This is a genomic window from Rhodanobacter sp. FW106-PBR-R2A-1-15 (assembly GCF_058789735.1).
On sequence record NZ_JBYTEM010000039.1, the window covers coordinates 1 to 41,777 of the forward strand.

At 67.0% G+C, this 41,777-nt stretch carries 34 protein-coding genes, 1 tRNA gene and 2 pseudogenes; 10 read left to right on the plus strand and 27 right to left on the minus strand.

The genetic code is table 11. From position 1 onward, the window contains the following. The first annotated feature begins 117 nt into the window (after positions 1–117). The gene (locus AC3WTD_RS16550; RefSeq protein WP_159082179.1) at positions 118–336 is read left to right on the plus strand and encodes a hypothetical protein; all 219 of its coding nucleotides are present in this window, start codon (positions 118–120) and stop codon (positions 334–336) included. 46 nt (positions 337–382) lie between these two features. Here the strand turns inward: AC3WTD_RS16550 and AC3WTD_RS16555 are convergent, their stop codons facing one another. The 4 genes from AC3WTD_RS16555 to AC3WTD_RS16570 form a co-directional block, all read right to left on the minus strand. After that, the gene (locus AC3WTD_RS16555; protein ID WP_185754647.1) at positions 383–757 is read right to left on the minus strand and encodes a hypothetical protein; all 375 of its coding nucleotides are present in this window, start codon (positions 755–757) and stop codon (positions 383–385) included. A 133-nt stretch (positions 758–890) separates the two neighbouring features. Next, positions 891–1,184 (minus strand): helix-turn-helix domain-containing protein, encoded by a 294-nt coding sequence (locus AC3WTD_RS16560; RefSeq protein WP_027492980.1) that lies wholly within the window; start codon positions 1,182–1,184, stop codon positions 891–893. After that, positions 1,177–1,533, minus strand: a complete 357-nt coding sequence (locus AC3WTD_RS16565) for a type II toxin-antitoxin system RelE/ParE family toxin (protein ID WP_492614444.1) — start codon at positions 1,531–1,533, stop codon at positions 1,177–1,179. The genes AC3WTD_RS16560 and AC3WTD_RS16565 overlap by 8 nt, the downstream gene beginning before the upstream one ends. Before the next feature lie 228 nt (positions 1,534–1,761). Further along, positions 1,762–2,160 carry a hypothetical protein gene (locus AC3WTD_RS16570; protein ID WP_492614445.1) on the minus strand — a complete coding sequence of 133 codons (399 nt, stop codon included), beginning with the start codon at positions 2,158–2,160 and terminating at the stop codon, positions 1,762–1,764. Between the two features lie 53 nt (positions 2,161–2,213). Between AC3WTD_RS16570 and AC3WTD_RS16575 the strand changes: the two genes are divergently transcribed. Continuing rightward, the gene (locus AC3WTD_RS16575) at positions 2,214–2,594 is read left to right on the plus strand and encodes a hypothetical protein (RefSeq protein WP_492614446.1); all 381 of its coding nucleotides are present in this window, start codon (positions 2,214–2,216) and stop codon (positions 2,592–2,594) included. Between the two features lie 249 nt (positions 2,595–2,843). On the opposite strand, the gene AC3WTD_RS16580 is transcribed toward AC3WTD_RS16575, so the two are convergent. The 3 genes from AC3WTD_RS16580 to AC3WTD_RS16590 all read right to left on the minus strand — a co-directional run bounded on the left by AC3WTD_RS16580 (position 2,844) and on the right by AC3WTD_RS16590 (position 8,476). Beyond that, positions 2,844–6,617 (minus strand): EAL domain-containing protein, encoded by a 3,774-nt coding sequence (locus AC3WTD_RS16580; protein ID WP_492614447.1) that lies wholly within the window; start codon positions 6,615–6,617, stop codon positions 2,844–2,846. Between the two features lie 73 nt (positions 6,618–6,690). Continuing rightward, entirely contained in the window at positions 6,691–7,968 is a 1,278-nt protein-coding gene (locus AC3WTD_RS16585; protein WP_492614448.1) for an RNA polymerase sigma factor, read from the minus strand. Positions 7,969–8,056: 88 nt separating this feature from the next. Further along, a complete protein-coding gene (locus tag AC3WTD_RS16590) occupies positions 8,057–8,476 on the minus strand; it encodes a YciI family protein (protein WP_027492984.1) in 420 nt (139 codons plus the stop codon). Positions 8,477–8,637: 161 nt separating this feature from the next. On the opposite strand from AC3WTD_RS16590, the gene recC reads away from it, so the two are divergent. From recC to AC3WTD_RS16615, 5 genes are all read left to right on the plus strand, one after another. After that, positions 8,638–12,090, plus strand: a complete 3,453-nt coding sequence (gene recC / locus AC3WTD_RS16595) for an exodeoxyribonuclease V subunit gamma (RefSeq protein ID WP_235642606.1) — start codon at positions 8,638–8,640, stop codon at positions 12,088–12,090. 96 nt (positions 12,091–12,186) lie between these two features. Next, a complete protein-coding gene (locus AC3WTD_RS16600) occupies positions 12,187–15,774 on the plus strand; it encodes a UvrD-helicase domain-containing protein (RefSeq protein WP_492614449.1) in 3,588 nt (1,195 codons plus the stop codon). Further along, positions 15,771–17,759: an exodeoxyribonuclease V subunit alpha gene (gene recD / locus AC3WTD_RS16605; RefSeq protein WP_492614450.1), complete on the plus strand. Its 1,989-nt coding sequence runs from the start codon at positions 15,771–15,773 to the stop codon at positions 17,757–17,759. The genes AC3WTD_RS16600 and recD overlap by 4 nt, the downstream gene beginning before the upstream one ends. Before the next feature lie 88 nt (positions 17,760–17,847). Then, the gene (locus AC3WTD_RS16610; protein WP_492614451.1) at positions 17,848–18,042 is read left to right on the plus strand and encodes a type II toxin-antitoxin system HicA family toxin; all 195 of its coding nucleotides are present in this window, start codon (positions 17,848–17,850) and stop codon (positions 18,040–18,042) included. Further along, positions 18,039–18,443, plus strand: coding sequence for a type II toxin-antitoxin system HicB family antitoxin (locus tag AC3WTD_RS16615; protein ID WP_492614452.1), 405 nt, complete (start codon positions 18,039–18,041; stop codon positions 18,441–18,443). Before AC3WTD_RS16610 ends, AC3WTD_RS16615 begins: the two co-directional genes overlap by 4 nt. A gap of 144 nt (positions 18,444–18,587) precedes the next feature. Here AC3WTD_RS16615 and AC3WTD_RS16620 read toward each other — a convergent pair whose 3' ends face one another. The 7 genes from AC3WTD_RS16620 to AC3WTD_RS16650 form a co-directional block, all read right to left on the minus strand. Beyond that, positions 18,588–19,022, minus strand: coding sequence for a type IV pilin protein (locus AC3WTD_RS16620; protein ID WP_492614453.1), 435 nt, complete (start codon positions 19,020–19,022; stop codon positions 18,588–18,590). Positions 19,023–19,088: 66 nt separating this feature from the next. After that, positions 19,089–22,880 carry a pilus assembly protein gene (locus tag AC3WTD_RS16625; protein ID WP_492614454.1) on the minus strand — a complete coding sequence of 1,264 codons (3,792 nt, stop codon included), beginning with the start codon at positions 22,878–22,880 and terminating at the stop codon, positions 19,089–19,091. 76 nt (positions 22,881–22,956) lie between these two features. Beyond that, the gene (locus AC3WTD_RS16630; RefSeq protein WP_235642604.1) at positions 22,957–23,559 is read right to left on the minus strand and encodes a pilus assembly PilX family protein; all 603 of its coding nucleotides are present in this window, start codon (positions 23,557–23,559) and stop codon (positions 22,957–22,959) included. Between the two features lies 1 nt (position 23,560). Next, complete coding sequence (locus AC3WTD_RS16635; protein ID WP_235642603.1) at positions 23,561–24,613, minus strand: prepilin-type N-terminal cleavage/methylation domain-containing protein; 1,053 nt, start codon at positions 24,611–24,613, stop codon at positions 23,561–23,563. Next, entirely contained in the window at positions 24,610–25,092 is a 483-nt protein-coding gene (gene pilV, locus AC3WTD_RS16640; protein ID WP_492614455.1) for a type IV pilus modification protein PilV, read from the minus strand. Before pilV ends, AC3WTD_RS16635 begins: the two co-directional genes overlap by 4 nt. Further along, positions 25,089–25,712, minus strand: coding sequence for a GspH/FimT family pseudopilin (locus AC3WTD_RS16645; protein ID WP_492614456.1), 624 nt, complete (start codon positions 25,710–25,712; stop codon positions 25,089–25,091). The genes pilV and AC3WTD_RS16645 overlap by 4 nt, the downstream gene beginning before the upstream one ends. Before the next feature lie 179 nt (positions 25,713–25,891). Beyond that, positions 25,892–27,772, minus strand: a complete 1,881-nt coding sequence (locus AC3WTD_RS16650; RefSeq protein ID WP_492614457.1) for a tetratricopeptide repeat-containing diguanylate cyclase — start codon at positions 27,770–27,772, stop codon at positions 25,892–25,894. A 249-nt stretch (positions 27,773–28,021) separates the two neighbouring features. Here AC3WTD_RS16650 and AC3WTD_RS16655 point away from each other — a divergent pair. Then, positions 28,022–28,097 (plus strand) — tRNA-Thr (locus AC3WTD_RS16655). A gap of 20 nt (positions 28,098–28,117) precedes the next feature. Here the strand turns inward: AC3WTD_RS16655 and AC3WTD_RS16660 are convergent. From AC3WTD_RS16660 to fdxA, 8 genes and pseudogenes are all read right to left on the minus strand, one after another. Then, positions 28,118–28,297: pseudogene (locus AC3WTD_RS16660) on the minus strand (hypothetical protein); the annotation flags it as partial. A 500-nt stretch (positions 28,298–28,797) separates the two neighbouring features. Beyond that, positions 28,798–28,968, minus strand: a pseudogene (locus tag AC3WTD_RS16665) (helix-turn-helix domain-containing protein); the annotation flags it as partial. Positions 28,969–29,145: 177 nt separating this feature from the next. Then, entirely contained in the window at positions 29,146–30,732 is a 1,587-nt protein-coding gene (locus AC3WTD_RS16670) for a hypothetical protein (RefSeq protein WP_492614458.1), read from the minus strand. Beyond that, a complete protein-coding gene (locus AC3WTD_RS16675; protein ID WP_492614459.1) occupies positions 30,732–31,499 on the minus strand; it encodes a hypothetical protein in 768 nt (255 codons plus the stop codon). Before AC3WTD_RS16675 ends, AC3WTD_RS16670 begins: the two co-directional genes overlap by 1 nt. 129 nt (positions 31,500–31,628) lie before the next feature. After that, entirely contained in the window at positions 31,629–32,903 is a 1,275-nt protein-coding gene (locus tag AC3WTD_RS16680) for a lipase family protein (protein WP_185754651.1), read from the minus strand. Between the two features lie 65 nt (positions 32,904–32,968). Beyond that, positions 32,969–35,419, minus strand: coding sequence for a hypothetical protein (locus tag AC3WTD_RS16685; protein ID WP_492614460.1), 2,451 nt, complete (start codon positions 35,417–35,419; stop codon positions 32,969–32,971). 781 nt (positions 35,420–36,200) lie between these two features. After that, complete coding sequence (gene ispH, locus AC3WTD_RS16690) at positions 36,201–37,163, minus strand: 4-hydroxy-3-methylbut-2-enyl diphosphate reductase (RefSeq protein ID WP_492614461.1); 963 nt, start codon at positions 37,161–37,163, stop codon at positions 36,201–36,203. A 98-nt stretch (positions 37,164–37,261) separates the two neighbouring features. Beyond that, on the minus strand, positions 37,262–37,588 hold the full coding sequence (gene fdxA, locus AC3WTD_RS16695) for a ferredoxin FdxA (protein ID WP_027492297.1): 327 nt from the start codon (positions 37,586–37,588) through the stop codon (positions 37,262–37,264). A 143-nt stretch (positions 37,589–37,731) separates the two neighbouring features. Here fdxA and azu point away from each other — a divergent pair, with 143 nt between their 5' ends. Both azu and AC3WTD_RS16705 read left to right on the plus strand, forming a co-directional pair. Next, entirely contained in the window at positions 37,732–38,178 is a 447-nt protein-coding gene (azu, locus tag AC3WTD_RS16700; RefSeq protein WP_027492298.1) for an azurin, read from the plus strand. Between the two features lie 101 nt (positions 38,179–38,279). Then, positions 38,280–38,690, plus strand: coding sequence for a group III truncated hemoglobin (locus AC3WTD_RS16705; protein ID WP_027492299.1), 411 nt, complete (start codon positions 38,280–38,282; stop codon positions 38,688–38,690). Between the two features lie 8 nt (positions 38,691–38,698). Here the strand turns inward: AC3WTD_RS16705 and tpx are convergent, their stop codons facing one another. From tpx to AC3WTD_RS16730, 5 genes are all read right to left on the minus strand, one after another. Further along, the gene (gene tpx, locus AC3WTD_RS16710) at positions 38,699–39,199 is read right to left on the minus strand and encodes a thiol peroxidase (protein WP_027492300.1); all 501 of its coding nucleotides are present in this window, start codon (positions 39,197–39,199) and stop codon (positions 38,699–38,701) included. Between the two features lie 26 nt (positions 39,200–39,225). After that, complete coding sequence (locus AC3WTD_RS16715; RefSeq protein WP_027492301.1) at positions 39,226–39,663, minus strand: CopD family copper resistance protein; 438 nt, start codon at positions 39,661–39,663, stop codon at positions 39,226–39,228. Positions 39,664–39,750: 87 nt separating this feature from the next. After that, positions 39,751–40,323, minus strand: a complete 573-nt coding sequence (locus AC3WTD_RS16720) for an SCO family protein (protein WP_027492302.1) — start codon at positions 40,321–40,323, stop codon at positions 39,751–39,753. 10 nt (positions 40,324–40,333) lie between these two features. Continuing rightward, entirely contained in the window at positions 40,334–41,098 is a 765-nt protein-coding gene (locus tag AC3WTD_RS16725) for a formylglycine-generating enzyme family protein (protein ID WP_027492303.1), read from the minus strand. 1 nt (position 41,099) lies between these two features. Continuing rightward, positions 41,100–41,777, minus strand: a 678-nt coding sequence (locus AC3WTD_RS16730; RefSeq protein ID WP_492614462.1) for a c-type cytochrome, incomplete at its 5' end; no start/stop codon positions are given.

A 41,777-nucleotide genomic window follows, 5' to 3' on the forward strand; every position in this document is an offset into this window, starting at 1 on the left:
CCCCGATGGACTCCTGTAAACGTCAAACTTCTACTGCCTCCCCGGCAGAGCCGGGGGGACTCCCTCGTTGGTCTAGGCATAGACCTTCCCGAAATGCTACCGGGGACGCGTGCAAACATGACCGGACCTGTATCCGCAGCGCTCACCTACGGGGAATGGATCGCTGCGCAAGCGGACGAGATTCAACGCAAAGCGTTGGGCGACGAGCGCGCGACGTTGATGCGTGTTGGCGGCCTTGCCTTCTACCAGCTCTACGACGCGAGCGGTACATACCTGTCGATTGATCGGCTGCGCACTCTGTTTCCCGTGGCCTTCGCAATCTGCGGCATGCGCTAAGCTCGCCTGCTTGATCGTATCGACTTGCACCAGGCAAGGGATGCCATCAGAGACCAGTCACATCCACGACGAATCCCGTCGCTGCAGTCGAATACGGCGGCGGGCTCGTCACACCATAGTGGACCGCGGCAAATTCGCCGGCCACTGCCGAGATGACATTGCTGGCTACCTTGAAGCATCCCCGCATTGAATACAGAAACCAGTCCTGCTCTGCCGGCACTGGTGATTGATTCACTATCTTGGCGTAGGCCATCGGGTCGTTTTGCATGACCGCATAGGTTTTTCCTGCTGCCAGCGTTATCGAATTCGACGGCAAGCTGGGGCCGGCGCTGGCAGTGAGGGAACCGACGATTCGCACATATCGATGCGACGATGAAAACACCATGTCCCCGGCAGCGTTGAAAAACTTGTAATCCGGCATTATCGCCAGCTATCGGTTGCGGGAGATCGAATATGTAGTAATCAACCGGGCATAGCATCGTCCACCAACGCCGCCCACGAAAAAGCCCGCACAGGGCGGGCTTGATCGGGACATGAGTGGCGTGCTGGTTAACTCACTCTGCGACCAGCTCCACCTTCACACGATAGCCGAGCGCCTGCGCGCCACGGCTCAGAGTCTCCAGAGTAAGGCCGGTATCGTTCTCATCCAGCAACCGGCCAAGTGATGCGCGACTGGTATTCATGCGCTCTGCCATGGCGGTCTTGGTGATCCCAGAGGCTTTCATAGCCTGCTCGAACTGCCAAGTGATGACACGCTTGATGGCGATAGCGGTCGCCTCCTCCAGCCGGCCATCTTCCGCCAGGAAGTCGTCGAAGCTGCTACCGATGTGAACATTCTTCTTAGCCATGGCGGCGTACCTCTTTCATGCGTTTGCGGGCAAGCTCAAGGTCTTGCTTGGATGTCTTCTGCGTTTTCTTGATGAAGCCATGTAACAGAATCATGGCCGGACCTTCTGTCATGAACAGTACGCGGGCAATGCCATCAGGCAGGTTGATGCGTACTTCCCACAATCCCGGCTCCAGGTTACGTACCAGCGGCATCCCTAGCGGCCAACCCATCTGCACCGTCTTGATGTCTTCGCCGATGGCCTTGCGGGACTCGGCTGGAAGAGAGCGCGGCCAATCTCGTACCGGCTCAGTCCCGGCCTCGGTGGCGTAGAAAAGAACGCTTAGAACCCAGGCTGGGAGGAGAACCATGGCGCCATGGTGTACCTATTTTGATACAATGTCAACTCTTGAAAGTCTTTCAATGTTCATCGTGAGCGGTCTGTAACAGATTGTTACAGCGCCAGCCCCGCCATCGCCTTAGCCGCGTGGTCGTGTAGCAGGTGGCCGTAGTGCTTTTCGATCATCGCCAGGGACGTGCCCGCTATCCTCGCCACGGTCAGCGAGTCCATGCCGCCGACCAGCACGTCGGTAATGACGCTATAACGCAGCGTGTAGGCACAGACGCCTAACGGAAGCTTCGCGGCGGCGGCGGCTTTCTTGATCGGCTGCTTCCACCGCTCCTTGTGCCAGTGCGAGCCGTCCGCTTAGGCGTCTAGGTCGCCCACGGTCGCCCACGGTCGCCGATGCCAGCGCATCAGGGCGCAGCGGTAGCAGACACAGGCCACGGACGAAGGGGCGGGCATGCTCCGGCAGTTTCTCGACCAGGGCATGGCGCTGCTTGCGGTTCAAGTACAGGTCTCGCCGCGTGGTGACCTCGTGCGGCTTGACGCCCGTCCACTCGATAGCCAGTCCCGCCTCGACGTACCGCGATGACACGGCATAGTTCAGCGCGGCCTTGAGCGCGGACAGCGTGCGGTTCTTGCTGGCATCGCTCATGTCCAGGCCGGCGCGCCAGTCCTTGACCTGCTGCGCTTGCCGATGGAATGGCCGTGAACGGTGCGCTCGAATCGGCCATCTGCATCGTCGGCGTTCGCGTCACCCACTTCCTGCCGGCGATCCTTCACGTATGCCCTGCATGCGTCCGCTACGGTCTCGACCTCGGACGTATCCACGCCAGCATCCACAGCCTTGGCCCAAGCCCGCGCAGCCTTCACCGCGTCATCATGCGCGATGCTGGCGGCATGCCCGATGGACTGATAACGCTGCCTGCCATCCTCGTCACGCTGGCGCGCGATCCACGTCCCGCCATCCTCCAGCTTGCGGAAGCCCAGGAACAGGCCGCGCGCAATCGGAGCGCCCCAGTACGGTTCACGCCGGACGGCCAAACGGTTGCGAACGCGAACCTTGTCGATCTCGAAAACGGGCCATGATTCTTTGCCGTACGGACATAGTACGGAAAAATTATCACGCATCACGGCGGACGAAGTACGTGTTTACTGCTATTTCAATGACTTATATCGTCCGCACCAGTCCGCAAAAGTCCGTTTTCTTGCCTTCACACGGCAGGTGTCGCAAGTTCGATCCTTGCATCGCCCACCATCCGATCCGGAAACCGGCCCCTTGCGGCCGGTTTCGTCGTTTCAGCACCACCAAAGCGCAGCGTGCGTGCACGCAACGGCTCACTGCTGAAAATTGTCCAGCACGTGCCCGACCAGCAGCGCGAGGAAGGCTTCGCGCTCGCGGCGGTAGACCGGGTCGGCCGGGCCGGCCAGGGCGGCCCGGTGCATGGCCTGGTGACTGGCATCCAGCACATCGCCGGGTTCCGGCCGTTGCAGATACTCGCCGGGGTCGCAGCTGATCTGCGCAAGCCGGGCCCAGCACGCGGGATCCGGCGGCAAGGCGACGAACTGCTCCTCCCAGCGCAGCTCGCCGGCAAGTGCGCCCAGCCCGGTTTGCGGCCGCATGGAGCCCGGTACCGGCCGGTAGCCCGCCAGCCAGGTGGACAACGCGCCGGCGGGCATCGGTCGCGCCAGTGCGTAGCCCTGGCCGAAATCCGCGCCGAGGATCGTCGCCGCCTCGATCAGCTCGGGCGATTCCAGCCCTTCGACCACCACCTCGAGCCGCAGGTCGTGTCCGATGCGGATCAGCTGCCGGATGAAGCGCAAGGTGCCCAGCGGATCCTGCCTTACCTGGCCGACGATGGCCTGATCGATCTTGATCCGGTCGAACGGCCACTGGCGCAGGCGGATCAGCGAGCTGTAGCCCGCGCCGAGATCGTCCTCGACCAGACGCACCCCCAGCGCCTTCAGCGACTGCATGCCCGAGCCATGCGGCATGGCGGCATGCTCGGTGCCGATCGGCGATTCGAGTATCTCGAACAGCAGCGCCTGCGCCACGCAGCCGCTGCGCGCGATGACCGCCGCCGCCACCTCCGCATAGCGTGGGTCCTGCAGTGAGGCCGCCGGCGCGTTTACCGAGACGTCCAGCGCATGGCCCGCGCGCAACAGCGCCTCGCGGCAGGCGACGGCCTGGCCCAACCCCTGGCGAAACAGCGCCAGCAGCTCGTCCGCGCCCAGCGCGGGAAGGAAGCGCGCCGGCGCCAGCAGCTCGCCATCCTCGTCGCGCAGCCTGGCCAGCGCCTCGATCTCGGCGACCCGGCCGTCGGCCAGCCTGACCAGCGGCTGGTAGTGCATCTGCAGCGCGTCGGTGGCGACCATCGCGCGCCAGCGTTCGCGCACGAAGAACGGCAGCAGCTCGGTGCCCTGGCGCGGCGGCGCCAGCCGCGCCAGGGCAAGGTCCAACACGGTCTTGATCTGTTCGAGGAAGGCGCGTTGGTCCTCGCTGTGGAAACCGCCCGCGTAGGGGCTGTAGACGGTCAGCACCACTGCCGGCTGCAGCGGCGACGCGCACAGCGGAATGGCCACGCTGGATACCACCCCGAGGCTCAGCGCGATGTCGCGCCACGACGCCATCGCCGGATCGCTGCCGTAGTGGGCGCAGCGCTGGATCCGCGCCGTGCGCCAGGCGCGCCCGCTGGGTCCCTGCCCCGTCGGCTGGTCGGCGTCGACCCGGATCGGCACCGCCTTGCCGCTGACCAGCGCGTGCAGGTACTCGGCAAAGGCCACCCCCGCCACCGCCTCGTAGGTCAGCTGGCCCATCGCATCCGGGCGCCCGGCCGAACAGGCGACGATCTCCTTGTGCGACACCAGGATGTCGGCCACGCCCTGGATCAGTTCCAGGTAGCCCTCGACCGACCACGCCAGCGCATTGACCCTGGCCAGCAAGGCCACCCGGCGGCGCTGCAGTTCACGCATGCTTTCCAGTTGCCACTGCCGTTCCATGCCCAGCCGCTGCAGCAGGATCGCCAGCGCGCGGCGGTCGTTCTGGCCGGTGCCGGCCAGCACCGCGGCCAGGATGTCGCGCAGCTGCTCGATCGCCTCCAGCAGCCAGACTTCCTCCAGCCCGCAGGCCGCATGGAACAGGCCGGTGCGGGTCGCCCGGGCGCGATGGCCGGCCAGGTCGAGATCGCCCTGCAGCAGGGCGCGCAGATGCTGCATCTGGTGCTGTTCGAACGCTTTCAGGTCCTCGGCCGGAAGCACGTCCAGCAGCCTGGCGACACCGTCATGCGCGCGCAGCGCGGCATGAAAGCTTTCCACGATGCCGGGCAGCCGCGGCTCCCACGCCTTACTGCAGCCGTCCAGCAATACGGCGGCATGTTCGCCATAGGGCGTCGCCGCATCGGGTTCGTCGGTCTCGTCCACCACGCCCTCGGGCGAAACCAGCGACCACCAGCGCGAGCGATGCCGCTTGCGTGATTTCACCAGGTACATCGCCTGATCGGCGCGGCGCAGCAGCTGTTCGCCGGTGCTGCGCAGCTCGCTGGAGTACAGCGCAATGCCCAGGCTGGCGCCCACCGACATGACGGCGCCGTCGATGTTCATCGGAAAGCGCAGAACCTCGCCGATGCGCTCCAGCAAGCCGTCGATGTCCTGCGCCGCATCGAGATCCTCGAACACCAGCACGAACTCGTCGCCGCCGAGCCGGGCCACGTAGTCGCCGGGGCGAAGCATCAGGCGGAATCGTTCCGCCATCTCGGCCAGCAGGCGGTCGCCCACGGCATGGCCGTGACGGTCGTTGATCGGCTTCAGGTCGTCCAGGTCCAGCAGCCCCACCGCGACCATGCGGCGGCGACGCCTGGCGCGCTCCAGCATGATCTCCAGATGCCGGTCCAGCGCGCGGCGATTGGGCAGGCCGGTAAGGTCGTCGTGCAGGGCGAGGTAGGTCTGCCGCTCCTGCTCCCGCAGCAGGGCGTGCCGCTGCGCGTGCTGGCGCAGCGCCAGCCCGGTGGCATCGGCGATCTCGTCCAGCAGGCGGCACATCTCGTCGTCGAAGGCATCCGGCTCGACGGTGATCACCACGAACACGCCGGTCGGCGCCTGCGTCGCCCCGATCGCGTCGGTCGACGCGAACAACGGCCAGCAGCCCACCGTGGCGGCGTGTTCGAGCAACTCATGGCGGAACGCGGTGTTGCCCTGGCATGGCCCGGCCGAGCGGCGCCGGACGACCGGTACGCCCTGCATGAAGGCCTGCGTCGGCGCCAGCACCACCGCCCCGTCGTCGTGCCGCGGCGGCAGCGGCAGGCTGCGCACGACATCCGCGAGCGGCCCGACCAGCGCCATCCGCCGCAGCATCGGCTCATCGTCCTCGGCGGCGAATACGTCGACCGCGGCGGCACCGGCGATGTCGGCCAGCGCCTCGGCCAGCGTGCGATAGACCGCCGCCGGGTCGGGCTGCTCCAGCAAGGCGCGCTGGATCGCGCGCTGAGCATCGCGATAACGGCTCATCCGCGCGCTGCGTTCCAGCAAGCCGTGGTGGTCCCAGTACCGGCTCAGCTCGTCGACCAGCCGCTGCGCCCAGTCGAGCAGTCCGTCGCTCAGGCTGGGACCGTCGTCGCGGGAGTAGGCGGCCAGTACCAGTTGGCCGTCGTCGCGCGTCCTCGATGCGGCCGCGATGCAGGAGCCGAATCCGTGCCGGCGCGCGGCCTCGCGCCACGGCCCGAACTCCGGCGCGCCGACCGGGGTCGCCCGGGCCCGTTCATCGCGCAACACCCTGCCCACCGGCCCGCGCCCGCCAGGCACGGATTCGTCCGCGCTCAGCTTCAGCGCAGACGCGTAGGCCGCGGCAGTTCCGGCCGCCGCCACGACCTCGACGTCATGGCAAGCCGATTCACGCCGCCCGATCCATACCAGCGGAAGATCCATGGTCGACGCGAGGATGCCCGCGATCGTGGCCAGGGTGCGGCGGCGGTCGGGGTCCGGCGGGGCGTGCAACAGCGCAAGGGTTTCCGCCACGCTCCGGTAGAAGCGTTCGCGAAGCTCGCCATCTGCCTGCTGTTGGCTGTCCATCCGCTGGCCGGCTTCCCCCGAACGAAACGGCACACCGATAGTCGGCATACTTCATCACGGGACTACGCATTAATCCACTGCGCCGTGGCGGCAGCAGCGGACAGGCCCGGGGCGAGCCCGTTCAGCCGGGCGGTGCGCGGCCGACGCAGGCCCGGGCGCGGCGACGCATCAGCTCGCGCTCGCGCCGGTTCATCGCCAGGGTGGCGGCCCGCTCGAACTCCCGCTGCGCTTCCTCGATGCGGCCCAGCCGGACCAGCAAATCGCCGCGCACCGCCGGCAACAGGTGGTAGCGCTGCAGGCTCGGTTCGCCGACCAGGCCATCGACCAGGGCAAGGCCCGCCGCGGCGCCGTCCGCCATGCCCACGGCCACCGCGCGGTTGAGCTCGACCACCGGCGACGGCGCCACCCCGACCAGCGTGGCGTACAGCGCCGCGATGCCCGACCAGTCGGTTTCCCCGCCGCTCAGCGCGCGCGCATGGCAGGCCGCGATCGCCGCCTGCAACGCATACGGGCCCAGCGCGCCGCCGAGCTTTCCGGCCCGCTCCAGCGCGGCCAGGCCGCGGCGGATCAGCAGCCGATCCCACAACGCCCGATCCTGCTCCAGCAGCAGGATCGGCTCGCCGTGCGCGTCCACCCGCGCGCGCGAGCGCGAGGCCTGCAGCTCCATCAGCGCCACCAGGCCGTGCACCTCCGGCTCGCACGGCATCAGCCCGGCCAACACGCGCCCCAGCCGCAAGGCGTCCCCGCATAGCCCCGGGCGCATCCAGTCGTCGCCGGCAGTAGCCGAATAGCCCTCGTTGAAGATCAGGTAGATCACCCCGAGCACCGAGGAAAGGCGCGCGGCGATCTCCTCGCCACGCGGCGCCTCGTAGGCCACCGCGGCCTTGGCCAGGCTGCGCTTGGCGCGCACGATGCGCTGCGCGATGGTCGGCTCGGGCAGCAGGAAGGCGCGCGCGATTTCCTCCGTGGTCAGGCCGCCGAGCAGGCGCAGGGTCAACGCCACGCGCGCCTCCATCGACAGCACCGGATGGCAGGCGGTGAAGATCAGCCGCAGCAGGTCGTCGCCGAACGGATCGTCCAGCGCCGCCTCGTTCGCCGACCTCGCCGATTCCTGCTCGTGTTCCAGCTCGTGCATCAATTGCTCGTGCTTGCGTTCGAGCAGCTTGCTGCGGCGCAGCCGGTCGATCGCGCGATGCTTTGCGGTGGTCATCAGCCAGGCGCCGGGGTTGTCCGGCACGCCGCTCTGCGGCCACTGCTCCAGCGCCACCACCAGCGCATCCTGCGCCAGCTCCTCGGCCAGGCCGACGTCGCGCAGCATGCGCGTCAGGCCGGCGATCAACCGGGCCGACTCGATCCGCCAGACGGCGTCGATGGTGCGATGGGTCTCGGTCACGCTCATGACGAGCGATCACAGCATCCCCATGGCACCGGCGCAAGGCCGGAAGTCACGGCCTGCCAGCGTCACGCAAACCGGCCCGCTGCGCGGCTCACGATTTCGCCGCGAGCTGCGCGCGCAGCCGTTCCTCCTGCTCGCGCAGTTGGGGAGTGAACTCAGCGCCGAAATCGTCGGCCTCGAACACCTGGCGAATCTCCAGCTCGGCATCGTCGTCGAACGGCGCGCGCTTGAGCCACTCGACCGCTTCCTCCATCGACTTCACCTGCCACAGCCAGAAGCCGGCAATCAGCTCCTTGGTCTCCGCGAACGGTCCGTCGGTCACCGTGCGCGCGCGGCCCGAGAACTTCACCCGCACACCCTTCGAGCTGGGATGCAGGCCCTCGCCTTCCAGCATGATGCCGGCCTTCACCAGTTCCTCGTTGTAGCGGCCCATCGCGGTCAGCAACTGCTCACTGGGCATCACGCCGGCCTCCGAATCGGGAGTCGCCTTCACCATCACCATGCATCGCATCGTCGTGTCTCCTTCGGTTCGTGCTGCAAACCAGGTTCTCGCCCGGATGACGAACGGTGGGTCGGCAAATCGACACATGGCCTCGCCTTCCTGCCGCCATCGCAAACGATGTGTCGCGGCTCGGTATGCTGTGCGCATTGCATCACCCAGGGCAGGAACGGATGAGGGACAACCCAGGCGGGCTGATCGTCCACCGCGGCAGCCGCACCGAGCGGCTGGCCGACGCGCTGGCGCTGCAGCTCGAAGCGCAGCGGCCGGCCAACCCGCTGGCGGCGCAGACCGTGGTGGTGGCACACCCGGGGTTGCAGCGCTGGCTGCTCGGCCACCTGGCGCAACGCAACGGGCCGCACGGCGGCCATGGCATCGCTGCCAACATCGAGATGATCCTGCCGTGGCAGTGGTTCGAACGCGCGGCCCGCCGCGTGCTGGGCGACGAGGCGCTGATCGGCGGCGCGTACCGGCACGAGCTGCTGCGCTGGCGCCTGCTGGCGGCCCTGCCCGCGCTGCAGGCGCCGGAAGTGGCGAGCTACCTGGCCGGCGACGGCGCCGCGCGGCGCAGCTTCCAGCTGGCCGAACACCTGGCCGGCCTGTACACCCAGTACCTGATCTACCGGCCGGACTGGATCCTCGACTGGGAACGGCACCCCGCGCGGTACGCCGGTGACTGGCAGGCGGCGCTGTGGCAGCGGCTGCGGGCCGCCACCCCGCGGCCGCATCGCGCGCAGCGCAGCGCGGCGCTGCTGGAGGCGCTGCGTACCGGCAACGCGCTGGCCGGCGACCCGCCGCTGCACGTGTTCGGCGTCAGCCACCTGCCGCCCGACGTGCTGGCGGCGCTGCAGGCCACCGCGCTGCACACGCCGGTGCATCTGTACTTCCCCGATCCCTGTCGCGAGCACTGGGTCTATCTGCGCCGGCAGCGCTTCCTGCTCGCCCACGCGGACGACCCACAAGCTCTGTACTACGAGGTCGGCCATCCGCTGCTGGTGGCGCTCGGCCGCATCGCGCAGGATTTCTGCCTGACCCTGGACAAATGCGATGCGACCGAAGAGCGCGACCCGCTCGACGAGGCCGAACCGCTCGACGACGCCACCTCGCTGCTCGCCCGGCTGCAGTCGAGCATCCGCTGCCTGCAGCCGGAGCTGGTCGGCGCACCGATCCGCGCACAACAAGCGGACGGGGCCGCGCTGGACGACATCCTGCCCGCGCTGCGCCACGACGCCAGCCTGCGCGTGCATGCCTGCCACACCCGCCTGCGCGAGCTGGAAGTGCTGAAGAACGCCCTGCTGCGTTGCCTGGCCGACGACTCCACCCTGCAGCATCGCGACATCGTGGTGATGGCGCCGGACATCGGGGCCTATGCACCGTACCTGGCGGCGGTGTTCGGCGAGCCGGCGCAGTACCGTCGCGACCCGCTGCACATTCCCTGGCATCTGGCCGACGTCGGGCTGGCGCACGCGCACCCGCTGATGCACGCGTTCTCGCAATGGCTGGACCTGGCCGAGAGCCGCTTCACGGTAAGCGAGGTGCTGGATTTCCTCGACGTGCCGGCGGTGGCGCGGCGCTTCGCGATCGACGCCGGCAGCCGCGACGCGCTGGAACGCTGGCTGCGCCGGGCGCGCGTGGCCTGGGGGCTGGACGCGGCGATGAAGGCCGAGGCCGGCGCGGCGGCGGTCGACGCGAACTCGTGGCAATTCGGCCTCGACCGCATGTACGCCGGGCTGATTGCCGGCCAGGACGCCGGCGGCGGCCTGCTCGACGGCATCCTGCCGCTGCGAGGCGTCGCTGGTGGCGCGGTGGAAGCCCTGGGCCAGCTCGACCGCCTGCTCGGCGAGCTGCGCCAGGCACGCCACGCCTTCGCCGGTGCGCGTCCGCTGGCCGCGTGGAGCACATGGCTGCTGGAACGGCTCGACGCGCTGTTCCTCGCCGACCCGCGCGACGCCGCCGAACAGCATGCGCTGGACGCCCTGCGCCGGCTGGCCGCCGGTCTCGCCAGCCAGGCCAGCGAAGCCGGCCTCGACGCACCGCTGCCATGGAGCGTGGTGCGCGAGGCGCTGCGTGGCGCGCTCGACGCGGTGCCGGAGCGCCAGGGCTTTCTGCTCGGCGGGGTGACCTTCTGCGGGCTGGTGCCGCAGCGCTCGATCCCGTTCCGCGTGGTCTGCCTGCTCGGCATGAACGAGGGCGAGTTCCCGCGCCCCGGCCACGACGCCGGCCTCAACCGGATCCTCGCCCAGCCACGCCGCGGCGACCGCGACACCCGCAACGAGGACCGCTACCTGTTCCTCGAGGCACTGATGTCGGCGCGCGACGCGCTGCACGTGAGCTACGTCGGCGAGGGCGTGCGCGACGGCAAGCCGCGCAACCCGGCCGCGCCACTGGCCGAGCTGCTGCAGTTTCTCGACGAGCAGCACGGCCTCGCCGCCGACGCCCAGGCCGAACGGCCGTGGCGCGTGCGCCACCCGCTGCAGCCGTTCGACGCGCGCTACTACGAACGCGACGCGCAGGGCCGGCCCCGCCACGATCCGCGGCTGTTCTCGTATGAACCAGCATTTCTCGCTGCCGCATCGTCCGGCGCCGACGCCCGGCCCTTCCTCGACTCGCCGACGGCCACGCCGCAAACCGTGACCGGCGAGCTTGCCCTGGGCGCGCTGCAGCGTTTCTGGCGCGACCCCGCGCGTGACGCCCTGCTGCGCAGCCAGGGCATCAGCCTGCAGGCGCTGGCCGACAACGGCTGGCCGGATCGCGAACCGCTGGAGACGCCGCTGGAAAAAATCGAGCGGGTCGATCACCGCCTGCTGTTCGAGTCGCTCGCCGCCGGCCACGCCGAGCTGCCCAGCGAACCGCCAGCATGGCTCGCCCGCTCCGGCATGCTGGCCGGCGGCGCGATCGGCGAGCGCAGCTGGACCCGGCTGCGCGACTCGCTGCGCCCGCTGCTCGCGCAGGCACGGCCGCTGTTCGCCGGTGGCGGCGTGCAGACGCTGGCCCAGGCCATTGACCTCGACCTCGGCGACGGCCTGCGCCTGACCGGCACGGTCGATCGCGTATTCCGCGGCGCCGATGGCGGACTGCTGTGGTTCGACGCCCGCCCGGGGCGCGCCGCCAACCTGAGGGACCTGCTGGGCTTCTACCTCGACTGGGCCTGCCTGCAACTCGCCCGTGCCGGCGACGACACGCCCCTGCAGGCCACGTTACTGGAGCAGGTCCGCCGCACGCAGGGCGGCGCCAGCGTGCTGGTCGCCCAGGCGGCGGGCATGCTCGACACCATCCGTGCGCAGGAGGGTAAGCAACTGCGCCATGGCCTGCGCCGCCTGATCGAGGCGTATCAAGCCGCCGGACGGCAGCCGCTGCTGTTCTTCCCACGCACCGCACAAGCCTGGGCCGCCAGCGAACCGTCGGAGCGCCTCGTCAGGGCAGCCGCGGTGTGGCAGGGCGATGGGCACCACCCCGGCGAGCGCGACTACGCGCCCGGCTATGCGGCCCTGCTCAGCCGCGGGCTGGAACTGTTCGACGTGGAGAGCCCGGCCCATCGCGCCTTCGTCGCCGCCACCGAACTGGTCTGTGGCGTGCTCGATCCGAACCATGCAAGCCTGTTGAAGAGCCCCGCCGATGATCACTGAAACACGTGAAGCCGGCAGGCAGTGCCCGCCCTACCTCGGTCGCTTCGTAGGGCGGGCACTGCCCGCCGGCCCTTCGATCCGCCATGTGGAAACGCTGTGACCGCCACCGATGCCACCGCCCTGCCACCGCTCGACTGGCGCGCCATGCCGCTGCACGGGCGCGTGCTGATCGAGGCCAGCGCCGGCACCGGCAAGACCTGGAACATCGGCGTGCTCTACCTGCGCCTGCTACTCGAACGCGGGCTGCGGGTGGAGCAGATCCTGGTGACCACCTTCACCGACGCCGCCGCGCAGGAACTGCGCGAGCGCCTGCGCCGCCGCCTGGTCGAGGCCGAACGCCTGCTCGAAGCCGCGGCGCGCGACGTGACCAGCGCCGATCCGCTGGAAAGCTGGCTGGCCGCGCTGTGCCCCGACGCGGACAGCGTCCGCCTCGCGCTGCGCCGGATCCAGCTCGCCCGCAGCGACCTCGACCGCGCGCCGGTCTCCACCATCCACGCGCTGTGCCAGCGCATCCAGCGCGACTACCCGCTGGAAAGCGGCGCCGCCTTCGCCGACGACCAGCTGTTCGACGAGCAGCAGCTGATGCGCGAATGCGTGGAGGATTTCTGGCGCCGCCGCTACCTCGCCGGCGCGGTCGACCCGCGCGAAGCCGAGCTGCTACTGAAGGACGGTCCGGAAGGCCTGCTGCGCGATCTCGGTGGGCTGGCCAACAGCGTCGACGCGCGGATCGAGGCCGGCGGCCTGACCGAACTCGATCATGCACTCGCCACGCTACGCGGCGACGACAGCATCGCCGAGCTGCAGCGGCTGGCGGGCGACGCCACGCTGTACAAGCGAGCCAACGCGGCACTACGCAGTCGACTGGGCGAGATCACTCAGGCGCTGCGCAACGGCGACGAGGCGCAACTGGCCAAGTCGATCAGCGACGTGTTCGAGCCGGATAAGCTGCTGGCCCAGGCCGCTGCCGGCCGAGCCGGCGAGCTCGCTGCGCATCCACTGATCCATGCGTTGCAGACGCTGCGCCCGCTGCTCGGGATATGCGACATCCTCGTGCGCGGCGAAGTGCTGGCCGCGGCCGCGCAAACCTGCCGCGATGAGATGCCGCGCCGCGCACGCCAGCGCCAGGTGCTGACCTTCTCCATGCTGATCGACGCGGTGTACCAGCGGCTGTGCGGCGACGCGTCCGACGACCTGCTAGCCGACCGCCTGTTCGAAGCCTTCCCGGTCGCCCTGATCGACGAGTTCCAGGACACCGACCAGCGCCAGTTCGCGATCTTCGAGCGGATCTACCGCGAGCGCGGCACGCTGGTGATGATCGGCGACCCCAAGCAGGCCATCTACAGTTTCCGCGGCGGCGACATTGCCGCCTACCTGCGCGCCGGCGAGCAGGCCGGCCAGCGCTTCTCGCTGGGCACCAACCATCGTTCCAGCCGTGCCCTGGTGGAGGCATTGAACGCCTGGTACGGCCACACCGAAGGCGGCTTCGGCCAGCCGCAGATCCGCTACCAGCCGGTGGAAGCGGCCGGCAAGGCGGACGAGCAGCCGTACACCGTCGACGGCCAGCCGGTGGCGCTGCCGCTGCTGATCCATCCGTTCCGCGGCGATGCATGCGACAAGCACGGCAACCCGCTGATGGCGCTCGGCGAACTCGAAGCGCTGGCGCTGGACGACTGCGCCAACCGCATCGCCGAACTGCTCAACGACCCACGGCAGGCGATCGGCGGCCGCCGGCTGACGCCCGGCGACGTCGCCGTGCTGCTGTCCACCAACAAGCAGATCGTGGCGCTGCGCCAGCGGCTGGTTGCCCGCGGCGTGCCCTGTGTGGGCAGTGGCCGCGGCAACATCTTCGCCGGCGAGGTGGCGCGCGAGCTGGAGCTGGTGCTGTACGCCGTGCTGCACGCCGACGACGACCAGGCCGTGCGCGGCGCGCTGGCCACCACCTTGCTCGGCGCCACGCTGGAGCAGTTCCACGCGTGGCAGACGCAGCCCGCCGCGTTCGAGCGTGAGCTGGAACGCTTCGAGGCGTGGCGCGCGCTGGTGCGCAGTCGCGGCGTGCTGGCGTTGGTCGGCGAACTGCTGGCCGCGCGCGCCACCGCCCTGCTGACGCTGCCGGAAGGCGAGCGCGTGCTCACCGACCTGCGCCACCTGGGCGAACTGCTCGCTGCGGAGGAAGGCGCACGGCAGGGGCTGGACGGCCTGTACGCATGGCTGCAGGAGATGCGCCGGGAAGGCGGCGACGGCGACGCCGAGGCGGCTGACGAACGCCAGCTGCGCATCGAGAGCGACGCCCGCCGCGTGCAGCTGCTGACCATCCACGCCAGCAAGGGGCTGGAGTTCCCCATCGTGTTCCTGCCGCTGGTATGGCGCATCGGCGACCGCAACGGCCCGCGCGCGCCGAAGCTGCTGCGCTACCACGATGCGGACGGCCAGCGCTGTGTGGACCTGGGCTCGGCGCATTTCGCCGGGCACCGCGTGCGCCACTTCCGCGAGGAACTGGAGGAACGCTTGCGCCTGCTCTACGTGGCGCTGACCCGCGCCGTGCACGCCGTGCACGTGTACTGGGCAGACCGCGGCCTGCGGCCCGGCGACGACGCGCAGGCGTGGGCATGGGCGGCGATCGACCTGCTGCTCGGGCAGGCCCAGCGGAAGCTGGAGCTGCCCGAGGGCGAAGCCTCGCTCGCCGCGATGGCCACAGCACTCGGCGGCATGCAGTTGGCCGCGCCGTTCGCCGACATCTACACCCGCTACCGGCCGCCAGTCGAAGCCCCGGCGCCGCGCGCCACCCAGGCGCCGCTGCCGCAGTTGCGGCCGTTCCAGTGGTTGCACAGCTTCAGCGGGCTGACTCGCCATGCCGCCACCCTGATCGAGGACAGCGGCAGCGCCGACGAAACCGGCGCGGAAGAACCGGCTATCGAAGCGGGCGACGACACCGAAGACGGCCGCCTGCTCGCGCTGTACCCGCTGCGCGGCCCGCGCTTCGGCGACGCCGTGCACCAGGTGTTCGAGCTGGCGCAGCCCGGCCCGCTGTGGCCGGACCAGCGCCAGCTGCTGCACCGCCAGCTCGGCGCGCAGGCCGTCGCCGCGCCGCACCTCGCCCACGAGGAAGCGCTCGAGCGCGTGGGCCGGATGATCGACCGCGCGCGCCAGGCCGACCTGGGCGACGGCCTGCACCTGCTCGACCTCGCCCCCGACCAGCGCATCGCCGAGTTCGAGTTCCAGTTCCCGGTGTGGCAGGTGCCGCTGGCGCCGTTGCGCCGGCTGTGCGCGGCCCACGGTCACGCCGAGGCGATTCCGGCCAGCCTCGACGCCTCCACGCTGAACGGCATGCTGACCGGCTTCGTCGACCTGATCTTCGCCCGCGACGACCGCTTCCACGTGCTCGACTACAAGACCAACTGGCTCGGCGCGCGGCTGCGCGACTACCAGGGCGATTCGCTCGCGGCCGCCATGACCGTGCACCACTACCCGCTGCAGGCGCTGCTCTACACCGTGGCGCTGCACCGCTACCTGCGCCAGCGGATGGACGGCTATACGGCCGAACGCCATCTCGGCGAAAGCTGGTACCTGTTCGTGCGCGCGCTGGGGCTGGCGCCCGGGCTCGGTGTGTGGCGGCGGCGCTGGCCGCCGGCGCTGGTCGAGGCGCTCGACGATGCGTTCGCCGGCGCACAGGAGGCCGCGGCATGAACCACCCGCTGCTGCATGCTGCCGACGCCGACGAGCGCACGATCGACCAGACCCTGGCGCAATGGGTGCTCGGGCGCACCGGCTCCGCCCTGCTCGCCGCCGCCGCACGCGCGGCCAGCCGCGCCGAGGGCCGCGGCCATTCCTGCGCGGTGCTGGCCGACCCGGACGTCGGCCTCGACGCCGACGCACTGGATGCGCTGTGCCGGCACGACTGGGTCGGCGACGGCAGTTCGTTCACGCCGTTCGTGCTCGACGCGCAAGGGCGCTTCTACCTGTGGCGCAACTGGCAGCACGAGGCGAAGCTCGCCGAGGCGATCCTGCAGCGCTGCGCGCAACGCACGCTGCCGCTCGCCGCCGATACCCTCGCCAACGACCTGGATGCGCTGTTCGCCGGCATGCCGCGCGGCGCCACCGATGGTCAGCGTGCCGCCGTGGCCGCGGTGCCCGGCGCGCATTTCTTCGTGCTCACCGGCGGCCCCGGCACTGGCAAGACCACCACCGTGGTGCGCATGCTGCTGATGCTGCTGCGCCATGCGCAGGCCTGCGGGTTACCGGCGCAGCCGTCGATCGCGCTCGCCGCGCCCACCGGCAAGGCCGCCCAGCGGCTGGCGCAGGCCATCGCCAGGGGCAAGGCCGAGCTGCAAGCTGCCCTGCCCCCCGTAGGGCGGGCACCGCCCGCCGGCTCCGGCTTTTCGGCATCACGGGGAGCAGCGGCGGGCAGTGCCCGCCCTACGGAGCTGCAGGCAACATGGGACCCGGTAGGAGCGCAGCCTGTGCGCGATGGCTCTTCGTCCCGATCCACATCAGGCCATCGCGCACAGGCTGCGCTCCTACAGCAGATTCCGCATGCCGATGCGCGCACGCTGCACCGCCTGCTCGGCTACCGGCCGATGGACGACAGCTTCGAGCGCGGCCCGCACAACCCGCTGGCCGAGGACATCGTGGTGGTGGACGAGGCGTCGATGGTGGACCTGGCGATGATGCGCCAGCTGCTGCAGGCGCTGCGGCCCGCGGCGGTGCTGATCCTGCTTGGCGACCCGGGCCAGCTCGCCTCGGTCGATGCCGGCTCGGTGCTGGCCGACATCGTCGCCGCCGCCCCGCACCAGCGGCTGCCGCCGCCGCTGGCCGGCCTGCTCGCGCCACTGCTGCAACATCCGCTCGGCGTCGCCGCCGACGATGCCCCGCTCGCCGGCCAGGTACTCACGCTGACCCACAGCTGGCGCGCCGGCAGCGGCCTGCAGCGCGGCGTCGAGGCGCTGCGCGACGCCCCCGACCCGACATGGCTGGACGCACTGCTGGGCGAACGCCGCGATGGCGACCTGCACCTGCGCCACTGCCCCAACATGCATGCCCTGCGTGCCTGCGTGGATGGCTGGATCGAGCGCCACGCCGGGCTGCTGCAGTCGCTGCTGACGCCGGCCGTCGACGCTGCCGAAGCGTTGCAGCGGCTGCGCCAGCTGCAGATCCTGTGCGCGCTGCGCGACGGCCCGTTCGGCGCGCAGGGTATCAACGAGCTGATGCTGCGCCGGCTCGCCGTCCGTTTCGGCATCGACGCCGACCGCACCTGGTATCACGGTCGCCCCGTCATCATCACCCGCAACGATTACGCCCGCGGCCTGTTCAACGGCGACGTCGGCATCGCACAGGAAGGTGCCGAAGGGTTGCGTGTGTGGTTCGAGCTAAGCGACCGCGACGGCAACGCCGGCCTGCGCAGCTACTCGCCACGCGCGCTGCCCGCGCACGACAGCGCCTGGGCGATCACCATCCACCGCAGCCAGGGCTCGGAGTACCGCGACGTGGCCGTGCTGCTGCCGCCGGACGCCGACAACCGTATCCTCACCCGCGAACTGGTCTACACCGCCATCTCGCGCGCGAAGGAGCATGCCGAGATCTGGAGCACCGACGATGCGCTGCGCGCCGCGCTGGCGCGGCCGATCCGGCGGCTGGGCGGCCTGCGCGAGCGGTTGCTGCCCGCATCGGCATGATGGCGAATGATGCCGGACTGCTCACCCCCACACCGCCAGCAAGTCGTCGAGCTTGCCCGCCCCTAACTCAATGTGTATGATACACACTATGAACAGCAAGGATCTGATCAGAGAACTGCTCAAGGACGGCTGGATACTCGACCGGATCAACGGTTCCCACCACATCTACAAGCACCCGCACAAAGCTGGCCATCTCAGCATCGCTCACCCAAAGAAGGAGCTTGGTACCGGACTGATCCGCCAGATCCGCAAGGCCGCAGGCCTGTTGAAGGAGACGCCATGAAATATCCCATCGCCATCGAAACCGGCAGCGAGACGACCGCCTGGGGTGTTGCCGTGCCGGATCTTCCGGGGTGCTTCTCTGCCGGCGATTCTCCGGACGAGGCATACACCAAGGCCAGAGAAGCCATTGAGCTATGGCTCAATGCCGCCCTCGATGCCGGTCAGCCGATTCCCAAGGCAAAAACCTTGGAGGAACACATGGCAGATCCCGAATACAAGGGTTGGGCCTGGGGCGTGATTGAAATCGATCTCGCCGATTTCGACGACACCGTGGAGCGCATCAACATCACCGTTCCCAAGCGTGTCCTGAGGCAAATCGACAAGTACGTCGCCGTGCGCCACGAAAACCGCTCGGGCTTTCTCGCCAGGGCTGCCCTGGAAGCCATCTACGAAAACGCGTGACGCTGGCGGTCGCCATGCCGACGCCTCTTGTGCCATTACCCGTCGCTCTGCCTGCCCAAGGGGATTTTCCTCTCTCGCAATGGAGCGTCGAAGGTGGAAACAGCTTCGGGTCCTCCGCCAATTCCGCACGGAAGACCCATGGCATCACCAGCAACCGGCTGTGCTGGGCCCGCGTGTCCCGGTCTGGTCGATCGACAACGTGCCGCACGTGGTGTCGCGGGTGAGCTGGGCGCCCGTCGGCGTGGCCGTGATCTTGTAAGTCGATACGCTCAGCGAAGAGGACGGCAGATCGTAGCTGTAGTCGGCACCGGTACGCTGCGGGGTGGCGCAATCCAGCCCCGGCAACGCCGCGCCCTTGTAGCTGAGGTTGGTGGTGTAGTAGCGCTCCATGTAGTTGGCATGCTCCGACAGGCAGCCTTCCGCCGCTGTCCGCTTGGTCTTGGTGATGTAGCTGGTGTACGCGGGCAAGGCGATCGCCGCCAGGATCGCGATGATCGCCACCACGATCATCAGCTCGATCAAGGTGAAGCCGACGCTGCGTTGGCCGCGCACTGCGCGAGCACCGCGGGCGGGCGGCATCAGGCACCCATCCACGGATGCCGGCTTGCCTTCATTGGACGGAAGCGATGTCATCATTCATTCCTTTTACTGGGCGATCAGTTCGCGCCAGGAAACGCGTTGCAGGGTGCCGGAGGTGCCGGAGGTCTTGATGCTGGTGGCGCTGCCGTTGTCGAAACTCACCAGCATGCTGCCGCCCATGAAGATCGGATTGTTGGGCAGCGAACTGAAACCCATGCCGCCGGCCGCCACTGGCTTTCCGCCTACCATGATCCAGTCCGCCGGCTGGTTGATCTGGCCGTCGCCGTTGAGGTCGAAGAAGCTCGACTTCGGATTGGTGCCGGTGAACGGGTCGACCGCCATGATCCAGCCGCGACCGGACGGGTTGCAGAGGTCGGCGGCCTGCGGAATGCGCGTGGTCGCCAGCAGTTGGTTGCCCTGGAACTGGTTCGGGGTGACGATCCGCTCCCCTTGCTGTGTCTGGTTGGGGGTATAGGTCACCGTGCCGTCGGGCGCGGTGGTGCTGGTCGGCGACAGCAGGTCGATGTACCAGCCCGACTTGCCGGCCATGTCGGGCGAGCTTGGCGTGGCCGTGACCGCCCGCGCCGGTGCGATCGCCGCGGTAGCCACCGTGCCATCGGCGTTCAGCACCTCCGGTGTCCCGGGCGTCTCCGCAATGATGGAACGCTGCACGAGGCTGCTGCGGGTCTTGGTGCCATCGACCGCCAGCCCGCTGGTGGCGGAACTGACGATCAAGCCGTACCAGCTCTGTGTTTTGGTCGAGGCAAGGTCACCGCTGGCCAGGTATTGCCCAGTGCCGAAAAACACCCACAGGTCCTGGGTGAGCGGATTCTTGCCGATCAGCATGCCGCCGGTGATCGGCTGCACGTTGCCGCTGCTGGCTGCATCCATGGCGGTGTACAGCTTGGTGCCGGTAATGGTGGGCGTGGCGGCATAGGTGGTGACGCCCCCCCTCGTGGTGGCCTTGTTGAGGTCGAACGACCACACCCGCCCCTGCGCATCGCCGGCATAGGCCACCGTGCTGATGCCCACGGAGAGATCGCCCATCCACACCGCCGGCGCCGCCAGGCCGTTCGCGGTCGTGGCATCGGTGGCATGCACACTGAGGGTACCGTCCTTGACGGCGAACTGCAGCAGGGCTGCCGTGCCGTTCTTGCTGTTGTAGCCGTTGCCGATCAGTACCGACCAGTTGGCGTCGCCGGTCGTATTGCTGGCGACAGCGTCGGTCTGCGCGATCACCGGCTTGCCGGTCATCTGGCCGATGGAATCGGCATTGGCCTTGCCGTCACCGGCGGAGCGCTCCCACAGCAGCGTGATGTTGGTGGGGTCGGTCACGTCCAGCGCGTAGATCGCCTTGGCTGCACCACGACCGGTCGTGCCCACCGCCACGGTGTGCCAGGCCGAGCCGAAATACACGTCCGCTATTGTCAACTCGCCATCGTTGAAGAATTGATGCGGCACCGATGTCGAACCGTAGTCGGGCTTGGACAGGTTGGACAAGCCGCTGGTGATGACGGCGGCCGGCAGGTAGGCAAAGACCTCGGCTCCGGTATCGGCATTGAATGCGTGCAGCATGCCGTCATTGGCCGCCACGAAAATCAGCCCCTGGCGGGTGGTGGCGGAGTACGACCCGAAGGTGTCGCTGCCGGTGAACACCTGGCCGACGAACCGGTTCGCCTCGGGCTGCCCCGCGTAGACCGGCTGCGAGTTGACGATGTCGCCCAGCGGCGTTTCGCGCGTACGGTAGATGCCGTTCTTCGCGCTCAGCTCCTTCGAGCTGTCGCCGCGCAGGTAGTTGATCATGCTCTGCTGTGCGGTCGCGTCGACGCCCAGCGCCGTCTGCTCATCACTGGACAGGGTCGCCGGATCAGAGAACGCCACGACCGCCACCGGGGTCGCTGCCGGGTTGTAGGTATAGATCTTCCGTTTGCTGGGGTCGGCGGCGGACAATTGGCTGGCCGCCGTCCAGGTCGGCGTCAGCGCGAGCATGCCGTTGTTCGGGTCCACCGCGATGGCCTTGAGATCGCCCTTCCAGTTGCCGGTGTAGTAATTGGCCTGGTAGGCGAACGCGCCGGTCTTCAGCTGGGTGGAGTTGGCGGCGAGGCTGGCGCCGGTGCCCACGCGATCGGACGCGCGCCGCAGCGCCTTCTTCAGCGCCGCGCTGAACTCGTCCGGCGTCTTCGCCGAGGCGAAGCCGCCGTGGCCGTTGACGGCCGCATGGGCCAGGTCGGCGATATTCTCGATCTTGTCCGCCCCCGGCACCGGCCAACTGAACCCGCTGATCGCCTGGCTGCTGTCGCCATTGGCCCAGGCAAAGATCTGATCGACCGGAACCGTCACCCCACCGTTCGCATAGACCGGATCGAAACCCAGGCCCAGCGTGAACGTGACCATGTGCTGCCAGAACGCCGGGTCTTCCTTGCTGGTGGGTACCTCGTTGATCGACTTGGGGCGCAAGTCGTTGACCCAGTACTTCATGGCCACGTCGGCCAGCGTGTCGCTCTGATCGTCCGAATAAGGCAACGCCGGGTTATAGGTGAAAGGCTGGTTGTTGGGTCCGTTAATCGGACCTGCCTTGATGTTGTCCACGTTGCCGACGCTGGATGGCGGAGCGTCGTTCCAGAAGCCGTCCGTGGTCAGGATGGTGTACGACTGGCGACAGGCAAGCTCGGTCGTGTCAACTGCCGAGGTCTGCCAGGGTTGAGCCGTCTTGTAGTACTTGCCTACAGCGTCCAGTGCCTGACGAAGCGGGGTGCCTCCACTTGCCTGGGCAGCGCCGATCCAGCTCCACAGGGCATTCTTCTGGTCGCCCGACACCGCCCCGTCGCCGAACGGCACGACGTTCGCGATATAGTTGGTGCCCGAGTTGTATGCATCGGTGTAACTGTAGCGGGACGCTGGCAGGTTTTTGTAGTTGTTGTTTCCGCCACCGCCGCCATCAATCGAGCCGAAACCGATCCGATAGGTGGCGTCCACCGAAGAAAACGCATCCATCACGCCACTCTTGGCCATCAGGATGCGCGTGTGGTAGTAGGCGAACCAGTTGGCGATGTTCTGCCCCGCGGTCAGCGCCGTGCCATTTTGTGCCTTGAGCGTGTTGCCGGCGGCATCCTTGTTGGGCGCCGCGGTACCCAAGGTGTCGGACGCCATCACGCAGTTGGTCTGGGTGCCGCAATCCGTAGCGGCCACGTAAGATACGACGTATGGACCGGCGGCTGGCCCCGTCGAATACTGGAAATAAGCGTACTTGTAATACGTGATCGTGCATGTCCCGGTCGGGCTGCCCCAATAATCCGGACTCCAACTCTTTTTATAGGCACCCGCCTGGCTTGCATATGACGCATCACAAGCGGCTTGCGTGACGGACGATGTCGACAAGGTCTGGCTGGAGCCACTCGGTTGCATTGAATACCTGATGCTCGACGAACTGTAAGTCGTCAGATCCCTGGTTCCGTCGGACGGACTGAACCCGTTGATCCACGCACTGGTCAGGCTGGTCGCATCGGGATACCGCGTGCCGTCCGCCTTGAGCGGCGGGGTATAGACCACCATCGGGTTGTAATAGACGCCGTTGTTGCTGGCGTCGATCAGCGCGTCATTATTCGAGGTATTCTTCAGATAGCCCCAGTCTGGCATGAAATCCCACGCCATCGACCCCGAGTCGTCCAGCATCAACACGATGTTCGGCGGCAGCGGTTTCTGGATGATCAACGGCGACTGGTCCACCGTCGGGCCTGGTGTGGTGGCCGCCAGCGCCGGCGAAAAGGCAACGCCCAGCAGCCAGACGGAGAAACCGCTGGCCAGCAGCCGGGTGGCGAAGTGGCGGGGCTTGCCGTGCAGACGGGAGATGATGTTCATGTCGATTCCGCTCTTTGCGATGGTGCGGCACGGGAAAGTCCATGCGTCCGTTTGAAGTCGGCGCAGGGCCGAAGACTCAACCCTGCTTGATCATGGCCTGCAGTACGACGACCGCGCGCCCGCCCACCTGGGCGGGGTCGCCGCTGCGGGCCGTCACGCGGTAGTAGATGTTGGTGATGGCGCCGCCGTTGACGCCGTAGTTGTGCGAGTTGGCGCTCTGGTTGAAGCCGGTGTTGGCCGACGGGTCCTGGAAGTTGCCCATGTTCTCGACCACGTACTGCGGCTGGCCGGTGGCCAGGGTGCCGGCCGTGTATTGCGCGGTGGACAAGGTCTTGATGCTGCCTGCCGGCAGGTCGGGATCGCTGAACGGGTCGGCCAGGCATTTCACGCTGGCCGACTGGCAGTTCCGCGCGACATCGCCCGGGCTGGTGGGGATGCTGGCCGCCGCCGCGCGCATGGCTGCCTCGGCGCCCTGGAACGCCACCTGCCGGTCGTACATGTTGGCGGACATCTTCTGCTGCATGATGGTGCCGCGCACTGCGGCCAGCCCCACCAGGGTGATCACCACCAGCAGGATCAGCGCCACCACCAGGGCCACGCCGCGCTGTGCTCCGCGTCGCGGCGAAGGATGACGGCGGGCGGGATGGAAAGAGCGGGAAGTCGGGACGAGGCGGCTCATGTCATGGCACCCGGTTGCGCACGGTGGTGGTGGCCGAGAACTGGCGTGTGATGGGTTTGGTGTCGGTGCCGGCGCGCTTGTCCACGCTTTCCACCGTGAGCTGGACCCGCACGGAGTCGACGGCGCCCCAATTGGCCGCCACCGTCTTGGCATCGACGAAGCTGGCCACGCCTGCCTGGTGGTAGCTGATGACCATGCCGGTGACGTCGCGCACCATCTCCTGCGCCGTCGGCGTGGGTGCGCCAGCCGTGGTGACCACGTTCACGCGGTACAGGGATTTGCCGCCCAGCGGGTTGTAGCCGATGTACCAGTCCACCGCGCCGAGCTTGAAGATCTGCGAATTCGGCCCGAACGCGTAGCCGTTTCCGTTGGGGCTGGCGCAATTGGTGGGAAAGGCCAGCCCCTTGGAGCAATTGCCGGGAACCGTGCTGCCACCGGCGTTGTGGACCAGCGTGACGTTGCTGCTGTTGTAGCTGGTGACCTGGGCGATGGCCGCATGGTCGGGATCGCAGACGATGACCACGTCGCCCGTCACGATATCCGAGGTCTTGTCGTTGAGCTTGAAATTGGCAGCCGTCGAGCTGGGCGTGGCCGCCACGCTCAGCCCCGAGTCGGCGGCGCCGATCAGTTGCAGCGAGTCGGTGCCGCCCACCTGGTTGGTCGCGGCCGTGCCCACGGTCAACGCCGGGTCCGCCGTAGCCGTACCGACGCCATAGCCATGCACGGCATTGCCCCAGTCGGCCCACCACGCGGTGCTCTGGTTGTTGAGTACGTTGGCCACGCGCCCGTTGTTGTTGCAGCCGGTGAGGCCGGCCTCGCGGATGTCGCGCGCCATCAGTTCGAACGCGAGGCGCGAGCCATCCTGCACGTCGCCCAGTGCCTGGTTGGTGCGGTAGGTGCGCTGGTTGGCCAGGAACACGCTGACCACCCCGCCCACCACGATCAGCCCCAGCACCATCGCCACCATCAGCTCGATCAGGGTGAAGCCTGCCGCGGGTTTCGCCGGCGCCACGCCACGGCAGGCCGCCCGGGTGGGGGAATGACGCTTGCTCATAGCATGGCCTTGGTGGTGACGGTCTGGTTGCTGCTGCCGCCCTTCCCCGCGCGGCTGTCGTCGAAGGCGATGGTGACGGTGCATACCCCGGCGCCGGTGCAGTCGATCGTGCCCTTGGTCGCGGCCGCCGCGCCCAGATTCCGGCCCAGCTGGTTGCACCACTGCGCAAGCTGGGTATCCGCCAGCGTGGTCACCGTCGAACTGCAGGCGTCGGCGGTGACGGTCTTGTTGTAGTTGCCGTTCTTGGCGCTGACGATGTCCGCGCGCATGGCATCGAGGATCGAGTAGCTGGCGACCGTGGCCATGCTGCGCGCCATGGCGCTGTTGTTGGTGGAAAGCGATACCGCCTGCAATGCGGCGATGCCGAGGAAGGCGATGGACAGCACCAGTACGGCGATCAGCACCTCGATCAGGCTGACGCCGGACTGCGCCGGGCGCGCCGCCACGCACGGCATGGCTGGAACAGGGCGACGGATCATGGGCAGGCTCCCGAACTGGTATCGACCACGAGAATCGAGCCGGTGGTCATGCTGATGGTGCGATGGTTGTCCTTGCTCATCTGGCCGGTGCAGATGTCGGCCACCGTGCCGGTGTAGGGGACGGTGGTGCCGGCTTTCTGCCCCAGCCCCTGCCCGCCGAAACGGATCGCCGTCACATCGCCCTTCAGCTGCATGGCCCCGGTGATGCCGACCGTGCCGGCCAGCACCTGGCTGGCGGCGCCATTGGCCATGGCATAGACCGCGCCGCTCTGGGTGCTGCAGGCGACGCCCAGGGCGTCGGCGCCGTTGGCGCTGGCCGAGTTGCTGCACAGCTGGGTGTTCGCGTTGCGCTTGACCGCTTCCATCCGCGCCACGTGGATCGCATTGACGATGTCGTTGGCGGCGGTGGTGAGCTTGTTGGAAAGCGTGATGTTCTTGAAGCTCGGCACCGCGATCACGATCAGCACCACGGCCACAGCCATGGTGATCAGCAGCTCGACCAGGGTGAAGCCGCGCTCGCGCCTCCGCACCGGCGTGCGCCACCAGGGGCGGTCGCCGGCATCTGCCGACGTGCGCGCCCGGATCAACGAGACGTCTCGCTGACGCGACCAGACCTGCATGGAACTCTCCCCCTGATGTCCCTGCCGGCACTGTACCCATCCGCCCGGCGCCGGCCAGCCCTCAGCCGACCGGCGGTAGGAATTGGCCGACGAGCGGCGGCTGAGGGCATCAGAAAAGTGATTGCGGTCAAGAGGCGGCAGCCGCCCGCATGCGTCGGCGCCGTGGTGGGTCCGGATCGCTACGGTGCCGCCTCGACCCGGTTCCTGCCGTTGTCCTTGGCGTGGTACAGCGCGGCATCGGCACGACGCACCAGCGAGGCCGCGCCGGTCTCGGTCGGCCTCAGCTGGGCTACGCCGAGGCTGATCGAGAGCTGCAGCTCCACGCTTTCGACCACCAGCCACGCCGCCGCCACGCAGACGCGCAGGCGCTCGGCCACCTGCAGACCGCCCTCCAGGTCGGTATCCGGCAGCACCACCAGGAATTCCTCGCCGCCCATCCGCCCGAGGCGGTCGTGCTGACGCAGCGCGCCCAGGCAGACACGCACGAGCTGTTCCAGTACCTGGTCGCCGGCCGTGTGGCCATGGCCGTCGTTGACGCTCTTGAAGTGGTCGATGTCGAGCATGATCACGGCCAGCTCCCGCTGGCTGCGGCGGGCCTCGTCGACGGCTTCGCCCAGCATGTACTCGATATGGCGTCGATTGGAGATGCCGGTGAGCGCATCGGTGAGCGCCAGCCGGTGCAGGTGGCGACTCCGGCGCAGCTGCCGCCACGCCAGCCACAGCATCAGCAGCAACAGCACGCCGGCCAGCAGGATGGCCAGCCACTGCCAGCCGCGCACGCGCTCCAGCGCGGCCAGCTGCTGCTCCTTGAGCGCCTTGTCGGCGGCCAGCTTGCGGTTCTCCAGTTCGCGCCGCTCGGTGTCGAACTGCCAGCTCATCAGCGTGGTCAGCTGGGTCTTGGCCATGCGCGCCAGCGCCGCATCGGTCTCCATTTTCAGCTTGAGATCGGCCAGCGCGGCGGCCGGCTTGCCCAGTGCCTCCTGGTTCCTGGAGCGCTCCTCGTACAGCTCGGCCAGGTAGCGCATGTTGCGGTTTTGTCTGACGCTCGCCTCGGCCAGGTCGAACTCGCGTGCGGCCAGTTCGTGCTGGCCCAGGCCCGCATGCGCCTCGGCCGACTGCAGCGCCAGCATGCCGGTGTTGGACTGGTCCGATACCGCCTGGAATTCCTTCGTGGCGGCCTCCACCTGCTGCAGCGCCTCGGCATGACGCTGACGGGCGTTGTTGCTTTCGGCCAGCGCCAGCAGGGCGGAACCCACGCTTTGCCGCGAACCGGTTTCGTGCGCCAAGGCCAGCGCCCGCTGCAGCGGGGCGATGGCCCCCGCGGGGTCGCCCCGCTCGGTGGCCAGGAAACCCAGCTGCATGTAGATCACCATCTGTTCATGCTCGTCGTCCTTGCGTTGTGCCGACTGCATCGACTGGCGCAGGTAATCGCCGGCCTTGTCGTACTCGCCCAGCCGGCGGTAGATGGTGGCGATGCTGATGAGGTTGGACTGCGCCGGCGTCGTGTTGCCCACGGTTTCGTACAGGCGCTGCGCTTCCAGGAAATCGAACAGCGCCTTGGCCTGCTCGCCCAGCAGCGACTGGGCGCCGCCGCGCCAGGTCAGCGCGTCGGCGATCAGGCGCGGGTTTTCCAGGCGCCGGGCGAGCCGGATGCCGGCTTCGTAATCCGGCAGCGCGTCGCGCTCCGTGGTCAGCTTGCTCTGGTAGAGGCCACGACAAATCCGGAAGTTGGCCTCCGCATCCAGGTCGCCCACCTTCTGCGCCTGCTCGGTGCCGCGACTCGCATAGGCGTGGCCGCCCTTGACGTCGTTGTCGAAGGCCAGGAAGCAGTACACGTAGTCGTAGCGGCGCTGCCGGTAGGCATCGCCGGGCGGCAGCAGCGCGCCCAGGCGGTCGAGCGCCTGCCTGGTCGCGGTCTGGTTGTTGAGCGGTATATCGCCGTTGTCCAGCTGCCGGACGAGCAGGTCGAACGCCGCCGCGTCGTGCGCCGGAGGCGGTGTCGCCGGTCCCGCAAATGCGCACGGCGTCGCCGCCAACAGCAACGCGAGCAAACCTGGCAAATCACGGAATAGTCCGGACAACACGCCCCCAAGAAAGTCGATTCAGACCCTCCCTAGTCCGCACGGCAAAGGCCGTCGTCCCGTTATCGGCCGCGCCCCGGAAAACCTGAGCGACGCGCCTGCGCAGCCGCCATCCTGCAGCCGCCGAATGCAAGGCCGGAGCCATCGTCTCACGGCCGCCTGACGCCGCAAATACCGGCGCCGTCGCTTGCGCCATCGCGACGCGGCCCGTAGAATTCGCGGTTCTCCGCCGGAGTAGCTCAGTTGGTAGAGCACGTCATTCGTAATGATGGGGTCGTAGGTTCGATTCCTATCTCCGGCACCAGTTGACTGGCCCGTCCTGATTCAGGTTGACACCTTTTGGGACGGCAAGGAGGCAGGTTGGCCCTGCCGGAAGAACGCCCGATGAACCTCATCGGGCGTTCTGCATTTCAGGGACAGGTGGGGCCGCTCGTGGCTGCAGATGGCCACGGACTCTTTGACCATCCGGCGAGCCTGTTGCAGGTCGCTGGGTCGATGCAGCAGGGACGAGACTTTGCGCGAGGACTTGCCCAAAGGTTTTTTACGACGCGCACTCCATAGTCCTGCTTGAGCACGTCCAGCATCGCCTCGAGCAGGCGGGCCTTCTCATTGGCTTGTTGCAGTTCGACCTGCAGCGCCTTGATCTGTTGTTCCGGCGTCAGAGGGTGTGAAGAAAACCACACCCTGTGGTTTTCTTCAGTCGCGAGTCCGGTACACGCCCGGACTCGTTCACATGAAACAGTCACTGGCGTGACTGTTTCATGTCCGGCCATCGGGCAACCGCTCCCTGCGTTGCCTCAACTCAGGCATCGGGCAACTGCTCCTGCGTTGCCTCAACTCGGGCATCGGGCAACTGCTCCTGCGTTGCCTCAACTCGGGCATCCATGCCCTCGCCATGCCCTCGCCGTGGCCTCGCCGTGGCCGGCCTGAGCGGTTGAAAAAATCACAACCTCGCAGTGGTTTGGGTTGGGTAGACATGGTGCCGATGATGCGCCATCGCGCCGGTCTTGCCGGCCGTACTTGCGCAGCCACACCAGCACGGTCGATCGGCCTTGGATCCCGTAGCGATCCTTAGCCTGTTTGCAGGTCAGCTCGCCTTTTTCCACCTGCTCGACCACCGTCAGTTTGAAGGCCAGCGTGTAGTCTCGTTGCGTGCGTCTGATCCTTGGATTCATGAGGTCGCCTTTTCTTCGGGAAAAGGTGTCAACTCATTTCAGGACGGGTCACAGCACGGGGCATTCTCAACAGCCTGCTAAAGAATGCTTTGCGCAACAAAGATACAGCCGAAGCGACGGAAAGCTTTTTTCGCGGGGTGCCGCAATGATGCTTCAGTTCAAGCGGGCAGCACCCCATCACTTGACGCCAAAGTCGAAACCACGAAGACCGTTGATACGAACGCTCTCAAATAGAGGCCAAGCGATGGGCTGTAGATGAATGGTCGAGCGAATAGCCCATGCCGTCATTGGCCCCGCCCTGCCGTCAGCTTTCGCTGCGGGGTAAATCACTTTGGTGAACAGGGGTTCCTTCGTAAGGGTGGTCGTGGGCAGGACACCGACCACACCAAGCACACCCATGCAAAAGGTAATCAGTGCACCCGTCAGTACCCAGGCATTGCGATAGACCCATCCCGTCAACATCATGCCCATCCATACCGCCAGCTTGAGGATGTGGACCAACGCCCCCGCCAAAGAGAACGCCAGCGAAATCGGTGGAACCACCACGGCCCGATAAGCGTCGCGACCCTCCTTCTCATAAACCCCATGGTCAGCGAAGTCTTCCACCGGGGCATTCAGGCGCTTCACGGTGTCGCCTACGCGGGTCTCGAGCATGGGCCCGTAGATCTCGGCATCGAAGGCGTCTGGTGAACCAAGGAGGTGCACGGTCATGCTCGCCGGCACGCCCAGTGCCTGTTTCCAGGCTTTCTGGATTTCAGGTCGGCTAACAAATTGCGCGAACGTCAGGTTGCGGGGTAACCGCACACCGTTACCGACGTTGAGAGTGCCACCCACGCTGCCCTCCACCTTCCGGTGGTAGGCCTCATAGAATCCTTCCCTGTCCGACGGCACCCAGTCATTGGCGACGGGCAGGCCCTGTTTGCGCACGGACTTCCGCACATCGCCCCAGTTGCGGCTGGAAACCGTGTCCGGCGTCCAACGGTAACGAGCGAGCCTGGCCTCGTACCTGGCCCATTGTGCATCCACATCGCGGTCGATGTTGTTGAGCGCCTGGGCACCCTTGTTCACGGCGCCGACGTAGGCGTTGTACCGCCCTTCTATATCCCGTCGACTCTGCACGTAGCCTTGCCACGCCTTGTCGAACATGCCGGTGTTATCCCGCATCTCCCGGCGAACGATGTCGGCCTTCTTGTCCTCGATGCGCTTCTCGACGCTCTTGATTGACGATGCCAGGAAGGGAAAAGTTGCCATGAACGTCTTGACGTCTGGTTTTACCGGCTGGGAGACGTCGAGCTTCAGGCCATCCAGCTTGATCTCGCCACTGATGAAGGCTTGCTGCAGCAGTTGCAGATTGATCGCTTCCTGCCTCGCTTCCGGGCTGGAGTGATCGACCAGTTGATCCACGATGGCGACCTTTTCCAGCACGAACACGGTGGTCATCGTGATGGCGGTGAGGATCGCCGTCGACGCAACGAGCCGGCGGGTGCTCCAATGTCGCTTCTCCGCCTTGTGGAACTGCGAGGGCCACAGGGCCAGGGCCAGCGCGAAGCCGGACAGGCAACGCCCCCAGCGCTCGATCGACTCGACGGCACCCGGCGACACGTTGCTGCCGACCACATCCAGCAGGCGGGCGTTGAAGCCGAACTCGATCGCCAGGTAGGCCAGCGTCACGCAAAGCATGACGCCGCCCCAGAGCTTGCGGCCTTCGTAGCGAACCAGATACCGAGTCAGAACATTGCCATTCGCAGGCGACGTCGCGCTCATTACTCGTAGTCGCCCAGGTTCACCGTGATCGGCTTTGCCGGCGTGCTCGCTTTTGTGCCCGTGGCGTGCGTGGCGTTGGTCACCGGAATGGTCTTCAGCATCACCGCGGTGGGTGGCGGTGCGGCGGCAGGCGCCTCCGATCTCCGGGCGGTAGCCGCCGAGCGGGTCCGGGCCGTGCTGCCGGCGGAGCGGCTGTAGGACGATGGCAGCGTATTGACGGGCCTGGGCGGCGGCGCCAACCCCGGGGGAATCGGCGCACCAGGGACTGAGCTGAGGAAGGCGTAATCGGGCGTACCTTCCCAAATGGACGGATTCATGTCGACGTTGTCGGCCTTGATGTACCAGTCGTGCAGACGCGGCTCGTACTGGATGGCAACGAAGTCATTGCCCCGCTGGAAGAACTTCAGGTCGCCGTGACAGTTCGTACGGGGCTTGAACGGGAGCACACTGCGTTGCGTGACGATGAGCACGGTGTAATCGTGCGCACAAGAGGCCGAGGTCTTCTCGAAAATGGCAAAGCTTGCGCCAGCTATGGATTTCACTTCATCAAGCTGGACCAGGCGGGTGCCGGACGGGAAGTTGATCAGCTGATAAGAGTCGAGGAACTTCAGCTGGAACAGCGGCTGTCCTCGCTGGTCTCGTGTTTCGCGCAGCACCATCGGCCCTTTCGGCGTGTCGACAGTGGCCAATGTGCGGGCACCCAAGGCCTGCACGTCAAGCGTCGGGTTGCCTGCCGGATCGAGGGCGCAACCCGCAAGCATACTCAACAGCCCACTGGCCAACACCCACCGGGCTGGCCTCATCAATGGCATCCACATATATTCATACCCCCTGTATCAATGAAACGATTGATGACACTTGCCGGTGGCGTGCAGTCACTGGGAAAGTGCGCCCTGTCACGACGGGCAAACCGGCCGCCCGGCTGCCCGCAGCGATTCGGCCAGCGCTCGCATGCGATGGGCCGACAGCAGGCTCCAAGCATACTGGCTGACCACCTCTAACTGGGCGCGCTTGGTGCTCTGCGCCGCCGCCTTGACACCACACAGGATCGGATGCGCTTGGCAATCCATCGCTGGTTGCTGCACGCCTTGCGATACCGAGGCAACCAGTCGGTCGAGACTGGCTTGCAGATTGGCGTCAAAGGCCCGGTACGCAGCCGTGCTGAAACTGGCGCAGACGGGCAAGACATACTGATGCCCCATGACCTTCATCGAAGGTATGCCTTCGTCGTCGCCAAGCGCATGGGTCATGTGTGATACCGGATCAAGGACGGCCGGCCGGCCTTCCGACGGTGGCACATAGGCCGAGTAATAGCGCACGCGCGCCTCGACACCGGCTCGATCGGCACCGATATCCGCCAGCTGGCGTGCATTGAGTGGCGCCGGGTTGAAACCGACTACCCGCCCAACATGCTGGTGAATGCCGGCGTAGGTCGCATAGGCACCGCCAAGGGAATGACCTGCAACCACCATGTGTTCCGGCGCGGTGCCGGCCCGGATGATGGCGGCCACGACCTGGTCGGCTACATCGAAATTTGCCGGACGGCCTGCCCGCGCCTCGTCGCGCTGGCCGGCCAGCAAGGCCAGTTTTCCCGACAGTAGCGGAAAACTCGTCTGAAGGTCCGCCAACACCTCGGGCGACAGGCCGATGCCAAGATCCGTGGCGACGTCACTCGTGTTGTCCGTGCCGCGGAAGACAACGGCCCGCAAACCCTGCGTTAGATCATAGGCTTCGAAATAGACCCCACGCGCCCGCGCCATTGCTTCGATTTCGGGCAGAGGTACCCGCCGGACACCATCAGTCGACAGTCGCTGCTTGGTGGCCATCTGATCCTTCAACTGATCCAGACGCCGTTGCTGCGCGTCGATCGCACTGGCAACTGCCGCCTGGTCGCCCGGCGGTGCAAGGGCGCCTGCCCTGAGCTGCTCCAGCGAGCGAGTCGCTTCCTGGACGTGGGTTTCATCGGCGTATACGGCGTAAGCGAGGAAGGCCAGCTCTGTATCGCGCTGCCGCACGGAGGCATCGTCCGGCAAGCGAGGCGAGATCATTTCCAGAGACACCTGCCCGGCCTGGCTGGCGGGAGCCGCGAAGGACTCCGTCACCCACAAGGGAAGCAACAAAGCAGACGCCAACAGGATCCAGCCAAATCGGTACGGGATGGTGTTATGCATCGGTTCCTTCCGAACGTCGCCGAGCCTCATGGGACTCATGGTGAGCGAAGACATGGTTCCCGCGATCAGTGGCTATCCAGCCCTTCTTGCGCCAGCGCCTGTCGGGCGCGTGCATCGCCGTGGCTTGCCGCCTTGTTCCACCACTGCCGTGCATGTGCCTTGTCAGGACCTGGCAGGCCTTCGCCCCGCCAGTCCATCAACCCCAGGTTGTACATGTCATCAGCACGCCCCGTGTTGGCCGCCTCTGTAAACCAATGGCGGGCCTGCGTGGAATCTTTTGGGATCTGGCCACCCATGATATACATCAGCCCCAGTGTGTGCATCGCCTCACCGTTGCCCTTGGCGGCTGCGCGTTTGAGCATCGCCACGCCCTTTGCCACGTTGGCCGGCGACTGGTTCGCCATCGTCGTGAGCTGCCCCGCCAAGAGCAGTGCCTCGGTATCTTCCGGCAATGCGTCCACCGCCCTCAGTGCCCAGTCCCTCGCCGCCAGGCGATCGGACGTGGAGGATGGCTCCTGCTCGTTCCTGGACTTCTCCCATAGGGCCTGTGCCAGGCAGGAATAGGCCTGTGCATTGCCCTGCTCTGCCAGCCTCTGGAGCGCTGGCCGCGCCTTGGCAAATGTCTTGCTCTGGCAATCGGCCATTGCCTGCCGCAGCGTCGCATCCCCGCCCAGGCGAGCCAAGGGTGCGGAGGACGCAGGCGAGCTCCTGTCGGCGGTGTACTGACGGGCAGCACCGACCATCGACAACGCCAGCACCAACAGCGAAGGCAACAGGTGAAGCCACAACCCCTTGCGGTGGTGCTTGGCCTTGCGAACATATTGCAGGGCCTTATCGGACCGGGCCTGATCGCCAAGGGTGCTTTCGAAAACACGACTCGACTGGAAATGCAGCAAGCCCAGAGACATCGGCAAGGCGCAGACGGCTGGAAGCATTGCCCAGTACGGATGGTTCAGCTGCCAGGTTGCCAAGGCAACGAGACTGCAAACCAGCGGCATCTGCCACCAGGTATGCATGGCGACGTCGTCGTAGATGCGTTTCAACGCCGACAGCAACGCATCCTTCAGCTTCTCCGCGTAATCGGCGGAAACCAGCGTATGCAGTTCGACCAGTGAGCGACCGTCGAGCGTGGCTTCGACCAGCGCCGTGTTGAGTTCGGATTCCACCACATCGCGCAACGGTCCGGTAAGCCGCTCCTTGCGCGCCTTCGCGTGGCCGCTGGTGTCGGCCGAGACTAGTGCTGACCGCAGCGCTTCGAGATCGCCGTTCAGGAGATCCCTGATGATGTGGTTCAGATCCAGCCACTGACGATTCACGCCATAGGCGACCACGTGATAGTTCTGTTCCCCGTGGGTGACATCAAGATGAAGGACATCCAGTTCGCCCCGATACCCGGCGAGCACTGCACCGGACATTCCATCCTTTGTGCGATGAAGCTCGGCAAGGGCAAGCCCCCGCGATTCGCTGGCGATGGCGTGGACGTCCGCTCGGCGCCCGATCTCGTTCGCCCGCTGGTCGATGGGGGAAAGCCAGTTTTGGCCGTATTTTACCTTGTGGTGGACCTCCACCCAAGCGGCCGTGCCCACTCGCCCGGAACCTTCGCATGGTTCGCAGACCAGGTCGCCCATGCCCGTGCAGGTCCGGCACGTGATGGTTCCGGTCGTCGAGCACCTGACGCAGCCGATCCGGCCCTGGCCAACGCAGTAACTGCAGTTGACCCGGCCATAGCTGCAGTTGCAGGCGACCTGTTTTTCCACCCAGCGGGACTTGGTTTGGGAGTCGTAGCGATCTCCCAGCCACACCTGCTCCGTGTAGTACTCCATCGAGCCGACGGTGACGGTCGAGGTTCCGGAACAGCGCGTGCACATGACCTTGCCGGTGCTCGAGCACCACGTGCAGCTCGTTCGGCCGGCGCCGCCGCAGTTGTAGCAGATTTCCGTGCAACTTCCCGAGCACGTGTAGCAGGTGACGCGTCCCTTGCCGTAGCAGGGACGGCATCGATGCAGTTCAACGTGGATCGCTTCCGCAGGGAGCCAGAGTCCGTCGCGCAGTTCGTCGTAGACGGTCGCCGGGTTCTGGAGCTTCGTGTAGAGCAGGTCCAGGCCCAAGTTCAGGCGGTGGCCAGTATCGGACGCCGCGTCGGTAATCGCGCTACGCGAAGGTTGGGCTCCCTTGCCGGTCGGCTGGCTGCGCCCGGTGATCCCCACCGACTCGAGTCGGGCTTCCAATGCGTGCGTGGCATCGATGGTCAATCCCTGCGCTACGCAGGTTTCGTTCACGCCATTGACATCCGTATCGTCGAAGCGGGTGCGGTCGCGAACCAAGCGCCGCAGCTTGGCGAGCGCCGAGCCATCATCATGCTCCGTGGATCCACTCGAACCGGTATCCTCCGTCACCAATGCTGTGGGCGCCGCCATCGGATCGACTGCCGGGGGCGCGTCACCATCACGCTCCGTGCCTGGTGCTTCGTCGATCGTTGCTTCAGTGTTGGAGACAGGCTCGACAGGGATATTCACAGGGTGAGATTCCTTGGCATCGATGCCGACTGTGTGCTGAGCCTACGGGTTGCCAGAGGACCCACGGAACATCGGGGAGTACCACGGGCTTCCATTCACCCCTGAAAACAACGCCCGATTATATCCGCCCGATTATATCGGTGGATATCGGCACACCGCGAGCAAACTTGAATGACCTAGCCAACACCAGCCTCGCACGGAAAGCGGGATCAGCCTTCGAGAGAGGTTGCAAACCGTGGATAAACCGGGCGAGGCCTATACATCAGGCGAAATTAAGGATGAGTGGCGTCGACGCACCGGCAAGATCCGTTCGACCGCGTAATACCCGTGGATATGTGCCCGGTACCGAATGGCGCTTACTTAAGCCCCGTTCGTCCCCGGATCAAGTCCGGGGCAGGCTCTGAGCGTAGGCCGAAGGCCGAAGTCGAAGGACACGCCGGCAATGGGGGCGGCCCTCACCTGGCGGTGCTTCGACTCCGCCCGCCGCGCGGGCTACGCTCAGCGAGAACGGGGCTTAAGTAAGTGCCATTCTGCCCGGTACCCTGTCGGACGCCTCGCCTGTGACTGCCTGATTTGCCGAAGCCAGTCGTAGTCGCCCTCAGGTTGCAGGCCAGGACTGACACGCGTGCCGCGTGACGTTGCGACCCAGTGCCGCGGCCTGGGTGCCTTCGACTCGGCCGCATCCGGTAGCTCTTCCCCTCACGTGACGAAGAGCATTGCGCACGACCGAAGGAAGTTCCTCGTGAACAGGGCTGCGCCCCTGCGGGCTCGACGCGGGAAGTCAGAGGCTGGCCGAGCCGTTACCGCCGACCAGGCGCAGTTCCTTGGGCAGGGCGAAGGTGATGTTCTCCGCTTCACCGTCGAGTTCGCGCACCTCGCCGGCGCCCCACGACTGCAGGCGGGCGATCACATCGCGCACCAGTTTTTCCGGGGCCGAGGCGCCGGCGGTAAGGCCGATGCGGGTTACGCCGTCGAGCCAGCTGCGTTCGATGTGCTCGGCGCCGTCGATCAGGAACGAGCGCACGCCCTGCTTCTCGGCCAGCTCGCGCAGGCGGTTGGAGTTGGAGCTGTTGACCGAACCGACCACCAGCATCAGGTCGACCGCGTCGGCCAGCCGGCGCACCGCATCCTGGCGGTTCTGCGTGGCGTAGCAGATGTCGTCCTTGCGCGGCCCCTCGATGTCGGAGAACCTCGCGCGCAGCGCGGCGATGATCGCCTTGGTGTCGTCCACCGACAGCGTGGTCTGGGTGACGTAGGACAGCGCATGCGGGAACTTCGGCGCGAGCGTGGCCACGTCCTCCACCGATTCCACCAGCAGGATCTCGCCGGCATGGGCACGGCTCCACTGACCCATGGTGCCCTCGACCTCGGGGTGCCCGGCGTGGCCGACCAGCACCACGCTGCGCCCGGTACGCCCCAGCCGCGCCACTTCCATGTGCACCTTGGTGACCAGCGGACAGGTGGCGTCGAACACCTTGAGGTGCCGCTGCTCGGCCTCCTCGCGCACCGCCTGCGACACGCCGTGCGCGCTGAAGATCACGGTGGCGCCGTCGGGGACCTCATGCAATTCCTCGACGAACACCGCGCCGTCGGCGCGCAGCTTGTCGACCACGTAGCGGTTGTGCACCACCTCGTGGCGCACGTAGATCGGCGCGCCGTAGGATTCCAGCGCGCGCTCGACGATGGCGATGGCGCGATCGACGCCGGCACAGAAACCGCGGGGGTTGGCGAGCAGGATGTCCAAGACGACCTCGATACGGAATCCCGTAGGAGCCCGCTGGCGGGCGATGCTTTTGCGAATCCCGAATCCCGGACTTCAGAGCATCGCCCGCGAGCGGGCTCCTACGTGCGCTGCAACAGCGGCAGCTTGTTCGGCACGCCGTCCCACTTGTCGGCGTCTTCCATCGACGGGATCTTGCTGGTCAGCACCGGCCACTCCTTCGACAGCTCGGCGTTGATCGAGAGGAAGACTTCCTGACCAGCCGGCACGTCGAGCTCGGGGAAGATCGCGCCGACCGGACACTCTTCCACGCACAGCGTGCAGTCGATACACTCATCGGGGTCGATCACCAGGAAGTTCGGACCTTCGTGGAAACAATCCACCGGGCACACCTCGACGCAGTCGGTGTGCTTGCAGTTGATGCAGTTTTCGGTGACGACGTGCGTCATCATGCCTCCTTCCGGCATGCGCCGGCGGTTGCCAAAGTGTCGAACGACGGCAGGTGCTGCGGCAATGACCCAGATCAGTGACCGCCGCGCGCCGCCATCGCAGAATCCACCCGCATCTCACCACTTCCCCAAGGAGCGACACCATGCGCAAACTGATTGCCCTTGCCCTGCTCGGCCTGCTCTCCACCCCGCTGATGGCCGCCGAGTGCGCGACCACCGTCGAGGCCAGCGACGCCATGCAGTTCAACACCAAGACCATCACCGTGCCGAAGACCTGCAAGACCTTCAAGGTGACCCTGAAGCACACCGGCAAGCTGCCGATCGCCGCGATGGGCCACAACTGGGTGCTGTCGCACAGCGCCGACGAAACCGGCGTGATCGCCGACGGCATGAAGGCCGGCGCCGCCAACAGCTACGAGAAGCCGGGTGACGCGCGCATCGTCGCGCATACCAAGCTGATCGGCGGCGGCGAGTCCGACACCGCCACGATCAACGTGGCCAAACTCAAGGCCGGCGAGCAGTACGCCTTCTTCTGCACCTTCCCCGGCCACGCCGCGCTGATGAAGGGCAGCTTGAGCCTGGGCCAGTAAGCTTCACGGACCAGCAACGCATCCGGCCGTCATGGCCGGGTGCGTTTTTTGTTGGTGCCGGCTTCACAACTTGTTCCGCGCACGGATCCATCATGTTCCGCATGAACCCGCAGTCGCCACTGGACGAACCAGCGCTCGCCCGACTGGTCGACCGTTTCTACGAGAAAGTCAGGCGCGACGCGCAGATCGGCCCGATCTTCAATGCCGCGGTGCACGACTGGGACGAACACAAGCACCTGCTGACCTCATTCTGGGCTTCGGTAGCGCTGCGCGCGGGCAGCTACCGCGGCAACCCGATGGGTGCGCACCGACCGCATCCGATCCGCGCCGAACATTTCGACCGCTGGCTGGCTCTGTGGCGCGAAACCACCGCCGAGGAGCTGGACGAGGCCGGCGCCGTGCAGATGCAGGAATACGCCGAGCGTATCGGCCGCAGCCTGAAGTACGGGCTGGGCCTGCAGGCGCAGGCGCAACCGTTTGGCGTGCCGATCGTCGGCATCGGGCGACCGTAGGAGCGCTGTCAGCCCAGCGCCTTCAGCGCCGCGTCGTAGTTCGGTTCGTGACCGATCTCGCTGACCAGTTCGGCGTGCAGCACCTTGTCGCGGCCGTCCAGCACCAGCACCGCGCGTGCGGCCAGCCCGGCCAGCGGGCCACTGGCGATCGCCACGCCATAGTCGTTGAGGAACTGGCGGCCGCGCATCAGCGACAGGTTGGTCACCCGCTCCAGCCCCTCGGTGCCGCAGAAGCGAGCCTGCGCGAACGGCAGGTCGGCCGAGATGCACAGCACCACGGTGTGGTCGAGCTTGGCAGCCAGTTCGTTGAAGCGGCGCACCGAGGCGGCGCATACGCTGGTGTCGACGCTGGGGAAGATGTTCAGCACCTTGCGCTTGCCGGCGTAGCCGGACAGCACCACGTCGGACAGGTCGGCGCCAACCAGGCTGAATGCCGGCGCGGTCGAACCCACCGCGGGAAACTGGCCGTCGACGCTGACCGGCTGACCCTTGAACGTGACCTGGGACATCATGCACCTCGTGTGTGGATGGATGGCTACAAGTAGAACATGGTCTTGGCCAGGAAGACGATGCCCACCATCAGGCCCAGCACGATGCGATGGGTGTGCCGGAACCGGCACGCGTCCATCTTGCCGCTGCGCATCGCCCACATCGCGTTGACGAACACACCGAGCACGCCGAACGCCAGCAGCGTCTTCAGCAGCAACCAGTTGCCGAAACGGCTGCCCACGCAGGCCACGCCGTCGCAGCGGATGTCGAACAGCACGAGGCCGCTGGCGAACAGCAGCACCACGAACACCGGCATGAACCGGCGCACCCTTGCCATGATTGCCTGCTCGATGCGATGCAGGGTGGCCGCGTCGAAATGCCGGTGCAGCGACTCGACCACCAGCACCTCGAACGTCACCGCACCGACGAACACGATGGCGCACGCCAGGTGCACCAGCACGATCCACGGATACCACGCCGCCATGCGGATTCTCCCGAAGCTCTCGTGCAAGTCTGCGCGCGGCTGGCAGCGGTCGCGCTGACCTGGATCAGGCTGCGGGAGACGACCGCCTCAGTCGTGCGGCTGCGCAACCACCTTGCGGATCGCTTCCACGAACTCGGGATCGAGCTTGCCGATCCGCGCAGTACGCGCGGCGATGCGACCGTCGGCGTCGAGCAGGATCAGTTCACTGGAGTGGTTGAATTCGCCGTCGGGCAGTTGCCGGTACTGCAGACCGAGCACGCCGGAGAGCTGGCGCACCTGCGCCGACTTGGCCCGCGCCAGCGTCCAGATGCGCGGATCCAGCTTGCGCTTCCCCGCATAGCTCTTCAGCGTGGCCACGTCGTCCCGCGCCGGGTCGAAGCTCACCGCCAGCAGGTCGATGCGCGCGCGGGTGGCCGGATCCAGCGCGTTGCGGGTCAGCCGCAGGCTGTCGATGATCATCGGACAAACCATCTGGCACGAGGTGTAGAACATCGTCACCAGCTGCGGCCGGCCGCGCCGCTCGGCCAGCGTCTGCTGGCGGCCGTCCTGGTCGGTCAGCTGCACCTTCAGGTTGTAGACGGAGTCGCCGGGCAGCGGCGTGGCCGCCCGGGCGCTGCCGAGCAGCAGGAGCATCGCGAACAGGGGCAACAGGCGTTTCATGACGCGTTCCTCATTCGGGCTTCGCACAGCGGAAGCCCATGTTGTTGGTGGTGTCGGCGGCCTTCAGCGCGGAGAGCATGGCGATGCGCATCAGCACCGCGTAGTTCTCCTTCTCCTGCAGGCTGACCGCGCCGGCGCCACAGAACTTCAGCACGTCGGGATCGTTCTGGTCACGGCTGTCGCTGGCTACCAGCAGCGCATTGAAGTCGTCCACCCACTCCCACACCGGCTTGGTGATGTCGCGCACGCCGTAGACGTTCGGCGCGCCGCCGACGTCCGACAGCGGCGCGCTGGACGGGCGCGAGTACCAGGACAACAGTTTCTCGCGCCAGGCCGGGTCGCTGCGCGCGTCGCGGCGGGTAGCGTCGGCCGCCGCCGCGTACTCCCACTCGTACCAGCTGGGCAGGCGCGCGCCTTCGCTCTCGCAGTACGCCCGGGCGGCGAACCAGCTGACCCTGGTCACCGGCTGTCTGGGCAACGCCTCGCTGCCCAGCGTGTCGGCACCGGCCCAGTGGCTGAGGTAGCGCCGGTCGGCGAGGATGCTGGCGACGCGGTCGCGCCGCCATTCGGGATAGGCCTTCACGAAGGCCAGGAATTCGGCATTGGTGACCGGCTCGGTGCGCAGGCGGAACGGTGCGATCTGCGCCGGCGCCGCCTTGCCGTCGGCCGGCAGCACGCTGGCGAAGCGCCCTCCCGGCAGGGCGGCGTAGTCCGCCGCCACTGCCGGCAGTACCAGTATCAGGCCGAGCAGGGCCAGTGCCAGACGGTTGCGCATCTCAGTGCTCCGCGGTCGCCGCCGGGGTTACCGCGGCGCGTGCCTTGGCGACTTCTTCCTTGCTGATCTGCCCGCCCGGGTTGCCCCAGCTGTTCAGCACGTAGGTCAGGATGTTCGCCACCTCGTCGTCGGTCAGCTGCGCCATCGGCGGCATCACCGAGTCGTACTCGTGACCGTTCACCGTGACCTTGCCGGTCAGACCATGCGTCACGATGGTCATCGCCCGCTTCGGGTCGACCGCCAGGTAGTCCGACTTGGCCAGCGGCGGGAACACGTTCGCCAGGCCTTCGCCGTTCGCCTGGTGGCACACCGAGCAGGTGCCTGTGAACAGCTGCTTGCCCGCCGCGATCTGCTCCGCCTTGGTCAGCGTGCCGGCCGCATGCGCCTTCGCTGCCGTGGTCACCGCCTGCAGGTTCGGCTCCGAGCGATCGCCCAGGTAGACCGAGTCGACTTCCTTGCCCGAGTAGATCGTCTTGTCTTCCGGGCCGTCCACCTTGAGGATGCCCAGCGCGCCCTTGTTGAATGCGCGGAAGATCGAGTGGTCGACCAGCACGTAGCTGCCCGGCACGTCGGTGTGGAACTCCACCATCGCCGCGCCGCCGGCCGGGATCAGCGTGGTCTGCACGTTGTGCTGCGCCACCGTGCCGCCTTCGGGCTGCACCTTGTCGAAGATCTCGCC

What these genes read in the sequence shown, in the direction of transcription:
- AC3WTD_RS16550 (WP_159082179.1), top strand. Translation starts at nt 118, where the DNA reads ATGACCGGACCTGTATCCGCAGCGCTCACCTACGGGGAATGGATCGCT.
- AC3WTD_RS16555 (WP_185754647.1), bottom strand. Translation starts at nt 757, where the DNA reads ATGCCGGATTACAAGTTTTTCAACGCTGCCGGGGACATGGTGTTTTCA.
- AC3WTD_RS16560 (WP_027492980.1), bottom strand. Translation starts at nt 1,184, where the DNA reads ATGGCTAAGAAGAATGTTCACATCGGTAGCAGCTTCGACGACTTCCTG.
- AC3WTD_RS16565 (WP_492614444.1), bottom strand. Translation starts at nt 1,533, where the DNA reads ATGGTTCTCCTCCCAGCCTGGGTTCTAAGCGTTCTTTTCTACGCCACC.
- AC3WTD_RS16570 (WP_492614445.1), bottom strand. Translation starts at nt 2,160, where the DNA reads ATGAGCGATGCCAGCAAGAACCGCACGCTGTCCGCGCTCAAGGCCGCG.
- AC3WTD_RS16580 (WP_492614447.1), bottom strand. Translation starts at nt 6,617, where the DNA reads ATGCCGACTATCGGTGTGCCGTTTCGTTCGGGGGAAGCCGGCCAGCGG.
- AC3WTD_RS16585 (WP_492614448.1), bottom strand. Translation starts at nt 7,968, where the DNA reads ATGAGCGTGACCGAGACCCATCGCACCATCGACGCCGTCTGGCGGATC.
- AC3WTD_RS16590 (WP_027492984.1), bottom strand. Translation starts at nt 8,476, where the DNA reads ATGCGATGCATGGTGATGGTGAAGGCGACTCCCGATTCGGAGGCCGGC.
- recC (WP_235642606.1), top strand. Translation starts at nt 8,638, where the DNA reads ATGAGGGACAACCCAGGCGGGCTGATCGTCCACCGCGGCAGCCGCACC.
- recD (WP_492614450.1), top strand. Translation starts at nt 15,771, where the DNA reads ATGAACCACCCGCTGCTGCATGCTGCCGACGCCGACGAGCGCACGATC.
- AC3WTD_RS16610 (WP_492614451.1), top strand. Translation starts at nt 17,848, where the DNA reads ATGAACAGCAAGGATCTGATCAGAGAACTGCTCAAGGACGGCTGGATA.
- AC3WTD_RS16615 (WP_492614452.1), top strand. Translation starts at nt 18,039, where the DNA reads ATGAAATATCCCATCGCCATCGAAACCGGCAGCGAGACGACCGCCTGG.
- AC3WTD_RS16620 (WP_492614453.1), bottom strand. Translation starts at nt 19,022, where the DNA reads ATGCCGCCCGCCCGCGGTGCTCGCGCAGTGCGCGGCCAACGCAGCGTC.
- AC3WTD_RS16625 (WP_492614454.1), bottom strand. Translation starts at nt 22,880, where the DNA reads ATGAACATCATCTCCCGTCTGCACGGCAAGCCCCGCCACTTCGCCACC.
- AC3WTD_RS16630 (WP_235642604.1), bottom strand. Translation starts at nt 23,559, where the DNA reads ATGAGCCGCCTCGTCCCGACTTCCCGCTCTTTCCATCCCGCCCGCCGT.
- AC3WTD_RS16635 (WP_235642603.1), bottom strand. Translation starts at nt 24,613, where the DNA reads ATGAGCAAGCGTCATTCCCCCACCCGGGCGGCCTGCCGTGGCGTGGCG.
- pilV (WP_492614455.1), bottom strand. Translation starts at nt 25,092, where the DNA reads ATGATCCGTCGCCCTGTTCCAGCCATGCCGTGCGTGGCGGCGCGCCCG.
- AC3WTD_RS16645 (WP_492614456.1), bottom strand. Translation starts at nt 25,712, where the DNA reads ATGCAGGTCTGGTCGCGTCAGCGAGACGTCTCGTTGATCCGGGCGCGC.
- AC3WTD_RS16670 (WP_492614458.1), bottom strand. Translation starts at nt 30,732, where the DNA reads ATGAGCGCGACGTCGCCTGCGAATGGCAATGTTCTGACTCGGTATCTG.
- AC3WTD_RS16680 (WP_185754651.1), bottom strand. Translation starts at nt 32,903, where the DNA reads ATGCATAACACCATCCCGTACCGATTTGGCTGGATCCTGTTGGCGTCT.
- fdxA (WP_027492297.1), bottom strand. Translation starts at nt 37,588, where the DNA reads ATGACGCACGTCGTCACCGAAAACTGCATCAACTGCAAGCACACCGAC.
- azu (WP_027492298.1), top strand. Translation starts at nt 37,732, where the DNA reads ATGCGCAAACTGATTGCCCTTGCCCTGCTCGGCCTGCTCTCCACCCCG.
- AC3WTD_RS16705 (WP_027492299.1), top strand. Translation starts at nt 38,280, where the DNA reads ATGAACCCGCAGTCGCCACTGGACGAACCAGCGCTCGCCCGACTGGTC.
- tpx (WP_027492300.1), bottom strand. Translation starts at nt 39,199, where the DNA reads ATGTCCCAGGTCACGTTCAAGGGTCAGCCGGTCAGCGTCGACGGCCAG.
- AC3WTD_RS16715 (WP_027492301.1), bottom strand. Translation starts at nt 39,663, where the DNA reads ATGGCGGCGTGGTATCCGTGGATCGTGCTGGTGCACCTGGCGTGCGCC.
- AC3WTD_RS16720 (WP_027492302.1), bottom strand. Translation starts at nt 40,323, where the DNA reads ATGAAACGCCTGTTGCCCCTGTTCGCGATGCTCCTGCTGCTCGGCAGC.
- AC3WTD_RS16725 (WP_027492303.1), bottom strand. Translation starts at nt 41,098, where the DNA reads ATGCGCAACCGTCTGGCACTGGCCCTGCTCGGCCTGATACTGGTACTG.